The following is a 57671-nucleotide window of genomic DNA, read 5'->3' on the forward strand; positions in this document are numbered from 1 at the left end:
GCAGGAAGCGGCGTCCTGTTCCGCCTTGCCCAGGACGGGCAGATGGAGTTGCAGGCGCAGTTGAGCGAAAATGACCTGGCGCTCGTGAGCGAAGGCGTACCGGCGAGTGTGACGCCCGTCGGCACCGACCGGGTTTTCAACGGCACCATCTGGCAAGTCGCACCGATGATCAACACCCAGAATCGTCAGGGTATCGCCCGCATCTCCCTGCCCTTTGACAAGGCCTTGCGTCCAGGCGGTTTTGCCTCGGTCGAGATCAAGGCGGGATCGATGTCGGCACCCGTTCTGCCCGAATCCGCAGTGCAGACAGGCCGTGAAGGCAGCTTTGTCTACATTGTCGGAAAGGACAACAAGGTGAAGCAGCGGCCTGTGAAGGTTGGTGACACGACGGCAAATGGCCTGATTATCGCCAGCGGCCTGGATGGAACCGAGCGCGTCGTCCTGTACGCCGGCGGGTTCCTCAATCCGGATGAAACGGTCAACCCCAAGCTTCTGAAAAAACAATAATTCCATTATACAATCGGGACCCTCGCCCATGAATTTCAGTAATATTTCCGCATGGTCCATCCGTAATCCGGTGGTTCCGATTGTATTGTTTCTTGCGCTCACGCTGGCGGGCATCATGGCGTTCCGGAATATGGACGTGCAAAATGACCCGGACATTGAATTCCCGGTCGTGGTGGTGTCCATTTCGCAGCCCGGTGCCGCGCCGTCCGAAATCACCACGCAAATTACGCAAAAGGTCGAATCCGCGATCCGCAGTGTGCAGGGCGTGCGCAACATTGATTCATCCGCCAGCGAGGGAAGCACCACGGTCAGCGCCGAATTTGAAATCGGTGACGATATCAATGCCGCGGTCAGCGAGGTCAAAAATGCCGTCGACCAGATCCGCAGCGATTTGCCCGACGGCATTCTGGAACCCCAGATTTTCAAGGTCGCAACGTCCAACGACCCCATTGCCTATTTCGCTGTAGAAGCGAGCGACATGACGCTCGAACAGCTGAGCTGGTTTGTGGACGATACGGTTTCCCGCCGGCTTCTGGCGGTGGAAGGCATGGCATCGGTCAGCCGCAATGGCGGTGTAAACCGCGAAATCCGCGTCATACTTGACCCCGCCAAGATGCAATCGCTTGGCGTTACAGCCAGCCAGATTAATAGCGTTTTGCGTCAGCAGAATGTGAATGCCTCGGGTGGCCAATCGCAAATCGCCGGATCGCGCCAATCCGTCCGCGTGCTGGGCAATGCGGCGGATGCCTATGCGCTGAGCCAGGCCCAGATCAGCCTTGGCGGCGGACGTAACATCAAATTGGCGGACGTTGCGGAAGTCACAGACGGTTTCAGCGAGCAACGCTCCATGGCGTTTGAGGGCGGAAAGCAGGTCGTGACCTTCGGCATGTCCCGCGCAAAAGGCGCGTCCGACGTGACCGTTTTCGATGAAGCGATGAAACAGATCGAGCAAATCGAAAAGGAGAATCCCGGCGTCAAGTTCACCATCTTGTTCAACAGCGTGGATTACACCAAGGCACAGTATAAGAGCTCGATGGCGGCAATGATCGAAGGTGCCTTGCTCGCCATCGTCGTCGTGTTCCTGTTCCTGCGCGACTGGCGCGCCACGGTCATTTCGGCCATTGCGATCCCGCTGTCCGCTATTCCGACCTTCTGGTTCCTCGACCTGATGGGCTTCACGCTCAATAGTTTCACATTGCTGGCACTGGGCCTGGTGGCAGGTGTTCTGGTCGATGACGCGATCGTGGAAATCGAAAATATCGTCCGGCACATGCGCATGGGCAAATCTGCCTATCAGGCGTCGATAGATGCCGCTGACGAAATCGGCCTGGCAGTGGTTGCGACAACCTTTTCGATCGTGGCCGTGTTTCTGCCGGTTGGCCTGATGCCCGGCGTTGCGGGGCAATTCTTCAAGAATTTCGGCCTTACCGTTGTTGCATCAGTGCTGATGAGCCTTGCGGTTGCGCGAATGATCACGCCGATGATCGCGGCTTATTTCCTCAAATCGGGCGGCATGGCCGAACATGGCGAAAGCGCCTGGATAGAAAAATATATGAAAATCCTCCGCTGGTCGCTTGGCCACCGGCGCTGGATGATGGGTATCGGGGCGCTATCGCTGGTCGCAACCGTCGCCTTGCTGGTTGTTTTACCCAAGCAGTTCTTCCCCGACGGTGATTTAGATTTCAGCCGCATCCGGATCGAGATGGTTCCGGGCACCACGCTCGAACGTACACGTGAAGTCGCCAATGAGGCAGCGACGATCATTGAAGCCCAGCCCGAAGTCAAAACCGCGCTGCAAAGTGTGCGTGAAGGCAGTGCCAGCATGTTCATCACGCTGCACAAGGACCGGGAACGTACCAGCCAGGAATTTGAGGAAGACCTGACCCCGCAACTCACCAAAATTGCAGACGCCCGCGTCACATTCCAGGCCAACGGCCCGGGTGGTGGTGGATCGGGGCGTGATGTCTCGGTCATGCTTTCGGGTTCCGACCCCAAAAAGCTGGATGAGACGGCGGCGATATTGGTCGAGCAGATGAAGACGCTGCCTGAACTGCGTGCCCCACGTATCTCGGCTGATTTGCAGCGTCCCGAACTGTTGATCAGGCCGCGCACCGATCTGGCGGCGCAATTGGGTGTGTCGACCGTCGCGCTCAGCCAGACGATCCGCATTGCCACCTTGGGTGACATTGACCAGAACAGCGCGAAATTCTCGTTGTCCGACCGTCAGATCCCAATCCGGGTAATGCTCGCCAAGGAATCGCGCGAAAGTCTGGACGTTATCCGCAACCTGCCCGTGCCTCTGGCCAATGGCGGATCGGTGCCCCTGTCGCGTGTCGCGGATATCAGCTTTGGCGCCGGGCCGACGTCGATCCAGCGGCGCAACCAGAATTTCCGTATCTTCATCGGCGCAGACTTCGCACCGGGAATCGTGTCGTCGATGGCCGATGCAAAAATCAACAATCTGCCCATCATGAAGAATCTGCCGACGGGCGTATCACGCGCACCCTTTGGCAGCCAGGAATGGGAAGAGGAAATGCAGCGCGACTTCACGACCGCTCTGATTTCCGGAACCCTGCTGGTGTTTGCGGTATTGGTTCTGTTGTACCACAGGTTCATGTCGCCCCTTGTCAACATGGGCTCCCTGCTGCTCGCCCCGCTTGGCGGGATGTTGGCATTGGCAATTGCCCAGCAGCCAATTTCGATGCCGGTGTTTATTGGCATTTTGATGTTGTTCGGTATCGTTGCAAAGAACTCCATTCTGCTGATCGACTTTGCGATCGAGGAAATGGCGCGCGGCGTGCCCAAATTCCAGGCGATTATGGAGGCCGGTCACAAGCGTGCCCAGCCGATCGTAATGACCACGGTCGCCATGACTGCAGGGATGGTGCCAACCGCCCTTTCGCTGGGCGGCGATGGCCAGTGGCGCGCGCCGATGGGCACGGTGGTTATCGGTGGCCTGATCGTTTCCACACTGCTGACGCTGCTGATCGTTCCGGCAGGTTTCAGCCTGGCCGACGGGTTTGAAAAGCGTGTCGGTCCCTGGCTGCGCACCCGCCTGTTGACCTATGATCCCGAAAAGCACGGTGAAAAGCCGGTCACTCCGGCTACCACTGGCAAGAAGCAAGGCAAGGACAAGGGTGATCTTGGCGGTTTGCAACCTGCCGAGTAAGCGAGCCTTTGCAGCACGGCCTGCCTTCGTCTAAGGCGTTGATGTGAAGTCAGCCAATCAACTGGGGCAATCCGAAAAGGCGCGCTATGCGGAGCGTGAAGCCGAACTGCGGCAGATGCGGATCATTGCGACCGCACTGCTGCTGTTCATGGTCGTGCTGTTCGTTGCGGGCAATTATATGGAAACCCGCTATCAGGGCCATTGGGGCTTTTTGCGCGCCTTTGCCGAGGCGGGTATGGTCGGCGGCCTTGCCGACTGGTTCGCTGTCACCGCGCTTTTCCGCCATCCGCTTGGCATCCCCATCCCGCACACCGCAATCATTCCAAACAACAAGGAACGGCTCGGCCGCACGCTTGCAAGCTTTCTGCGGTCCAACTTCCTGACCACCAGAGTGGTCGCGCGCCGCGTTCAGCGCATGGATGTAGCCGGCGCCATGGGCAAATTCCTGAGCGCTCCGGCGGGCGGCGAAGGCCGTATGCGCATGGGTGCATCGCGCCTGATGGGCGACATCATCGCGGCACTGGATGACGAACGGCTTGGCGGCGTTGCCAAGGGCGCGATCCGCAAACAGCTCGACAAGCTCGACATTGCCCCGCTGCTCGGCCAGTTACTGACCGCGATGATCCGCGAAAGACGGCATATCCCGGTTCTGGATGGCATCATCAAATGGGCATCCAAGACGCTTGAGGCCAATGAGCATCTTATCCGCGAAATGGTCGAAGAACGGGCGAACACCATCATGCGCTGGACGGGCCTGGACGACCGGTTGGCCAATGCGATCGTCAACGGCCTCAACAAATTGCTGCACGATATGGCGCAGGACCCTGACCATCCCTTGCGTGAAAAGGGCGAAGAGGGCTTGGCAAGCCTCGCGCACGACCTGCGCCATGACAAGGAATTGCAGGCAAAGGTCAACCACTGGAAAGGCCAGTTGCTGGAAAATCCGGCGATGAGCAAATGGATCAACAGCCTATGGGATCAGGGACGCAGCGGCTTGCTGAAGGCGGCGCGCAATCCCGATGCCGCACTTGCGGGCAGTTTCGGCGACGCGCTGATCAAACTGGGTGGCACCTTGCAGGAGGATGCACGACTGAAGCACCAGATCAACCGCTTTGCACGCCGCGCCATTGTCGGCACGACCGAAAATTATGGCGACAACATCGTTGCGCTTGTGTCCGACACTATCAAGGGCTGGGACGCCTCAACCATCACCGACCGCGTTGAAAATGCCGTGGGCAGCGATCTCCAGTTCATCCGTATCAACGGAACATTGGTGGGCGGTATGGCCGGGATCGTCATCCATGCGGTGGGCCTGCTGATTTAGGCCCCAATCAGCGCAATCATCCGTTCGGCGGCCTCGGCAGCCCGCTTGGCACCGCGTTTCAGATTGCTCTGGAAATCGCCGCTGCTTGATCCATCGGCATTGTCGGTCGTCGCCTTGATCGCGGCCCAGGGCAGGTTCATCCGCGCCGCAGCCTGCGCCACGGCCGCTGTTTCCATATCGATGATATCCCCGCCCAGCGCCTGATGCAGCCGGCGGCCATGATCGGCATTTTCGACAAAGCAGTCGCCGGTAATGATCCGCACCTTTGGCAAGCCGATATCCGGCGTTGGCATCGCCCGGAACGGTTCGATATGCTCCTCTCCAATCGGCCAGGCACCCGCGCTGTAATGCGCGAAATGGTCATGCCGGGACGCGCCATAATCCCCCTGCACCGCTTCGGTAATCTGGAAACAATCCCCGTCGATATCCGATAGCTTTCCCGCCGTGCCGACGACCAGCAGCATCTGGACATTATAATGTTCGACCAGCATCATCGCCGCCATGGCCGCGTTGACCTTTCCGATGCCGCTGCAGGTGATGGCGATATTCTTGCCCGCATATTCCACCTGCCGGACCAGAAATCCGTGCAGGGGTTCTGAATCCTTGCTTTGCCCCGGGAACAGCGCTGCCGCCTCGGCATCAACGCCGGTAATGATACCAATATGTTGAATCATAAAAGCCTTCTCTTCGATCACAGGAAGGCCTTAGCGGTGCTTTGATGTGATTATGATGACAAAATGGAAATTATCCACCGGCCGCAATCATGTCTTCGATCCGCACGAATTTCTCACGCGGCGCACCTTCGCGGGCGCGGGCGATTTCGGCTTCCTCGATCTTTTTCCAGTCGCTGAACTTCACGACTTGCACGCCGCGCTTGTCCAGCAACGCGTCCAGTCCGGGCCGTCCGGCTTTACCGGCCCCTTCCCCGATATCTTCGGCCACGGCATCTATGACAGTGTAACCATCCGGCCTGTTGGTGCCGATGGTCCCGGTGGGACCACGCCGTGCCCAGCCGACGCAATAAAGTCCCGGTAAAATCCGCCCGTCCACATTGGCAAAGCGCCCGCGTCCATGTTCATAAGGCACACCTTCGATCGACGGGGTCTGGTACCCGATGCAGCTGATCACCATCGAACAGGCAATCTCATAGGTTTCGCCCGTACCCACACTGCGCAACTGGTCATCCAGTTTTGTGCGTTCGACAATGATCCGCTCGACCTTGCCGTCGCCTTCAATCCGCACCGGTGCGGCAAAAAAGTCGAAGTTGATGCTGATCTGCTTGTCGGCCCGATAGGCTTCGGGAATGGCTGCAAATTCGCGCAAATGGGTCACCGACTTGCGCATTCCCGGCTCCAGCAGGGCATCTTCGCCTGTATCGGGCAGATCCTGAAGATCGACACGCGGCGTCGCCCGGTCGAGATGGGCGAGTTCGCCCAGTTCCTTGGGCGTCATCGCAATCTGGTGCGGGCCACGACGACCCAATATGGTGATTTCCTCCGTCGCCGATACTTCCAGCACATCGAGCGCGTGGCTCACAATATCGGACCCGCCAAATTCGGCGCGGGTTTTCGACAGGATACGCGCCACATCCAGCGCCACATTGCCGTTACCGATGATGGCAACATGCTTGCCATCCAGTGGTGGTTCAAGGTCGGCAAAGTCGGGATGGCCATTATACCAGCCAACAAAGGCCGCGCTGCCAAAGACGCCCGGCAAATCACCGCCGGGAATATCGAGTTTCCGGTCATCGGGTGCGCCGGTTGCCAGTACGACGGCATCGTAAAGGTCCTGCAATTCATCGACGCTGACATCCTTGCCCACGGTCACATTGCCGACAAAGCGGACATTTTCGGACAGGGCCACCTTTTCATAGCGGCCTGACACAGCCTTGATCGATTGGTGGTCCGGCGCAACGCCGAAGCGGATCAGGCCAAAGGGTACCGGCAGACGGTCGATAATATCGACCCGTACATCCTCCCCGAATTTTTTCTGCGCAGCCTCGGCAGAATAATAACCTGCCGGACCAGAACCGATAATCGCGATATGCCGCATGGGCTTCTCCCTACCCTCGATTCGGCAGGCTAACGTCCTCCGCGCAAAAGAAAAGGGCCGGAACGCGATATACGTCCCGGCCCTACGGTTTCAATTCTACGCGTGCTTAGAATTTGGCTCCGACCTTCACGCCGTAAAAGCGGGGAGGTGCAGGATAAACGGCAAAGCTGTTTCCTTGTTCCGGGATCGGGAATGCCGTGATGTTGTAATAGGTGTCGAACAGATTTTCGACATAGCCTTCGATGCTGTACTTGCCGTCGCCGAAATTGACGCCCGCGCGTAGGTTCACAATTCCGAAGCCGTCATTGGCGGTAAAGCGGCGACCCAAAGGATCGTTCAGCGGGAACGCATCGCTGTTGACGCGGTAGTCGACATGGAACAGGCCGCCGACACCTTCACTGATCTGCGGCGTCCAGGTCATGGCGCCAGTGATGGTGTGCTTGGGCTGGTTCGATGCCTGACGGCCATTGTCGGCACCCGCCAGCGGGTCGGTTACCTTGGCATCCACATAGGTGTAGCCGAGGTTGAACGCGAGGTCGGGATGCGGACGGATGATGCTTTCGAGCTCGACGCCCTTCGACACCAGCTTGTCATAGTTCAGCACGACGAAGCTGTTTCCGAGGAACCGGTTGGACTGATAGCCCTTGAAGTTCGAATAGAAGAGCGACGCGTTGAACTGGAACTGGCGGGTGAAGTTGGTCTTGATGCCAAATTCATAGGCATCCACCGTTTCATTGCCAAATTCCAGGTCGGTCATCTGCGCACCGTCACCGCCGAGCAGGACGGAATCGAAGCTGCCACGGTCGAGGTTGTAACCACCCGATTTATAGCCGCGATCATAACCACCATAGACCAGCACATCGTCATTCACCTTGAACGACAGACGCGCGGTTCCGGTGAATTCGCTTTCCGAACGGTCATCCGAACGGACGCCGTTGAATTCGCTGTTCACCGTGGGGTTGCAGGTCAGAAGGAACGCCGAATTCAGCAGTCCTGCGGCCTGCAATGCCGCACGATAAGGTGCCGTTGCCGGATTCTGGAAGAACGCGCAGGCCGGAACCGTCGAGGTCAGGTCGCTGGCGATATCCTTGGTTTCATGGTTGTAACGCAGACCCAATGTCAGCGACAGATTGTCGGTGAAATTGATGATGTTGTGCGTGAACAGGGCGTAAGCTTCGGTGTCGACCTTATACGCATCATTCTGCTGACCGGCGCCATTTGGCGTGCGGGGTAGCGGGCTGTTGAACAGTGCGAACAGGGCAGGATTACCAGCGGCCGCCGCAGCCAGTGTCGGGTTGGTCGCAAGCGCAACCTGACCGAACAAGGGCGTTGCCGGGCCAAGGGTGCCGAACAACTGCAGACCACTCGGCAGGGCTGCGCTGCGGGTCAGTTCACGGATCACGCCGTCGACATATTGGTCTGCCTGATTGCCGAAACGCACGGTGTCGTTCAGCGTCAGCTTTTCATTCAGGTAGAAACCGCCGACAAGCCAGTCGACGCGGTCATTGAATGCGGTGCCCTGCAAGCGGATTTCCTGTGTGAAATCCTTTATGCCGGTGCGGTAATTTTCACGATAGGCACGGTCCAGACCCGAAAAATCGATGTCCTGGTTACGCCGCGCGTCCCAATCGCGATAGGCGGTGATCGAGGTCAGCGTTGCGCCGCCCAGATCCCAGTTCAGTTCGCCCGAAAGGCCCCATTCGCTGACCTTTTCGGCCAGATTGCGGCCCGGCGAAACGGCCATGGTGCGGCTGCCGCGGCTATAGGCGGGAATGCCGACGGTGCCTGCGGTGCCACCCAGAGCGGGAACGCCGGCAAAGCCGTTGATGATATTGGTCGCAACAAGCGCGAGCGCCGAGTTGCTGCTGGTATCGATACCGGGGAAAAGCTGGAGTCCGCTCAAGGTGTTGACGGCGCCGCAGCAGACTTCGTCCGTCTTGGCAAAGTCACCGATGAAGCGGAAGCTGACCGTGTCATTTTCAAACAGGGCCTGACCGCGAACGAAGTAACGGTCGATATTGTTGATGCGGTTGTCGCTGTTCACATCGACAATATAGCCGTCGCGTTTGTGGTAACCGCCGTCGAGGCGCAGGGCGAGCTGTTCCGAAACAGGTCCGGTAACGCCGGCCTTGACTTCGATCTCGTCCAGATTGCCGTAGCTTGCCTCGACATAGCCGCCCAGTTCGAACTTCGGCTTTTGCGTGGTGATGTTCAGCGCACCTGCCGAGGTGTTACGGCCAAACAGCGTGCCCTGCGGTCCGCGCAGCACTTCGACGCGCTCGATCGGGGGCAGTTCGGCGAGCGCCACACCAGCGCGCGAACGGAATACACCGTCGATGAACACGCCCACAGCGGGTTCAAAACCGGGGTTATCGCCTGCGGTACCGATACCGCGGATCGACAGGACCGCGCCGGTTGCCGACGACTGGCCGGTCGTGGTTTTCAGCGACGGGGCAAGCTGCTGGATGCCGCGAATGTCGACGACACCGGCATTGGCAAGCTGTTCACCGCCAACAACGCTCACCGACAGCGGCACATCCTGTGCGGCCTGGTCGCGGCGTGTGGCGGTTACGATGATTTCATTATCGGAATAGGCATCTTCGGTCGCTTGTTCGGCCTGTACTTCGCCATCCTGGGCGAACGCAGACGTTGCCGGCGCGACAAGCACGGCAGTGCTGACAAGCAGCATATGAATCGATTTCATGATGTTCCTCTGTAGACTTTTTGCGGTCAAACCGCTTGGGGGAGATAAACTTCAGGCTCGGGCCCGAGGTCCTCTCTAGATAGAGGAACTTAACAAATCACACCAAGAAAATTACGAATTTCCGTGCATTTACACCGCTGGCTGTGACTCAAATACCACAGCCTGTCGTTCGCAAACCTTTGTCAGGCCGCCTGCCGCGCCTCTGCGGCGGGGCGATCTAGGAATTCGACGATGGCCGCGATGCTCTCCTGTGCATGGCTCAGCAGAAACAGGTGGCCGCCATCTTCGATCACGAACAATTCGCTGTTCGGAATCAGGAAATCGAGGAACTTGCCGTTAGCCAGCGGCACGATCTGGTCGTCGCCGCCCATCATGATCAGGGTCTGCGTTTTCAGGAACGGCAGGAACGGTGCGCTGGTCCAGCCCATCATCGCCAGCAACTGGTAGAAATAGCCCGTCTTGGACGGCGGTTTCAGCCGGTTGATATGCTCGGCCTTGTTTCCGACCATCCCGCCGTACAGCGTCTTGAAATGCTTGGCCATGAATTCGGGGTCGATATAGCGGCGCGGATCGGCCATTTTTACAAGGGCCGCCGGATTGCCGGGGACCATCAGCATGCCCGCGCTGGTCGCCACCAGGATCAGCTTGTTCACGCGCGCATTGTTCTGCAGCGCAAATTGCTGGGCCATCGCCCCGCCCCAGCTGACGCCCATGACATCCACCAGCGGCATTTCAAACCGGTCGAGCAAAAGATCGGCAATGCGCGCCATCAATATGGCATTATAGGGCACCACAGGGTCCGGCGAACCGCCGATGCCGGGCATGTCATACGTGATGAAGTCGCGGTCATCGATCAGCTCCGCCATCGGCGCCATCGCCTCGATATTCGCACCAATGCCGTTGAAAAACAGGATGGGAAGCTTGCCCGAACCTTTGGTTGCCCGCCACACGGCAACGCGCAATGTGCGTCCGTCAACGGTTTCCATGCTGTAAACTGGTTCGCGGCCCTGTGCCATAATCGTTCCCCTGCCCTTATATACGGGTCGCTGCCCTATGGTTTAACCGAACGGTTAGGCTGTGCAAGGATATTTGTAATCCGCCTGCCTCAACGCGGGAAAAGCAGACGGGCGGTGGTGCCGCCCTGCCCTTCGATATGCAATGTGCCGTTCAGTTGCTGCGACAGGGCCTGTGTGATCAACGTGCCAAGGCCATTGCTGCTCAGCGGATCAAAGTCGGCGGGCAGTCCATGGCCGTCGTCGCGGATGATAAGTTCCAGCTTTTCACCCTCGACAGGATGCAGCGATAGCCAGATATTGCCACCCGGACGACCGGCAAATCCGTGCTTCAGGCTGTTGGTCATCAGCTCGCTCACCAACAGCGAAAGCGTCATCAACCGGTCCATGTCCAGCTTGACCGCCGCCGTGTCGACGGAAAACTGGACATTGGCCTGTTTCTTCGCGGCGCGCAGCAGATCGGTGCCGAGGTCGTCAAAATATTGCCGGATCGGCAGTTCCGCCGATGCCGGATCATAAAGGCGGCGATGGATGCTCGACATGATGCCGATGCGGCTCGCGGCCTCGTCCAGCGCGGATGATGCGGTTGCCGGATCGGCGATGACCTTGCGTTTCTGCATGTTCAGCAATGCGGCAACGACGCTCATGTTATTCGCGACGCGGTGCTGCAGTTCCTGAAACATCGTGCGCTGCCGTTCATAAAGCTGTGCAGTCACCTCCCGTTCCGACCGGAGCTGGTCCGCCGCCTTGAACATGAAATGGAACAGCGCAATGTCGACCCCGACGATGAAGGTGTAGAAACCGAGCGCAAAGGCGGTCGGAATGTCCATTCCGAACGCGCCGAAGGGCGGGATGAAATAATACCAGGCGGCAATGCCCGACAGGGCCGCACACAGGATTCCTGGGCGCGTCCCGGCAATGAAGGCCGTCAGAATGACTGCCGGAAAAAAGGTGAGATAGGGAAAGCCGGGCGGCAACACCTCCTGCAGCACAAAACGCAAAAGCAGTGCCGTTGCAAATGCGGCAACGGCAATGCTGTATCCGAAAAATGCGTTATTCCGGATCGGTTTTACTGTTTCAGCAATCGAGTGCATGCCATCCCCATGTGCACGTGTGGATCAGCGCGCGTAGATTTCCTGTGTCTGTTGCGCAATACCTCACGTATATTGGAAAACGCGTTGAACCGATCAACCCAAAAGGGTCAACCGATTGAAAAATCCGACCAATCGTATCACACAGGGGCCGGATTATTCCAGCACATATAATCCCGGCGCCGCTTCCATCGGCGGATAGGCCTTGCTTCCCAGCGTCGCCGGTACCGCGACTTCCTTGCCGGATCGCGCATGCAGCCATTCCATCCAATAGGGCCACCAGCTTCCGGCGACTTCCTCGGTCCCCTTCATCCATTCGCCCACATCGGCAGGGGTCTTGCCCTTGCTGTGCTTCCAATATTTCGCCTTGGGATTGCCCGGCGGGTTCAAAATGGCCTGCATATGACCGGCCTGGCTCAGGATGAATTCGACATTTTTCGATCCGAACAATTGCGTCGAACGATAGCAGGCGCGCCAGGGCGTAATATGGTCGGTCGTCCCGCCCAGAATGAACATGTCGCCCGTAACCTTGGTCAGGTCGAGCGTATGTCCCGCCACGTCGAACGTCCCCGGCTGCGCATAGGCATTCGCCTCGAACAGTTCGAGGAAATCGCCCATCAGGCTGGACGACAGGTTGGTCGCGTCGGCATTCCAGAACAGGATGTCAAATGCAGGCGGATCTTCACCCAGCAGATAATTGTTAATGACATAGTTCCAGATCAGGTCATTGGGCCGCAGCCAGGCAAAGCCGCGTGCCAGGCTCGATCCTTCGATCACACCCTTTTTCGCTGCACGCTGACGCGCAAGCGCGATGCCGTTGTGCGACACCAGCGACGATGCTTCGGTATCGCCGGGCTTCGGCTCCAGCACGCAGACCATCATCGTGATCGCGTTGGCGCGTGTATCGCCCATTGATGCAAGCTTCGACAGCAGGACCGACATGGTCTGCCCGCCCGAACAGCCGCCCGACACGTTGACCTTGTCGATGCCGGTAATGTCGCACACTACGTCCAGCGCCTTGATGCAGCTTTCAATATATTCGTTCATACCCCAGACGCCCATGTCGTCCGTTGGATTGCGCCAGGATATCATGAAGGGCTGGATCCCGTGGTCCGTCTGCCACTTGATCACCGACTTTTCAGGGCTGAGGTCGTTGATATACATTTTGTTGATTTGCGGCGGAATGGTCAGTTGCGGGATCGCATAGACCTTGTCGGTGGTCGGCGCGTACTGGATCAGTTCGAACCGTTCGTCACGATAGACCACCGAACCCTTGGCCGTCGCGACATTTTCGCCCAGTTTGAAGGGCTTTTTGTTGACCTGGCTCACCATCATGTCGTTGTGAACCATGTCGTTATAGGCGTTTTTCAGCCCCTTCACGAGGCTGAGGCCGCCTGAATCCACCAGCCGCTTCTGCGCGGTCGGATTGCCGATCAGGCTGTTTGTCGGCGACAGCGCGTCAATGATGATCTGCGAAATGAAGTTCGCGCGGTCACGTTCCAGCGCGTCCAGTTCCAGATCCTCGATATAGCTTTTGACGCCTTTCTGCACCGCCAGATAATATTGCGCGCCCGCCTTGAAAAAGGGGTTGAACCGCCATGCCGGGTCCATGAAACGCTTGTCCTTGGGATCTGGGGCCAGATCGGACTGGCCGGTCATGATCTTGACTACATCCTCGCTGAAATTCCCGGCGGCCTTGAACGCCTTGTCGGGGTTGGTCGCTGTCTGGCGGAGCATCAGGCCGATTGCGCCGATAAAATCTTCCCGCGCCAGACCGGCCAGAGGCCCGAGCGCCATCGTCGCATCATTGGCGGCATCAAATGCCCCTGCCATCCCGCTAAAAGGTGCGCCCTTCTTGGCCTTTTTCGCGCCCGTCTTTTTATCGGCGCTTTTGTCAGCTTTTGCAGCCATGCATATCTCCTCTTCCCGGAACAAGAGATTGCACGGACTTTCGCCGACGTCAATTGAGGTCAAAACACAAAATGGTCACTGTTCCAAATCGGAAGGCTCCATCATCTGCCGCGCGATAGCAAGGGCAACCACCGCCCCCAGCAATTGCGCGGCAATGAACGGCGCAACATCGGCAGGCGCAATACCGGCAAAACTGTTGCTCAGGCTCCGCGCCACGGTGATAGCGGGGTTGGCGAAGCTGGTGGAGGATGTGAACCAATAGGCGGCGGTAATGTAGAGCGCGACGCTGACGGGTACGGCCTGCGGGCGGGTGCGCAGCGTTCCCAATATGGTCAGGACCAACCCGAAGGTCGCAATAAACTCGCCTGTCCATTGCCCCAGACCGGTGCGGCTTTTGCCGGAAAATTGCAGGATAGCCTCATCGAACATCAGATGCGTCGCCCAGACGCCGGATATGCCGCCTGCTATTTGCGCCACCATATAGGCCAGTGCCGCCTTCGCCTGTAATTCCTTGCGCAACCACATGACCAGTGTGACGGCGGGGTTGAAATGCGCCCCCGACAACGGCCCGAACATGGTGATCAGCACATATAGCATCGCGCCGGTTGCCACGCTGTTGCCGAGAAGCGCGACCGCGACATTGCCGCCGGACAGCCGCTCGGCCATGATACCGGAACCGACCACGGTCGCGAACAGCAGGAAAGAACCCAAAGCTTCAGCGGAAACAGACCGCCGCAACGCCGCCGTCACGCGGTCACCTGTGCTGTCGCACCCTCTTCCCGGCCAATCTGGGCAAGCTTTGCCTTCAATGCCAGATTATCGATGGATGCGAGCGGCAAAGCCAGAAACAGCTCGATCCGGCGTCGCAAAAAGCGCAGCGCCTGCACAAAGGCTTCTCTTTGTCCGTCGCCCTCCACCGCAGCGGGATCTTCAATGCCCCAATGCGCGGTCATCGGATGTCCCGGCCAGATGGGACAGGTTTCCCCCGCGGCATTGTCGCAGACGGTAAAAATGAAATCGATGTGCGGAGCGTCCGGGCCTGAAAACTCGTCCCAGCTTTTCGAACGATATCCTTCATGGGGAAAGCCGAGGCTTTCGAGGACCTCCAATGCCATCGGATGCACCTTCCCCTTGGGAAAGCTGCCCGCGCTGAACGCCCGGAAGCGGCCTGCCCCGTCATGGTTCAGCAAAGATTCGGCGAGGATCGAGCGCGCCGAATTGCCGGTGCACAGGAACAGCACATTATAGACGCGCTCCGCCATGGTTCAGCAGCATCCCTTTGGTGCCGCCTCGACCTTGGGTGCGCAGCAGGCGGTGGCGGCGGCATTGTCGCCGGTGAGCTGGTCGAAATCGGGGCTGTCGCCATAGACGGTGGACGCGCCCTGCGTCAGGAATGCCTCCCACACCACGCCGTCGGGATCGGCAATCCAGCTTTTTTCCGATTTGGCGTAGCAGCAGGTCGTTGCGCCTTCTTCCAGCACCGGACCGCCCGCCTTTTTCAACCGGCCATAGACATCGGCGAGTTCCGCCCCGTCCTCGACCTGAATGCCCAGATGCTCGACACCCTTGGCCGCGCCTTCCTTGCGGGAAATGGCGAAGTTCACGCGGGGGTCCTCCAACATCCATTTGGCATAATCGGACTTGGCAACGCTGGGTTCAGTGCCAAAGAGCGCGGAGTAGAAGGCGACCGACTGGTCCAGATTGTCGACGCCGACATGTACATGCAGCCTTTTCATGCAGCATTCCTTTCTGTCTTGTTTGGGGTTTCGCAGGATGCCGCAGGCGCGCAGCTTTGCCCGCCGCAGCAATTTTCGGTGAGATAGGCCATCAACCCGCCCATCGCGGCATAGTCCGCGCTGTAAATCAGCGAACGGCTCTGCCGCTTTTGACGGATAAGGCCGGCATGGGTGAGTTGCGCGAGATGGAAGCTCATGGAAGAGGCCGGCGCGCCTACCGCTTCGGCAATGGCACCTGCCGGCAGCCCCGCCTCCCCCGCCTGCACCAGCAAGCGAAATGCGGCGAGGCGATGTTCCTGGGCCAGAGCGGCGAGAGCGCGAATGGTGGTGGTGCTGTCCATAATGAATCCATAATTCTATAATTATCGAATCATCGAATAAATTGCAGGCGGCATTTTGTCAACGGGTGGACTGGATTTTACCGGGCCATGCTGCCATCACCCCTGCTCATGTCGTTGATCGAACTTGCCGCCGTCCTGCTCGGCCTTGCCAATATCGTGCTGATTATCCGGCGCTCGGTGTGGAATTTCCCGGTCGCTGTGGTCATGGTGAGTCTCTATTTCTTCATCTTCCGTGATGCGCGGCTCTACAGCGATGCGGGGCTTCAGATCTTTTTCCTGATCGTCAATCTCTACGGCTGGTGGAACTGGCACCGCAGCAAGGGTGACGACGGCGCTGTGGTCGTCCGCCGCCTGCCCGCCATCGGCTATGCCATGTGGATCGCCGGATCTGTCGCGGCGATCTGGGCATGGGGCAGCTTCATGGGGGCCTATACCCAGACCGACTATCCCTATTGGGACGCCGCCGTCGCTATGCTGTCGGTGGCAGGACAGATTTTGATGGCGCGGCGTTTTGTCGAAAACTGGCACTGGTGGATCATCGTCAATCTGGTCTCCATCCCGCTTTATATCGCCAAGGGCCTGCACCTGACCGCCGGACTTTATGGCGTGTTTCTGGTGCTCGCCATTGGCGGGCTGGTGGCCTGGCGCAAGGCGGAGGTCGCCGGATGACGACGACGCGCATCTGCCTTCACGGTCCGGAAAGCACAGGCAAATCCACGCTTGGCACGCGGCTGGCGGCACATCTGGGGTGCGAGGTCGTGCCCGAATATGGCCGCGCCTATTGCGAGGCGCATGGCACCGATATCGGAATGGCCGAGCTTGTCCATATCGCGCAGCAGCAGGATGTAATGAACCGCGCCGCTGCCGCACGGGCGGCAGAGCTGGACATCAGACAGGTGCTGTTCGACACCGACCCCCTGATCACCGCCGTCTGGGCAGAGATGATGTTCGGGCAGCGCGACCCGTGGTTCGACAGCTTTTCCAGCTATGCGGACCTGTATCTGCTGCTCGATATCGACCTGCCCTTTGTCGACGACGGCCTGCGTGTCTACGGCAGCCCCGAACAGCGGCAGCGTTTTTTCGATCTGTGCAAGGCTGAACTCGACCGGCGCGGCGTGCCCTACGCCCTGATCCGCGGCACAGGCGATGCGCGTTTTGATGCGGCTTTGCGGGCGATTGATGTTTCCGCTTTTGGGGATAATCTCTAAATCTTTTCCAACGCCTCGCTCGCCGCGATCCACCGTGCTTCGGCGGCTTCCTGCGCAGCGACGATCTTGCCACGGCGCTGGGACAGTTCGCCCATAGTCAGGTCCTTATATTCATTCGCCGCCGATGCAGGGTCGAACATCGCACGGTCAATCGCGGACAGCACGACCTCCAGCTTCGCTAGATCCGCCTCGGCATCGCTGACCTCGCGTTTCAGCTTCGCCTGCGCCTCGCGCGCGGCGGCAGTGGCCTTCTTGTCTTCCTTGCGGTCGGCCTTCGACACCTTCTCCTTCGCCGGGCCCCTGCCCAGGATGAAGTCGGTATAATCCTCAATCGTACCGGTAAATTCAGTCGCCGTCCCGCCATCGACCAGCACCAGCCGGTCGGCGGTCAGTTCGAGCATATGGCGGTCATGGCTGACCAGCACGACGGTGCCGTCATATTCGTTCAGCGCCTGCACCAACGCCTCGCGCGCATCGACGTCCAAATGGTTCGTCGGTTCGTCGAGGATCAGCATATGAGGCGCATCGCGGGTGATCAGCGCCAGCGCCAGCCGCGCCCGCTCCCCACCCGAAAGCTTGCCGACCTTGGTCGTCGCCTTGGGCCCGGAAAAGCCGAAACGCCCCAGTTGCGCCCGCACCGCGCCGGGGGTCGCCCCCTTCATCTGGCGGGTCATATGCTCCAGCGGGGTGTCCTCACCGTCCAGCTCTTCCACCTGATATTGGGTGAAATAGCCGACGCGCATCTTGCCCGACGCCTGCATCGCGCCATCCATCGGCGTCAGCTGCGCCGCCAACAGGCGCGCCAGCGTCGTCTTGCCATTGCCGTTGCGGCCCAGAAGCGCGATGCGGTCATCGGGATCGATCCGCAGGTTCAGCCGCTGCAGCACCGGATTGCCGGGGGTATAGCCCACACTGGCAAGATCAAGCGTCACCAGCGGCGGCTTCAGTTCGTCCGGGCTCGGAAAATCGAAGCTCAGTGTCGGGTCGTCAACCATCGCCTGCACCGGCTGCATCTTTGCCAGCGCCTTGGCACGGCTCTGCGCCTGTTTTGCGGTCGACGCGCGGGCGGAGTTGCGCGCGATATAGTCCTGCAGCTTGGCCCGCTGCGCATCCTGCGCCGCCTTTGCCGCCGCCAGTTGCGCCGCCCGCTCGGCACGTTGCCGCTCGAAACTGTCATAACCCCCGGCATAGAGCGTCACCTGCCCGTTTTCGAGGTGCAGGATATGGTCGACGACATTGTTCAGCAGGTCGCGTTCATGGCTGATCACCACCATCATCGCGGGATAGCTTTTCAGGAAGTTTTCCAGCCACAGCGTCGCTTCCAGATCCAGATGGTTCGACGGTTCGTCGAGCAGCAGCAGGTCCGGCTGCGAAAACAGCAGAGACGCCAGCGCCACGCGCATTTTCCACCCGCCCGAAAAACTGTCGAGCGGACGGCCCTGCATTTCCTCGTCAAAGCCAAGGCCGACCAATATGCGCGACGCGCGCGCAGGGGCGGTATAGGCGTCGATAGCGATCAGCCGTTCGTGCACCTCGGCCATGCGGTCGGGGTCCAGCCCCTCCTGCTCGCTTTCCAGCATCAGTGCGGCCCGTTCGGTATCGGCGGCAAGCACGGTATCGAACGGCGTCGAATCCCCGGCCGGAGCCTCCTGCGCGATATAGCCGATGCGCGTGCCCTTGGGCATTTCGAGCGAACCGTCATCGGCCTCCAGCGAGCCGATCATCACCTTCATCAGGGTCGACTTGCCCGCCCCGTTCCGCCCGATCAGCCCCACCCGCCCATAAGGAGGCAGAGCCGCCGTGGCGCGGTCAAGGATAGTGCGTCCGCCAAGGCGCACGGTGATGCCGTTGAGATTTAACATGATGGGCGGCCCCGTAGCAGGGACAAAGCCCTATGTCACCGCATTCCGCACCGCAAATTCCGGCCGGCGATATTCGCCGCTTTCGACGATCTCGATCAGCATCTGCCCGGCGCTCCAGATATCGGCGTGGCTGAGGGTCAGCGGGGTCAGGCCGAAGCGCAATATGTCGGGGTCGCGGAAGTCGCCGATCACGCCGCGGGCGATCAGCGCCTGGACGATTTCATAAGCATGGGCATGGCGGAAGGAGATATGGCTGCCGCGTTTCACAGGGTCCTGCGGCGTCACGCATTCAAGGCCAGCGGCGGTTCCTGCGGCGTGGAATATGTCCCACAAGGCCGCCGACTTCGCCGTCACCTGCGCCATGTCGATCCCGTCCCACAGCGCCAGCCCGCTTTCCAGCGCGCCGAGGCCCAGCACCGACGGCGTGCCGGTCAGCCAGCGCTTCATCCCCGCCGCCGCCGCATAGCCATCGGCAAAGCCGAACGGTTCGGCATGGCCCATCCAGCCGGACAGCGGATTGTGCAACAGGTCCTGCCACCGCTTTGCCACATAAAGAAATGCAGGCGCGCCGGGGCCGCCGTTGAGATATTTGTACCCGCACCCCACCGCCAGATCAGCCCCCGCCGCGTTCAGATCGACCCCCACCGCGCCCGCACTATGGCTAAGGTCCCAGCAGACCAGCGCACCTGCATCCTGCGCCGCCTTGGTCCAGCCCGCCATGTCGAACCGCTCCGCCGTCTTGTAATGCACATGGGTGAGCAGCAGCAGCGCCGTATCCGCGCCGAGGGCATCCGCCAGCGCCCCGCGCTCCACCACGCGCAGTTCCGCGCCCGCAACCGCCGCCACCGCGCCCTCGGCAATATGCAGATCGGTCGGGAAATTCCCCGCCTCGCTGACCACCACCTTGCGCGCCGGATCGCGCTGCTGAGCCTGTCGAAGGGCCGCGACGATCAGCTTGTAGAGATTGACCGAAGTCGAATCCGCCACAATTACCTCGTCCGCCTCCGCCCCGATCAGCGGCGCGATCATCGCGCCCACGCGGGCCGGCGCGTCGATCCAGCCCTCGTTCCAGCTGCGGATCAGCTGCTCGCCCCAGGCCACGCGCACCAGCTCCCCCGTCGCTTCGATTGTCGCTCTCGGCAATTGCCCCAGCGAATTGCCGTCGAGGTAAATCAGCCCCTCGCCCTGCACAAAGCGGTCACGACAGGGCGCCAGCGGGTCCGCCGCATCCAGCGCAAGCGCCTCCTCCAACGTCACTTCTTCGCGTCCTTCAGGCCAAAGGCTTTCAATATCACCGCCCGCTGCTTCGCCCAGGATATCGTGTCGGGCGCGATCAGCTCGGCATGCCCCTCCCCCGCCGTGGTCACCATCTCGGCCCCATAGGCCGCGCCGAAGGATGGCGGCGCGATGCTGTCGCGGGCATTGTTGAACTGCAGCTCGCGCGCGCGGCCCTTGGGCATTTCGGGTGGCGAGGTGCGCGCAAATTCGCCCCGCGCCATCTGGACCGCCGCCTCCGCCCCGCAGCCATGATCGGGCAGCGTCGTCTGCGCACGCAGATCGGGCAGCCCGCCCTGCGATATGGCAAGGTCGACCTTCAACGGCCTGTCCCCGCGCAAGGCATCCCCCTTCGCCAGCCCCCAGCGCCGCGCCAGCCACAGCGTCAGATGCCCGCCCGCCGAATGGCCGATGACCACCACAGGCGCGCCGGTCTTGAACCCATATTCCCGCCCGCGCAGCGCGAACAAATCCGCCGCAGCCGCCACGTCGAGATAGGTCCCAGGATAGCCGCCGCCCCGGTCCACACCGCGATACTCGATATTCCACACGCCCACACCATGCGACCGCAGGTCACCCGCAATCCAGTTCATGATATCGCGCTCGGCAATCCCGGTTTGCCAGCATCCGCCATGGATCATCACCACCGCCGGATGCGGCCCCGTTCCCGCCGGTTTCCACACATCCACCACCTGCAAGGCATCCGCGCCATAGCGGACCGTCGCATCGGGCATAGGCTTTGGCCGCGAAAGCAGGTCCTTCCAGGTCATCAGCGGCTTGCCCACATCCGCCGTCATCTCCGCCGCATGCGCCGCATCCGCCGCCGCATCCGCCGCCCGAGGCCCAACCGCCTGCCCCGCACAACCCGCAACCGCCATCGCACCCAGGAACAGCCCAGCAAAAATCGCCCGTTTCATATCGCCAAAACTCCCCATATCCGCCGTGGCCCACGCTGCGAAATCTCCAGTAACTTTATATAATCGGGTGATTTTTACAATGTTTCTGGAAAATTCTAAAAACTGTGTCACATCGGGTGAATGGCATCTAATAATGTAATCGGTATCCCCACCGACGATAGTGACTTTGAAGACAAGTGCGTTGCGCTGTTCGCTTGCGTTTGCGGTGACCCAAACTTCAAGAAAATTGGAACTGGCGGCAAGAACCAAGGTGGCCTTGATTTAATCGGTACCCGGAATCAAAATCCTGAAGTTGCAGTTGGCGTTCAGTGTAAACTTATTACAAAACGTGGAAAACTCGATCTGAATCAGATTACATCAGATATTGAACGAGCCTTATTATTTGACCCCCCATTGTCGGAAATTTACGTTGCAACGACCGCGTCTGACGACATCAAATATGATCAGCTAGCGCTAAAATTGCGGCAGAAGCAAAAAAAAGCAGGCCGAATAGTAGACATTCAAATCTGGGGCTGGGATACCCTTCAGGGTCACATTCGCAAATACGCCGATGCACGGAACGCATTTGACCCTGATTACAGCGCTTCGACCCAAATATTGCTGAACACGACATTTGAGACTTTGGCCGGCGTGAATGAAGCGCGATCGACGCTCGCATTGATCGAAAGCGAAAAGTCCGAATCCTCAGTAAAAATTTCCGAACTCCATGCTGCGTTCGTCACCGGGGACACGACTGAACGTGTCGAAATTGAAAAATTGTTAGATAATCAGATAGATGGATTCCGAAACCTTTTAAATAATGGTAGACCACGGTCAGCGCTGACTCTCCTTGAGGATTTTGAGGCGCATCTACCAAGCAACGCTTCGGCAGCAATAAGGTCGCGTGTCAGGGCAAATATCGGATTTGCGAAGCTAAAGTTGAGCGACGACCAAGGTTGTGCAATTGCTCTACGCCAAGCGTTCGAGATAAATCCGGGGGACGCTAAGGCACAGGCAAATAGCTTGCTCGCAGATATTTTGGACGGCCATATAGATACGGCATTAGCCAGAGCCAAAATGATGGTTGGACAATCCCCGCCAAATACGTTCGCGGCAAGTTATATTTATCAAGCCGCGTCGGCATTGGAAGCAGATATTGAGGCAGACGACATTGTACCTTCTGAGCTTAGGGTAGACGAAAATTCCGGAATAAATCGCGTCAACTACTACCGAAAACATCGTGGCGACACTTGGTGGACGGTTGCCCGAGAGTTAGCCGATAGCTTGCCCAATAATGAAATAGCACAGCGCTTTGATGCAGAAGCAAAGCTCGAGCAAGCACTTCGTTACCATCAACTACCGGCAACGACTAAAGGCGGTGCAAGCCGACGGGAGCAAATAACTCTGGCAGCTTTAGCTCTTCAGAAGCACTGGGACGTTGTTCGAAATTACGAAAATGCCTCTGATGAGGTTTGGCTAAGTGTAGGGATAAATTTATCCACTGCGTATCGCGCCTTACGCGATTTTAAAAACGCGGAGACCATCATTGGTCAAGCTGCAAATATCGACCCAAACAATATTGAAGTATTGTTAGCCGGAGCACATCTTGATCTAATTTTCGATCGCGCACAGGATGCGGTAACAAAGGCAGAAGGCCTGCCAGATTCCCCATCGCGTACTATAGTATTGGCATCAGCATACGGAGAACTAGACCGCTGGGACGAAGCGGTTAATTTGATTACGCCGGAGCGGCTTTCCGCGATTGCTCCGGATGACCGTGCGCTAGTCGATTGTATTCTGGTACGAGGACAAGCAGAAGCAACAACAGAGGACGAAGCGCAGCTGCTTATCAAAAGGTTGCTAGATCGATGGCCTAATGACAACCGAGTAAGAATAGTGGCTGCAGATTTAGCCTATAGAAAAGCGCCAGAGATTGCTGCCGAACTATTGCAAACCGCAACTTCCAATCTTTCGAACGATTCTCGTTATGCTGACAGGGTCATGGTCGCAGAATGTGCATTGCGTCATAACGATTTTGGTTCCGTTATTGCTGCTTTGGACGGATTTATCGAAACTGAGGTATTAAACGAGCCGCTTTCTTGGCTAGCACTAGCATTTGTTAACAGCCCCATCCGGCCGAGAACAGCAGAGTTTTTCGCGGAGCTTGGTCCGGATGTGATATCGACGCCGCGTTTTGCTCGCTTGGCAGGTTTCCTAGACTGTCATCGTGGCGAGCTTCGCTCTGCTGAACGTCATCTGTCATTAGCTTTCTCTGGAGATCCAACCGATCTCCGTTCGCTTTTGATGTTGCAGAGCACGCTTGAGCGTTCCGGGAAAAGGGAGGAAGCCAAGAAGCTGGTTGTTGAAATTGACGAATACAAACTTGAAGGAGACCCTCGAGACCAAATGATGCTCTCGGCCATACTAGGACACTATGGCGAGTCAGAGCGCGCTCTTAAATTGGGGTATTTGGTAGCTGCTTACAATCGCAACGATGAGCGCATTGCCTGCCGCTATCCTGGCATGTTGTTTTCAAGCAAAGCCCAAGGGGCGCTGGTGAAGCGTGGCGGCACAATAGAAGTTGGGGATTGGTTCCTACTTAAATCTCCCGATGGTGAACAAATTGAAGGGCTAATATCAACCGATGATACGCCCGAGATCCAGAATTTCAGTCCTGACCATGCGTTCGCAATTCAGATTGTCGGGGCATCTCAAAACCAAATTATTTCCATCGAACAACCTTTCAGTAAGCCAAAGGATTTTTTGGTAGAGGAAGTAAAGAGCAAATACCTTTGGCTACTGGACGATATCACTCGATCTCACGCCACCCGCTTCCCCGGCTCAGTCTCCATAGGGACGATGACGATGCAAGATGGTGACATTCAACCTGTGTTGGATGTAGTGAAGGCTTCCGTCGAATCCGACCGCGCGATCTTGGAATTTTACGAGCAACAGCCTGTTCCGATCGAGTTACTTGCCGCAATGCATAATAAAAGCCCAATCTCGGTTGCGGAGTTGATTTTACACTACGGCGGCGAAATTGACACATGCGTTGGGTCAAACGAAGAGCGTGAGATTGCAATGCAACTTGCACGGCAGGCGGCTGGGAAAGGGGCTGTGATCGACACAGATACGGCTTGGTGTCTTTTACATTTTGATCTTCTGGAACCATTCAGAAATCATTTCGGTAAGTTGGTTATCGCGCAGTCAACGATCGACGATTTGCTGGAAATTCGAGGCAGAGAAGAACTCAATCTCGATCAAGAATATTTAACTCTAGGTTTCGAAGGCGAGCAAGCAGTTCGCCAAATTCATTCGCCGGACGAAACTAAGGTGCGAGTGGCAGGAATCGGACAAGCAATCGACAAATTGAGAGAATACTGTGAGATACTCCCAATCGATGGCTTTGACGACATCGAGTTCACTTCACTATTGCATCATGAAACGATTGCGCAATCCCTCCATGCGATTCAGCTTTCTAAGCATCACGCCCTTTTCTTGTTAAGCGATGACATCCGACTGCGACAAATGAATGAAGTTTACGGCAGCAAAAAATCCGGATGGATACAAGCGACCGCTCAATTATTAGCTTCGAATGCTCAAATCGACGCCCGCGCTTATGCAAAAGTTGTTGGGAATTTAGCTGCACGAAAACATGGGTACGTTTCTGTGAATGGAGAAACGCTAGTTGGCGTATTGTGCATGGAGACCCCACACGCAGACGCTTATTTCAATCTTGTTGCAGAATACATCGGCGGACCAAAAGCAGAAATTCTTTCTCATGTTTCTGTGGTTGCCGACTTCATGTGTAGGGTATGGAGTAGTTCTGTAAGTTCATGGCGAAAGGGGCGTGCATGCGGCAAGTTGATCGAAAGCCTAATTCGGCATCGAAATGAAGATTGGCCGGGAATATTGGCGCTGTTGGAGCGACAGATCACTAACGTGCATGTGAGCGTCGATATGCGACCAGACCATGGAAAAGCTTACCTTAACGATTGGATCGACGGCCATTTCTCTCGTCCTTCCTTTAATCGCTTTATGAAAAGCATCCTCGCTAAGAAAAAAAGAAATGGGAGCTAGGTGGAGCTGAACATTCCTAAAAGAATATCTACTCCTCACCCATCCGCAACGCCGCAATAAACGCCTCCTGCGGAATGCTCACATTCCCATGTTGACCTCTGGTCGCCTAACGGCCCCCCGCATCCGCAATGAGAGAATACCTACTCTTCGCCCATCCGTAGCGCAGCGATGAAAGCTTCCTGAGGGATCGATACGTTTCCGTATTCTCTCATTCTAGCCTTGCCCTTCTTCTGCTTCTCCAGCAGCTTCTTCTTGCGCGAGATATCGCCGCCGTAGCACTTCGCCGTCACGTCCTTGCGCATGGCGGCGATGGTTTCGCGGGCGATGACTTTGCCGCCGATCGCTGCCTGGATGGGGATTTTGAACAGGTGACGGGGGATCAGGTCTTTTAGGCGTTCGCACATGCCGCGGCCGCGGGATTCGGCGGTGCCGCGGTGGACGATCATGCTGAGCGCGTCGACGGGGTCGCCGTTGACGAGGATGCTCATCTTCACAAGGTCCCCTGCCCGATGCCCGATCTGGTGGTAATCGAACGAGGCATAGCCGCGCGAAATGCTCTTCAACCGGTCGTAGAAATCGAACACCACTTCGTTGAGCGGCAGTTCATAGACCAGCTGCGCCCGGCCGCCGACATAGGTGAGCTGTTTCTGCACCCCGCGGCGGTCCTGACAGAGTTTCAGGATGGAGCCCAAATATTCGTCGGGGCAATAGATGGTCGCCTCGATCCACGGTTCCTGAATTTCCTCGATACGGTTGACGTCGGGCATGTCGGCGGGGTTGTGCAACTCCATCGTCCGCGCTTCGTCGGTCTTGCTGCGGCTGAGCTGTAGCTTGTAGACCACCGACGGCGCGGTGGTGATAAGGTCGAGGTCAAATTCGCGCGACAGCCGTTCCTGAATGATCTCCAGATGGAGCAGCCCCAAAAAGCCGCAGCGGAAGCCGAAGCCCAAGGCGGCGCTGCTTTCGGTTTCGAAGCTGAACGATGCGTCGTTGAGGCGCAGCTTGCTGATGCTTTCGCGCAGCTTTTCAAAGTCCGCGGCGTCGGTCGGGAACAGGCCGCAGAAGACGACCGGCTGCACTTCCTTGAACCCGGGCAGCGGTTCGGCGGCGGGGCGCTTGGCATCGGTGATGGTGTCGCCGACGCGGGTCTGCGCGACTTCCTTGATCTGCGCGGTGATGATGCCGACTTCGCCCGCGGCGATTTCGGTCAATATCTCCAGCTTTGGCCGCATGCAGCCGACGCGGTCGACCAGATGCTTGGTGCCAGCCGCCATGAACTGGATTTCCTGGCCCTTTTTGATCACGCCGTCGATGACGCGGATCAGGATGACAACGCCGAGATAGGGGTCATACCAGGAATCGACCAGCATCGCCTTTAACGGCGCGTTGCGGTCGCCCTTGGGCGGGGGGATGCGGGTGACCACCGCCTCCAGCACCTCGTCAATGCCAATGCCGGACTTCGCGCTGGTCAGCACGGCGTTGTCGGCGGGAAGTCCGATGATTTCCTCAATCTCCGCCTTTACCTTGTCGACCTCTGCCGCTGGCAGGTCGATCTTGTTGATGACGGGCACGATTTCATGGTCATGCTCGATCGACTGGTACACATTGGCGAGCGTCTGCGCCTCCACCCCTTGCGCCGCGTCGACGACCAGCAATGCGCCTTCACACGCGGCGAGGCTGCGCGATACTTCATAGGCGAAGTCGACATGGCCCGGCGTGTCCATCAGGTTCAGCTGATAGGCAATGCCGTCCTTTGCGGTGTAATCGAGCCGCACCGTCTGCGCCTTGATCGTGATGCCGCGTTCCTTTTCAATCTCCATATTGTCGAGCACCTGGCTCGTCATTTCGCGCGCGCTGAGGCCGCCTGTCTGCTGGATCAGCCGGTCGGCCAGCGTCGATTTGCCATGGTCGATATGCGCAATGATGGAAAAGTTGCGGATGCGGGAGAGTTCAGTCATGGACGCGCCCCTAGCAGGGCTGTCCTGCCCCATCAAGCATGGAGGAAATCCTGTAACATGGCCCCTCACCCCTGCTCATATTCGCTCCAGTCCTGCGGCCCGTTGATCAGCTCCCACGCCGCACGTTTTTCGGGGTCCTGCGCGATGGCCACCATGCGCGGCCGCTCCATCGCCTTGACCTTGCGGATGATCTCCGCCTTCGCCGCTTCGACATCGACAGGCTTGTGCCATTTGGCGCGCTTTTCCTGCCACTCCTGCTTCCATTCCTTTTTCCATTCGCGCTTCAGCCGTTTCATCCGCGCCGCACCCGCCGCGCCGCCATAGACCGCATGCATCAGACCGCCTGACACCGCATATTTCCGGGGGTTATGGTGCGCGACCAGCCACATCATCAACCGGTGGTCAAAACGCCGCCGTTCGCCGACCAGATGGCCATTATGGTAGACATATTCGGGCGTGCCGTTGATGGCATGGTCGACCAGAAGGTCGATCACCCGCCCCACCCCGAAATCCAGCGCCCGCCCCCACGCCTTGGCAAAGCTGCCCCCTTCAGGCCGGTTCCGCAGATAATAAAAGGCGGCGAGCGTATTCCCCGTCGCCTTCGCCGCCAGCGAGACACGCCCGGTTTCGGCGAGCACACGGATAAAGACCCGCTGCTTCATGGCCGTAATCTGCCCCCGCCCCCCGCGCAGCAGAACAGGTTCAAATTCCAGCTTGTCCGGAAGAGTAATATCCGCCGCATCCCCCAACCATTCGTCCCCCTTGGGCAAGGCGGGAAGGATTTCGATTTCAAGATCGGGGGTGGAGGTGCGCGGAGCGGGGGTTGTTTTGGATTGGTTCGTCATTTGACGATTTGTAACCGATATGGTTAGTTGTAGGAAAGAGTGTTTTTCGGTGCCAAATCAGTTTATATCAACCGAGATGCGTCGATATTTTATACGTTCGGCCGCCTTTGTTGCGATGACAACCCTTTCCGCGTGCACCGAAGATCCCTTAACATGCGCCGAGAAATACTCGCATGAATTTGTGGGCGTTGCATTTTTGATCGGCAACGAACAACTGCTGTTTGAAGGTTCGGATGACTGCTCAGTACTGGTGACGATCCCCCAAAATGACGCCCAGCGCCTGATTGATGCGGCTGCCACCTCCGATTACGAAGGCCCCATAAAGCCGGTTAATCTCTCAATTCGCGGAAAGCTAAAGTTGGAGCGGGATAGTAAAGGCTGGGTACGCATTTTTCATACCGAAGCGATCAATAATATTGATGTGTCAGTTAGCAAAAGAGACGCCCAAGCTGCTTCTATCATCGCATTTGGCAGTCGCGATCCCAACTATTCCAGAGACGATGTAAGCATGTTGCCTTAAAGCTGGCCTTGACCAGAAAATGACCCGACGGCAGCTAACGAAGGCGTGAAATAGTCGCCTTAATGGCAGCTTTGTTGTGGGAAGCAGACGGGCTAATGTTCACTCGCGTAGTGTTAGATCCCCAATTAATTTTAACTTACCTCCCCGTTGCTCAAAGGCTTTAGGGCTTTCAGTTCTGATAGCGAAGCAGTCCGCGCCGCACCTCGGGCAAGCGAACACAAGGCGAGCTGGCGAATACACTTTCTTGTATTCTTGAAACGACAACCCAGCAGGGATATCCTCTTGATCTATCCGGCGTAGGTGCACGAACCGCAAATCGTCTCGTTCGAGTAATTTGTTGATACGGCTCTCAAACATATCGGATGGTTGGTTAAACGTTTCGCCGGTTTTCAGCTCAGCGAGCACAACTTCTGCCGATATAATGCTGGATAGCGAACCTAGATCAGCAGTTACCATATCAGTATCGCCGATAAATGTGACATAGGGTGTTAAGTGCCCCTCGGTTTCGCACCTTAATGTCGAGACATTTGCTTCAATACATCGAGTCATTTGAGTGGTATTAGCGCAACCGCAATTGTCTGCAATGTTGTCGTGTCCCGAAAGTCCGCTTTTATCTCAATTTGCCGGAAAGCTGCCCTTCATTCAGGCAATGAACCAACGGCAGCTAATGAAGGCGTAAAATAGTGGACGGAATGGCAGCTTTGTTGTGGGTTTCTGACATCACACGGTGAACCCGACGTAGGCTATAAGCCCTTCGACCGTTTCCGGCAAAACGCCTTGAGCCTCTAGTTCGCCCAAGTTTACGCTCCTCCACCTCTTGCCAACACGAGCACGACGGCTCTCAAGTATCGCCTTAGCCATCCGAGTGAGCCACGCCTTGATAATCGCTTCGCCGTCAACGCGATCTTCACGGGCTCGAATGCTCACGTTACCGTGCTGGTCCGCCTCCATAATCAGCTTTTGCCCAGCCCCTGAAAAGACGGCACATTCGACGCTTTCGGCCCAATGTTCGAGATACGCGCGTGCATCTGTGAGGTTACGGAAGACATCCACGTCTCCCGGGCAATTTTCATCGGGTCCGTCGTTAACTAGAACGATGTCATGCAGCCAAGTAAGGGATGTCATTGCACTTGTTTGCCCCACAAGAGCGATGTCTGCAATGTTGTCGTGTCTTGATATTCCGGTTGTGCACCCCAATTGTGAAAAGCAGACAGCAGCCTACTTGCGCCCCCACGAACCGATTGCGGACAGCGGCGTCGACTGATAGTCCCCATTATGGAACGCGTGGGGGAGGAAATACATGTGTCCGGCAAAGCTAAGGCCAGCCTGTGGTGCTGCATCACTGGTCATGCTCGTGACAGGTTTTTCCCCAGCATTTGCGCAAACGGAACCGGCGGGTGCGGGGGACGCTTCCCATTCTGCGCCATGCGAATTGCATGTCTGGCCAACGGATAAATTTGTCGTCACCGAAAATCTGGGTGGCGCCAATTTGGGGCTTGCGGGCGCGCTGCTGATCGTGGACGCAGCGATAAGGGCTTTCGTGTCAGGATGATTGCTCTATAGCTTCGGCTATGGAGCTGATTTTCGAGTTCATTTTCCAGTTTGTAGTAGAGATATTGCTGCAGGCGTTTCTGGAAATGCTGGTTGAACTTGGTTTCAGGAGCACGGCCGACACGCTGAAGCAGCCCCGAAATCCTGCATTGTCGACCATCGGCTTTGCGATATTGGGCGCCATCGCCGGCGGCTTAAGTCTCTTGATATTGCCACACTCGGCCATTCAGGACCCCGATTTCCGCCGCGCAAACCTCTTTCTCACACCCATATTGGTAGGCCTTATCATGATGCTTGTTGGCACCATCCGGGAAAAGAAAGGACAAAATCTGGTGCACCTTGATAAGTTCGGATATGCCTTCGTTTTTGCGTTCGCGATGGCGCTTGTGCGCTATATCTGGGCTGCTTGAACTCCACTATCGCGCTTTAGGCACCTCCTTATAGATTATTGCCCGATCGCCTTAGATTGCGGCATCGACCGCATCGGTACAGGCCGCCTTTCGCGAAAATCTGCTGAAGTTCGCAAAAGACAAGCTGAAGCGGTAGACCCCCACCCTCCTTGCCCCACCCCCCTTGACCCCCATCCCCTCGGGCTCTATAGCAAATCCAACATCCAAACCGCCGGGAACAGTTACGTCGTCGCGTAGGCGTGGCTAAGGCATTGGCGGGGCCGGATTTTCACATCGCGAAACGGCTGCACGGCAGGACCCGAATCCGGGGCTGTTGCCATGCGGCCTTTTCGCGTCTTGTGGAGCCCCACACGCGCCTGACACTTTTTGTAACTGAGGCAAAGCACCTTATGGCATCTCGTACCGCTCCTGCGACAATCTCGCGTCAAAAGCGTATCCGTAAAATTTTCGGTGACATCCATGAAGTCATCGACATGCCCAACCTGATCGAAGTCCAGCGCGAAAGCTATGAGCAGTTTTTGCGTTCCGACCCGTCGATCGGTTATGTATCGGGCCTTGAAAAGACGCTGCGCAGCGTTTTCCCGATCAAGGATTTCGCAGGCACTTCGGAACTGGACTTTGTCCATTACGAACTGGAAGAGCCGAAATATGACGTCGAAGAGTGCCGCCAGCGCGGGATTACCTATGCGGCGCAGATGAAGGTCACTTTGCGCCTAATCGTGTTCGAGGTTGACCCCGACACCGAAGCGCGCTCGGTCCTCGATATCAAGGAGCAGGACGTCTATATGGGCGACATGCCGTTGATGACGCATAACGGCACCTTCTTCATCAACGGTACGGAACGCGTTATCGTATCGCAGATGCACCGTTCGCCGGGCGTTTTGTTCGACCATGACCGGGGCAAGACCCACTCATCGGGCAAATATCTGTTTGCCGCACGCGTCATTCCCTATCGCGGTTCGTGGCTCGACTTCGAATTTGATGCCAAGGACATCGTCAACGTGCGTATCGACCGCAAGCGCAAGCTGCCGGTGACCACGCTTCTCTATGCGCTCGGCCTGAACGACGAAGAGATCCTCAACCACTTCTATGACCGCGTGACCTTTGAACGTGGCAAGGGCGGATGGAAGATTCCGTTCAACGCCGAACAATGGCGCGCGTCGAAGCCGATGTTCGACATTGTCGATGCAAAATCGGGCGAAGTCATTTTCCCGGCTGGCCAGAAGGTTACCCCGCGTGCGGCCAACAAGGCGGTGAAGGACGGGCTTGAAACCCTGCTGATCCCGACCGAGGAAATTTTTGGCCGCTATTCGGCCTTTGACCTGATCGATGAAAAGACAGGCCGCATCTATGTCGAGGCGGGCGATGAAATCACCGCCGAAAACCTCGAAATGCTGGACAAGGCGGGCATCGATGCCATCGAACTGCTCGACATCGACCATGTCATCACCGGCGCCTGGATGCGCAACACGCTGAAGGCCGACAAGGCCGAGAACCGCGACATGGGCCTTGATGCCATCTACCGCGTCATGCGCCCGGGCGAGCCGCCCACGCGCGAAACGGCAGAGGCGCTGTTTGCCGGGCTCTTCTTTGATGCTGACCGTTATGACCTGTCGGCTGTGGGCCGCGTCAAGCTGAACATGCGTCTGGGCCTTGATGCCGAAGACACGCTGACCACGCTGCGCACCGAAGATATTCTTGCGGTGGTCAAGGAACTGGTCAACCTGAAGGATGGCAAGGGCGAAATCGACGATATCGACAATCTCGGCAACCGCCGCGTGCGTTCGGTGGGCGAATTGCTCGAAAACCAGTATCGCGTCGGACTTCTGCGGATGGAGCGTGCCGTCAAGGAACGCATGTCAAGTGTAGACGTCTCCACAGTGATGCCGAATGACCTCATCAACGCCAAGCCGGCGGTGGCTGCGGTGCGCGAATTCTTTGGTTCGTCGCAATTGTCGCAGTTCATGGACCAGACCAATCCGCTCTCCGAAGTGACGCACAAGCGCCGCGTTTCGGCCCTTGGACCGGGCGGTCTGACCCGCGAACGCGCCGGCTTCGAAGTCCGCGACGTCCATCCGACCCATTATGGACGCATCTGCCCGATTGAGACGCCGGAAGGCCCGAACATCGGCCTGATCAACAGCCTGGCAAGCTTCAGCCGGGTTAACAAATACGGCTTCATCGAAACCCCCTACCGCAAAGTTATCGACGGCAAGGTGACCGATGAAGTGGTCTATCTCTCGGCAATGGAAGAACAGAAAAACACCATCGCCCAGGCCAACGCAGAGCTGAACGAAGACGGAAGCTTCGCCGAAGAACTCATCTCGGCCCGAGAAGCAGGCGAATTCCTCATGGCACCCCGGGACCAGATCACCCTGATGGACGTCAGCCCCAAGCAGCTGGTTTCGGTTGCTGCATCGCTGATCCCCTTCCTGGAAAACGATGACGCCAACCGCGCTCTGATGGGATCAAACATGCAACGCCAGGCTGTGCCTCTGCTCCGGGCAGAAGCTCCGTTTGTCGGCACCGGCATGGAAGAAACCGTAGCCCGGGATTCCGGCGCCGCGATCGCAGCCCGCCGTACTGGTATCGTCGACCAAGTGGACGCAACCCGCATCGTAGTCCGCGTAACCGGCGAAATCGAACCCGGCCAATCCGGCGTGGACATCTACACGCTTCAAAAGTTCCAGCGTTCAAACCAGAACACCTGCATCAACCAAAAGCCGTTGGTTAAGGTTGGTGACGTTATCGAAGCAGGTGACATCATCGCAGACGGTCCTTCAACCGAACTGGGTGAACTGGCACTTGGCAAGAACAGCCTCGTGGCGTTCATGCCCTGGAACGGTTATAACTATGAAGACTCGATCCTCATTTCGGAACGTATCGTTAAGGACGACGTATTCACCTCGATCCATATTGAAGAGTTCGAGGTTATGGCCCGCGATACAAAGCTGGGACCGGAAGACATTACCCGCGATATACCGAACGTCGGCGAAGAAGCACTGCGCAGCCTTGACGAGGCGGGCATTGTTTATATCGGCGCCGAAGTACATCCTGGCGATATCCTAGTCGGTAAAATCACGCCGAAGGGCGAAAGCCCGATGACGCCGGAAGAAAAACTGCTTCGCGCCATTTTCGGTGAAAAGGCCAGCGATGTCCGCGATACTTCGCTGAAGCTGCCTCCCGGCGTTGCCGGTACGGTTGTGGAAGTCCGCGTTTTCAACCGTCATGGTATCGACAAGGACGAGCGTGCGATGGCAATCGAACGCGAAGAGATCGAACGCCTCGCAAAAGACCGCGAGGACGAACGTTCGATTTTGAACCGTGCGACATATAACCGCCTAAAAGACATGCTTATCGGACAAACCGCGGCAGCGGCACCGAAGGGCCTGAAAAAGGGCGATAAAATTACCGAGGAAAACCTGGCGGAAGTTGAACGTCACGAATGGTGGAAGATCGCCGTTGCCGACGACAAGGTCCAAGGTGATCTGGAAGCGGTCAAAGTCCAGTACGACGATGCCGTCAAGCTGATCGTCGAGAAGTTCGAAGACCGGCGTGAGAAGCTAGAACGTGGTGACGAACTGGCACCTGGTGTTCTGAAAATGGTCAAGGTTTTTGTCGCGGTGAAGCGCAAGCTGCAACCGGGCGATAAGATGGCCGGACGGCACGGAAACAAGGGTGTTATCTCGCGGATTTTACCGCAGGAAGATATGCCCTTCCTCGCCGACGGAACGCCTGTCGACATCGTGTTGAACCCGCTTGGTGTGCCTTCGCGTATGAACGTCGGTCAGATTTTCGAAACCCATTTAGGTTGGGCCGCACGCGGACTTGGCATGCAGGTCAAGGATGCACTCGAAGAATGGCGCCTGGCAAATCCGAACCCGGAAGCAGCAGCACCGCCTGAGGCGGTTCGGGAACGGCTGATTAACGCCTATGGCGAAGATTATGCGAAGGAAATCGCTGCACGTAGCGATACGGACATCCTCGAACTGGCTGGTAACGTTGTTACTGGTGTACCCATGGGTACCCCAGTGTTTGATGGTGCGCGGGAAGCCGATGTAACCAACATGCTGCAACTCGCGGGATTGGATGGTTCCGGCCAATCCGATCTCTATGACGGTCGTACAGGCGATAAATTCGACCGTAAGGTCACCGTGGGCATCATATATATGCTCAAACTGCATCACCTGGTTGATGACAAGATCCATGCCCGTTCTATCGGGCCTTACAGTCTTGTCACCCAACAACCACTGGGCGGTAAGGCTCAGTTTGGTGGCCAGCGTTTCGGAGAAATGGAGGTCTGGGCGCTTCAAGCTTATGGTGCCGCATACACCTTGCAGGAAATGCTGACGGTCAAATCGGATGACGTGATTGGTCGTACCAAGGTTTATGAAGCGATCGTCAAAGGTGACGATACTTTCGAGGCCGGTATTCCCGAAAGCTTTAACGTTCTGGTCAAAGAAATGCGTTCGCTGGGTCTGAATGTAGACCTTAAAGCACTGGACGCTCTTGCGGAAGAAGATGGCAACGATCTTGCGGAGGCAGCCGAATAAGCAGAGCCGGGCGGAAGTAATTCCGCCCCCTGCCACCCTGCCCCACGGATTTCATGGGCCTTGCCCAATGAGGAAATGAAGATGAACGAACTATCCAAATTCAACAATCCGATCGCCAAGGTCGAAACTTTTGACCAGATCCAGATCGGGATCGCGTCGCCTGAAAAAATTCGCAGTTGGTCTTTCGGCGAAATCAAAAAGCCCGAAACCATCAACTATCGTACATTCAAACCCGAGCGCGACGGCCTTTTCTGCGCCCGCATTTTTGGTCCCGTCAAGGACTATGAGTGCTTGTGCGGCAAGTATAAACGCATGAAATATAAGGGTGTTGTCTGCGAAAAGTGCGGTGTCGAAGTTACTGTAACCAAGGTACGTCGTGAGCGTATGGGCCATATCGAGCTCGCCGCGCCGGTAGCCCATATCTGGTTCCTGAAATCGCTACCTTCACGCATCGGCCTTTTGCTCGACATGCAATTGAAGCAGCTTGAGCGCGTTCTGTATTTCGAAAACTATATCGTCACCGAACCAGGTTTGACTGCATTAGAGAAGTTCCAGCTTCTTAGCGAAGACGAATTGCTGGATGCTCAAGACGAATATGGTGAAGATGCGTTCTCCGCGTCTATCGGTGCCGAAGCCGTCAAGACCATGTTGATGGATCTTGATCTGGAGCAAGAGCGCACCGATTTGCTCGACGAGCTTGCGACAACGAAGTCGGAACTGAAGCCGAAGAAGATCATCAAGAGGCTGAAGGTTGTGGAAAGCTTCATTGATTCCGGCAACAAGCCTGAATGGATGATCCTCGACGTCATTCCGGTCATTCCGCCAGAATTGCGACCGCTGGTACCACTGGATGGCGGCCGGTTTGCAACGTCCGATCTGAATGATCTTTATCGTCGCGTTATTAACCGGAACAACCGTTTGAAGCGTCTAATCGAGCTGCGCGCGCCGGACATTATCGTCCGCAACGAAAAACGCATGTTGCAAGAGGCAGTCGATGCTCTGTTCGATAATGGACGCCGTGGTCGCACTATCACGGGTGCCAACAAACGTCCGTTGAAGTCACTGTCGGACATGCTCAAAGGCAAACAGGGCCGTTTCCGCCAAAACCTCTTGGGTAAACGCGTCGACTATTCGGGTCGTTCAGTTATCGTGACTGGCCCCGAACTTAAACTGCACCAGTGCGGCCTACCCAAGAAAATGGCTTTGGAACTGTTCAAGCCGTTCATCTACTCACGCCTTGATGCAAAGGGTCTTTCAATGACCTTGAAGCAGGCGAAAAAGTGGGTCGAAAAGGAACGCAAGGAAGTCTGGGACATTCTGGATGAAGTCATTCGCGAACATCCCGTTCTTTTGAACCGTGCACCGACCCTTCACCGTTTGGGCATTCAGGCGTTCGAGCCTGTTCTGATCGAAGGTAAAGCAATCCAGCTTCACCCGCTGGTCTGCTCGGCCTTTAACGCCGACTTCGACGGAGACCAGATGGCCGTACACGTTCCACTGAGCCTTGAGGCGCAGTTGGAAGCCCGCGTTCTGATGATGTCCACAAACAACATTCTTTCGCCGGCAAATGGTAAGCCGATTATCGTCCCTTCACAGGATATGGTTCTCGGTCTTTATTATTTGTCGATGGATCGTAAGGGCGAGCCCGGCGAAGGCATGATGCTGTCTGATATGGCAGAAGTACATCAAGCCCTGGAAGTTGGTGCCGTTACGCTGCACTCTAAAATCGTTGCCCGCGTCCCGCAGACCGGTGAAGATGGTGTTGAGCGCATGGTGCGTTTCGATACGACCCCCGGCCGTATGCTTCTTGCGGAAACGCTGCCGAAGAGCCATCGTGTGCCGTTCGAAACGGTCAACCGTCTTCTTACCAAGAAGGAAATCGGTGACGTCATCGACCAAGTCTATCGTCATACCGGTCAGAAAGACACGGTTCTGTTCGCCGATGCGATCATGTCGCTTGGTTTCAAATATGCGTTCAAGGCCGGTATTTCGTTCGGTAAAGATGATATGATCATTCCGGAAGAAAAGACCGAAATGGTTGCCGAAACCAAAGCCATTGTTGCCGATTTCGAGCAGCAGTATCAGGACGGTCTGATCACTCAGCAGGAAAAATACAACAAGGTCATCGATGCTTGGTCAACTTGCGGTGACAAGGTGGCCAACGCCATGATGGACAAGCTGAAAGCCTCGCCCGTAGATGAACATGGCCGTGAACTGCCCGTGAACTCGGTATATATGATGAGCCACTCTGGTGCGCGTGGTTCGCCAGCGCAGATGAAGCAGCTTGCTGGTATGCGTGGGCTTATGGCTAAGCCGTCAGGCGAAATCATCGAAACGCCGATCATTTCGAACTTTAAGGAAGGTCTGACCGTTCTCGAATACTTCAATTCGACCCACGGTGCCCGTAAGGGTCTGGCCGATACAGCGCTGAAGACGGCAAACTCGGGTTACTTGACCCGTCGTCTTGTGGACGTATCACAAGATTGCACGATCGTTGAAGTCGACTGTGGCACCGAGCGTGCGCTTGAAATGCGCTCGATCGTTCAGGGTGGCTCCACTATCGCGTCCCTTGGCGAACGAGTACTGGGCCGCACCACAGCGGAAGACATTCTTGGCTTGGATGGCAAGGTTCTCATCCCTTCAGGTACGTTGCTTGATGAAGCTATGGTTGCCGCGATGGAAGAGACCGGTCTGCAAGCACTCAAGATCCGTAGTCCTCTGGTTTGCGAATCCAAAGTCGGTGTTTGCGCCACCTGTTACGGTCGCGATCTTGCCCGCGGTACACCAGTAAATATTGGTGAGGCTGTCGGCGTCATCGCGGCCCAATCCATCGGCGAGCCCGGCACCCAGTTGACGATGCGTACGTTCCACATTGGTGGTGCAGCGCAGTTGAACGAGCAGTCTAATCTTGATGCCACGGCATCAGGTAAGATCATGTATCGCGATCTGCCGACCATTGTCGACAAGCGCAAGAAGCGCCTGGCGATGGCACGTAATGGCGAGCTCGTAATTGTCGACAAGGATGGCCGTGAAATGGAAGTCCATCGCCTGCCCTATGGTGCGACGCTGGCATTCCCCGACGGTGCCGAAGTCAATGTTGGCGATCGACTGGCCGAATGGGATCCATTCACTATGCCGATCATTACTGAAAAATCGGGTATCGTGAAATATCAGGACCTGATTGACGGTAAGACGCTAACTGAGCAGACGGACGAAGCCACCGGCATCGCCCAACGCGTTGTGACAGAAGATCGTGCAGGAAGCCGCAGCAAGAAAGAAGACTTGCGTCCTCGCCTGACCCTCCTTGATGATCAGAGCGGTGAAGCGGCACGTTATCTTCTAGGTGTTGGCACCATGCTTTCTGTCGAAGACGGTGCAGAGGTTCAGGCGGGCGACGTTCTTGCCCGTGTGACCCGTGAATCGGCAAAGACACGCGATATTACCGGCGGCCTTCCGCGTGTTGCGGAATTGTTCGAAGCCCGCAAGCCGAAGGATTGTGCAGTTATCGCCAAGATTTCGGGACGCGTCGAATTTGTCCGTGACTACAAGGCGAAGCGCAAAATTGCGATCGTGCCGGAAGAAGGCGATCGGATCGAGTATCTCATTCCCAAGTCGAAGGTTCTCGACGTGCAGGAAGGTGATTTTGTCCGTAAGGGTGATAACCTGATCGCAGGCTCGCCGGATCCGCACGACATCCTCGAAGTCATGGGCGTTGAAGCACTGGCGGAATATCTGGTCGCAGAAATCCAAGAAGTGTATCGCTTGCAGGGCGTTAAGATCAACGACAAGCATATCGAAACGATTGTTCGCCAGATGCTGCAGAAGGTCGAAATTACCTTTGGAGGTGACACGACCCTGCTTCCTGGCGAGCAGGTGGACCGTGAAGAAATGGATGCCATCAACGCGAAGTTGGGCAAGGGTCAAACTCCGGCAACTGGCAATCCTGTTCTGCTCGGTATCACTAAGGCATCGTTGCAGACACGTTCGTTCATCTCGGCGGCATCATTCCAAGAAACAACACGCGTGCTTACGCAAGCAGCGGTTGAAGGAAAGAAGGATGTGCTGACCGGCTTGAAGGAAAACGTGATCGTTGGACGTCTGATCCCTGCCGGAACGGGTTCGGCCATGAACCGCATTCGCGTAACGGCAAATAGCCGCGACGCCGCACTTCGCGCCAGCTACCGTGCACTTCAGGAAAGCCTGATTGCACCGGAAACAGCTGCTGAAGAACATGCGGCCGAACTGGCGCAGGGTCCTGAAGCCGCAATTGGCGACGATGTTCTTGCGAAAGTCATCGCGGACGATCTGACCACTGAAGATGCGGCAATGGATGACGTAATCGAAATAGGCGACGAGGAAGAATAAACTTTCTCCCAAACCAAAATTTAAAAGCCCCGCCGGAAGCGATTTCGGCGGGGCTTTTCTGTCTTAAGCCTCAAGGAACTAACTAGCTTATGGATCGGCCTCCCCCTATAACGGACACTTAACAGCGGGGCAGGTTTAAATGGTTCAACGCATAACGACTTGGATGAAACGGCATCCTATTTGGTCGGGTATCATTCTGCTGTTTTCACTGTTCATTGTTTATCTGATCTTTCGCCCGACGCCGCATGAATATGAGTATGTAAGCGAACCTGTCACTCAGGGCGAAGTTCTCCGCAAAGTTTCAGCAAGCGGCAAAGTAAGGGCGTTAAACACCATAAAGGTCGGGACAGAGGTGTCCGGCCAGATTACGAAAGTCTATGTAGATTTTAACTCAACCGTCAAAGCAGGACAAATACTGGCCGAAATCGACCCCACGCGTGTCCGGGCACGGGTACAACAATCCGAGGCGCAAGTCGCACTTGCACGCGCAAGTTTACAGCAGACGATCGCAAATGTCGCACGCGCGCGCGCCGAATTGGAAATACAGGAACGCGACTTCGCCAGGCAAAAAGGATTGGCAGAACGTGGCTTTGTATCAAAAGCCGGACTTGATATTGCGCAGAGTAAATTAAACAGCGCTCGCAATGCTTTACAAGTAGCCCTCGCCCAGACCCAAAGCGGGAATGCACAAATTCGTCAAGGAACGGCAGAACTTTCTTCCGCCCAGTTAGATCTGAGCCGCACCGTTATCGTCGCACCGGCAAGCGGAGTTATTATCAACAAGCTAGTCGAGCCCGGCACAACGGTTGCTGCCAGTTTCCAGACGCCAAATCTATTCGAAATTGCTGCAGATACAACAAAGATGCAGGTTGAGGCTTCAGTGGACGAGGCGGACATTGGGCAGGTCCGTGAAGGGCAGAATGTTACATTTACAGTCGATAGCTATCCTAATGACGTCTTTAAAGCCAAGGTCCGGCAAGTTCGCAAAGCGCCGGTCGAGACCCAAAATGTCGTTAGTTATCTCGTGATTATCGATGTCGATAATCTTGATGGCAAATTGTTGCCCGGTATGACCGCCAATGTGGAAATTGTTACTGGCGCGAAAACGCAAGTCACACGGGTACCAACAAATGCACTTCGTTTCCGTCCGAAAGCAGCGGACCGCGGAAACGAGCAAAGGAGAAATGAAGGCTCAAAAGAGGCATCATCGGCATTGTATGTGGCTTCGTCCGACCCGTATCGTCCCGTTCGTCGGCAAATCGAAATTGGCCTTCAAGGTGACGAATATACCGAAGTTATTTCGGGTTTGAAGCCAGGCGACAAAATACTGGTGCGAACTAAATCGCTGAAGCCCAAAACGCCGGCGGAAGACAGCTCAGATGACGATGACAGTTCCGCTAATTGACACCCACGATCTCGTTAAGAATTACGAAATCGGAGGCGAGACTGTACATGCAGTCAATCATGTTTCGCTGTCCGTCGAACGCGGCGAGTTTGTTGCCATTATGGGAGCAAGCGGGTCGGGTAAATCAACATTTATGAACATGATCGGCTGTCTCGACGTCCCTACATCGGGCACACTTCTGCTTGATGGGATAGATACAAAATCACTCGATAGCGACCAGTTAGCGGAAATCAGGAACCGCAAGATAGGTTTTGTATTTCAGCAGTTTAACTTACTGGCTCGCACGAGCGCGCTAGATAACGTAGCGGTCCCGCTAATATATTCCGGCATAGGCTACACCGACCGACGCCAACGAGCACAGTTAAAACTCGAGGCAATGGGACTAGGTAATCGTCTCGAAAACACACCCGCAAAATTATCCGGCGGACAACAACAACGTGTCGCGATTGCCCGCGCCTTGGTAACCGATCCGCTGATGCTTCTTGCTGATGAACCAACCGGCGCCCTAGACACGCAAACATCATTAGACATCATGGGAATATTTCAAAAACTGAATGACGACGGAATAACGTTAGTCGTTGTTACGCACGAACCCGACATAGCAGAATATGCAGCGAGACGTATCGTATTCCGTGATGGCAAAATCATTGAAGATGAACCGGTAAAGTCAAGACGACGGGCCGAACATCATGAATAGCATTTTTGCGTCGGTTGCAGGATGGGGCGTCAACGTTGCGATCGCCTTCACAGCCTTGCGTACAAATTTGATGCGATCCATCTTAACCACTTTGGGGGTTATGATCGGCGTATTTTCAGTGATTTTGGCTGTAGCAGTTGGAAATGGTGCACAAGTATCCGTTACGCAACAGATTGCGACGCTTGGATCGAATATGGCTATAGTGGTACCCCAACCCGATAGCGGTAGCGGACCTCCGCGCCCCAATGATCGCGGTCGGCTCACGGAACGGGATGGCCAGGCAATTCTACGCCAAGTGTCGGGCGTCAGGGCAGTTGCACCTCAAATAAGAAATAGCGTTCAACTGGTAACACCGGGCCGGAGTGCAACAACCCAAGCAACCGGCGCAACACCAGAATATGGCAATATATCAAACGTAAATGCATCGGAAGGCCGGTTTCTGACCAAAAGCGATGTGGGCTCGGCCGCGCGCGTTGCGGTTATTGGTCAAACAGTGTCAGACAAGTTGTTTGGCGGCGACAGCCCGGTTGGGCAAACTATCCGAGTGAATCGCGTGCCTTTCACTGTTGTTGGCTTGCTCGAGAGCAAGGGGAGCAATCTTGGGACAGACAATGACGACCAGATTGTGGTGCCGATTACGACCTTGCGCCAAAGGCTTTTGACGACACCAACTCAAGGCCCCGACGATGTCACATTGCTATTCGTTGGTTTCGAAGATGAAGATTCTTTGCTGGCGGGACAGAAAGAAATCAAACGTCTGCTGCGTGATCGTTATCGTGTGCAGAAGGGCAAGATCAATCCGTTCACCGTCCGAACCACGACAGAAATTGCGGAGACAACCAGTCAAGTGACCCAGATCTTTCAAGCAGTACTGGTAGCCATTGCGTCCATTTCGTTATTGGTTGGTGGGATAGGTATCATGAATATCATGCTGGTCAGCGTCACGGAGCGTACACGCGAAATTGGACTGCGTATGGCGCTAGGGGCAAGACGCAGCGATATACGCAACCAATTCCTTGTCGAGGCAGCGGTGCTCTGCATTATCGGAGGGGCAATAGGATTGCTGTTAGCGGTGTTGGCTGCAACAATATTTCAGAAGGTTGCGGACTTCCCTGCTCCGGTAGGCATCGACACAGCGCTGTTCTCCATAGCATTTTCCGCTGTGATCGGTTTGCTATTTGGTGGCTACCCGGCAGTTCGCGCGTCAAGACTGTCACCAATCGAAGCTCTTCGGAGCGAATAGTCAAAACTTACCGCTAAGTGTTACTTGGAATAAAGGGTCCAGATAACGCCTGCGATTGACGATTTGCGTGATTGGTCCGGTTGCCCTTGTACCCGTATAGATAAAGCGGTCGCGCCCGAAATCAGGGATGCTGGTGTACTGCACGCGTAAAGTGCCAAACTTAAACTTTGAATATTCTACAAACACATTTGTACGAACGCCTTCTTTCTGCCGACGATATTCATTGAAAAAATAGGCGTTATTCTGAGCTTGTACATATGCAGTCACTCCATAGACAAACCCACTTTTAGCGATATCGTGTCGCAGCGACCATTCTTGATGCCATAGTGGCCGGTTCGACATTCGGCGCTTCAACCCAGTGACCGGGTCGGTAACGCGGCTATCGTGATAATGGCCGGTATATTTGACCTCCATTCCGCCGAATCCAATATTCTTCGTCAACCAATCCAACGGAAGAGTGATCTCCAATTCACCGTTCCACCTTTTGCTGTTGCCAATGTTTCCGGCGCCATCAAACTGAGCGGTAATGTTGCCCGCAGCATCACGCAATGTTACCGGTACAAGGTCCTGCGTATCACTGACCGTCTGGTACTCGCCTCGAAATTGAACGCTTCCGCGCTCCAGAAATTTATGCCTAATCTGTGCAGCCAAAGTTATAACTTTCTCGGGCACCAAGTCTGCATTTCCGGCGTCAACCTGATTCCCAAGCGCCACATCAACAGATGTAGCAAACTCACCGAAATCCAGTTGAGCGACCTGACGGTCCGCCCTGAACTCCACGGTCGTTGAAGGATCCACAGTCCAAGTTGCAATAACCTTAGGCTTTAAAAACTGAAACCTTCGCGAAGCGCTGCTATCTCCAGACAATGTCAGTTTCGAGAACTCGAAGATTGCTCCAGCTTCGATTTTCCATTTGGGAGTTACGGTCCAGACATCGGTCAAAAAAGGTTCTATTCTAGTTTCTTCAACCAACACATTTGATGCTGGAAAAACAGTCACTGCGCCTGCAACCGAACTCGCTGCAGAGAAGCGAGCATCCAGTTGGTTATAGGCAATTTCACCACCGAACTGAATGGCATGTCCAGAAAGAGCGCTCCAGTCGTTTTGGATTCTTCCCACTATTTCGATAGGTTTGTTGCGGCTCCGCGTTTCAAACCGGTTTACAGGTTGACCGACGCGCGCAGCTTCAATGCTTGAATCGTTGCTTTCGGTAGCAGCTCGGTAAAGACCGATGGCTTTCGTCGTAAGCTTTGGGCTGATTTTAAATTCAATGTCACCTCCAAACTCATAATTTATATCACTTTTTGGGCCATTGCGGAGCAACAGTTCTTCACCGCTAAACAGCCCGGAAGTATCAGAATACACTCCGTTACGATGATCAAAACTGTCATCAAGGCGAACGCGTCCGTTTAAGTTTACTTTTGCACCACCTATTCTTGTCTTAATTGCGCCGCCGATACCTGCGCCATCATATCCTCCCGTGCCTCGATAAAATCGGCGCTCTATCAGATTCCCTGTTCCGGATTTAAAATCTTCTGGCCCAAAACCGAACACTCTTTCAGAATAGGAAGTGATATTAAATTCATATGTTGTTTCCCCCCGTCTTAGCGTCGCGGATCCGTTGACAGAGGGTCGGAATCCATAACGATGACCAAAAACCAGATTACCTTCATATGTTCCTGTCAGCTTTGAGGACACCTTTCGAACTACGTTAACAATCTGCCCCTGCCCTTGCGTTTCTGCATCCGCGCCCGCCTGCTCGGTCAATTCAATATAATCCACCTCACTCGCCGGGATGCGGGAAAGAATTGTGAATATATCATCTGATTTGCTTGAAGGTCTGTCGCCATCAATTAACACGTTGCCGGCATTCTCTCCAAAACCGCGGCGACCTTCGCCGTCGGCAATAGTGAAACCTGGGATCCGACGTATCATGTCCAATGCAGTTACCGGCGCATAAGCCTCAAAATAATCGGCACGAAACTGCCGCTTTCCTTCGCTGACGGTCGCTGAGATATTTGTACCATTAGTGTCCTGAGCTTGAGCCAATGCGGAACCAAGCATGCAAAATGTGCCGGCAAGCACTGTGGCAACCTTGCGTTGAAAAACAGTCATTCATCCTCCCAAAAGATCTGCGCGAGGTGTGCTTGATCTTTCGGGCCCTCGATTACATCTGTAGACAATTTTTTTGAATAACAGTTCGACTAACGAAGCGACCAGTCGACTAAGTGCAAAAGTACAAACGTTCCAGTTGTTTGTCGAACTTGATCTACCTTTTGCAGAAATACTTGTTCAATACGGGCGCGCCTTTTCAACTTCGAGTTGATCGTCAAGTTGTTGCATTTTCGCGCACGCGTCACTGTTACCTGCGTCGCATTTTTCGCGTGCCTTTTCACGCTGACGAGCGAGTTTTCCTAGGGCTTCTTCGCGTTGCCGAATTTCTCGGCCTCGCTTCTCGTCGGCTTCCGATTGGCTCGTGGTCAGTACGTCTGCCGTCTTGGAAACAATCTTAACGGGTGCCGTCACCACATCCTTTACGACAGATGCAACACATCCGGGTAGAGTAAGCACCATAATCGCAGATAGGACTAAACGCATGACAACTCCCTGCAAGCTCTGCCGCTTGAATTGCCGCCTAGCATATGAGTAGAAGCTTAACGGAGCTATCCTTAGTTCAATAAATTTAGTGCAATGGCACGAACTTCATCAGCCATGTCTGCCCGCGACAAAGCTACGGCCAGATTTGCTTCGATGTAGCCAACTTTCGATCCACAGTCGTAACGGCTACCATCGAACGTCACCGCATGAAAAGGCTGCTTGCCGATCATTTGGGCCATGGCATCGGTAAGCTGGATCTCTCCACCTGCGCCTTTTTCCTGATGTTCAAGAACACGCATGACTTCCGGTTGCAGAATATATCGACCCGATATGATCAGGTTCGAAGGGGCATCCTCGACTTTAGGCTTTTCAACCAAGCCTAAAACCTCTGTCACAGCGCCGTTGCTCTTGCCCGGTGCAATCACACCATAACTCGACACTTTTTCGTGCGGAATCTCCAGTACGCTGATCATATTGCCGCCAATACTGTGGTAGGCGTCGACCATCTGTTTCATACATCCAGGCGAGCCATGCATAAATTCATCTGGCAGGAAAATGGCAAAAGGCTCATCGCCAACGATATCACGGGCACACCATATGGCGTGCCCAAGTCCCATTGGCTCCTGTTGCCGCACATAGGCGCAGTTTCCTGGTCCTAGACGCGTCGGACCTAGTACAGATAAGTCCTTACCGCGTTCCGACATGGTCTTTTCGAGTTCGTAGGCGATGTCGAAATGATCTTCGATTGCGCTTTTTCCACGTCCCGTAACGAAAATCATTTGCTCGATGCCCGCTTCACGCGCTTCATCGACAGCATATTGAATCAAGGGACTGTCTACGATTGGCAACATTTCCTTGGGGATGGCTTTTGTCGCCGGAAGAAAACGTGTTCCAAGCCCTGCAACGGGAAAGACGGCTTTGCGTATCGGTTTAATATCCATGGCGCTTCAATACCCGTGGTGCAGAATTTGTCGATTACTCGGAAGGATAACTGACTGGCAATTTGGCGAGTACTCAATTTGACAACTTTTGCGCAAAATTCTTTTTCAATTTAGCTAATTTGGGCGGAATGACAGCTAGACAATAGGGGTTACGTTGCCCTTCGCCTTCCCAATATTCCTGATGATAATCCTCAGCCGGATACCATGTCGCGGGGCCTTCGATGCTCGTTACTATTGGCGCAGGCCAATCTGCAGAGGCTCTCTCAATCCCTTCAAGGGCCGATTGACGTTGGACGTCGTCTACTGGGAAAATTGCAGACCGATATTGTGTGCCGATGTCATTACCTTGCCGATTGAGCTGGGTCGGATCATGTGTAGCAAAGAAGATGTCGAGCAGATCGGCATAAGTGATCGTCGATGGGTCATAAGTTATACGGATCGCTTCGGCATGGCCGGTGGCGCCACCGCAAACCTGCTTATAAGTCGGGTTCGCGGTGTTGCCGCCGATATAGCCGCTTACAACACTTTCCACGCCCTTTAACTGCCCAAACACAGCTTCAGTACACCAGAAGCAACCTCCGGCGAATATAGCCTCTTCATGTGGCATTAGATATTTCCTTTGTGTCGGTGGCAGGCATTGAAGCGTTGTTTTCATCACTGCGAACGACCAGCAAATACATTGCCGGCGTCACAATACGTGATAGCAGCGTCGACGAAATCAAGCCCCCGATCAACACAATTGCCAATGGACCATATAAACTTCCGCCAAACAGTGCCAAGGGCATCAAACCACCAATTGCGGTTACAGAGGTAAGTAGTACGGGCAGAAAGCGAACTTCGCCTGCTCTTTCGATTGCCTCACGTAAAGCCATGCCCCGCTCTCGTAACTGACTTGTAAAATCCACAAGCAATATCGAGTTTTTAATTTCAATACCTACCAGCGCTATAAATCCGATAACCGCCAAAAATGAGAGATTGTTTCCGGTAATCAAAAGCGCGATCAATCCGCCAAATGTGCCCAGCGGGATGACGCCTGCAACGACCAGTGCCTCTTTGAACCGACCGAATTCGGCAACCAGAATGGCAAAAATGCTGAACATGGCAATCAATACTATCGGACCAAATCCGGCAAAAGTATCGTTGATCTTTTCCGCTTCACCGCCAATCTCAATTGAGTATCCCGGCTTGAGCGGGATGCTATTCATCTTTTGCTGTGCCTCACGATTCACTTTTGACACGACAGCGCCATCGGAAATCTGCGCTGTCACACTAATGTTTCGCTCAAGATTATAGCGGTAAATTGCCGCCGGCGTCGATTCCAGAACAGGTCGGCTGATCTCGGACAATTGTACTGATTGCCCGCTCCGATTCGAAACATAGATAGATTCAAGTGCGGATACTGGCTGCGTTTCCGCCATGGGCAACCTTACAATAACCGGGTAGCTGTCGCCTTCACTATCCCTGAATGTGCCCGATCGCTCTCCAGAAAGGGCCAGCCTAATCGCACGCCGCGGGGCGCCCGAGGGGACATCCAGTAAGGCCGCTTTTGCGTCGTCAATACGTACATTCAGGTCTACACGATCAAAAGCTACAGGGTTGTTTATGTCGCGTGCCCCCGGTGTATCCCGAAGTATCTGCTCCATTTTTGCGGCAATGTTACGAAGCTCATCCTGCTCCGGGCCGTAGACGCGAAACTCAACAGGAGCATTTATCGGAGCGCCATTCTGAAATAATACTATCTTTACTCGTGCGCCCGGAATTAAATCCAGCTTCCGTCTTAGGCGATCAACCATCGCCCGTGATTGAGCGCCCTTCCATTCGGCCATGATCGCCAAAACTTCGCCATGTGTCGGATTTTCTCCCCTTTGAAACACGTTATAGAAAACAGGCGGATTGTAAGCGCCAACATTTTCTGCGCGCACCGTTATCGCTGGTTCGGACTTGAGTACTTCTGAGACTTGACGAACAATTCGACCAGTTTCTTCAATGCTGGAGCCCTGTTCAGCTTCGACGGTCACGCGGAAATAGGATGTATCCGCATTTGGAAAAAGGCTGAAACCAAGAACAGGGATCAAGGTAAAGGCGGCGCATGTCACGGCCAACGCCCCCCAAACTGTCCGCCGGGGACGGTCTAGCGCCCAATGCAACAGGGGATGGTAAAAACGGTCAATTTTTCCCATCAACCACCGAAGTAAAGCGTTGCCCTCCTCGTCCTCGTCACGGCTTAAAATGCGACTGGCTAGGAAAGGAACAATGGTCAGTGAAACGATCATCGATGCTGTAATTGTGGCAACAATTGTACCAATAAAACTTTGTGTAAACTTCCCGGCACCTTCGGGCAGGAAGAATAGCGGAAAAAAGGCAAATACGAGTACACCGGTCGAGCCCATAACAGCCATGGTTATTTCTCTGGTTCCATCAATCGCGGCCTGATCGCGACTCTTGCCCATGCGTAAATGGCGCGCGATATTTTCAACGACGACGATTGAATCGTCGACAAGAAGTCCCAATGAGAGGATGAAGCCTGCAACTACCAGCTGACTCAGATTGAAACCCATAGCCGAAATAGCGAGCAGTCCCGATGCGATGGACAGCGGGATGGATATCATCACAATGATAGATGCGCGCCAACCAAGGGGTAGCAAAGTAAAGAGTACCAAGAAGAGCGCGATGCCAAAGTCTCTCGCCAGTTCTCTCAGTCGCTTTGTGATATCTCGGCTTTGATCGAACTGGACAATTGCTGTTATGTCGGGTGGAAGCAATTTTTCCTGCACTGCAAGTTCCTGGACCAGCAGATTGCGAAGTTTGGTTGCATCCGTTCCCTGTTTTTGATTTGCGGTTATCCAGATTGCTCTTTTGCCATTGTGGCTAACTTTGACGCGTTGTTCGGCGGCGCTGTATTTTACCTCCGCTACATCTCCAACACGTAACAGAGTGCCTTGGCTAGTACGCAACGGAAGATTTCGAATTGTGTCCAGATCGCGATATGCGCCGCCCGCTTCTACGTTGAAACGGCGCGTACCGCTTGTGACAGCACCTGCTGGAACGTCCGCGCCTCCCAACCTGATCGCATCTGCCACTGCGCTTGCTGGGACCCGAAGTGCAGCAAGGCGTCCAGCATCAATCGCGACACTGATCTCGGGTTGGGGCAACCCGTATATCTCTGTTTGCCGTACCTCCTTATATCGTCCGAGCGCTTCGCTGATATCGCGAGCATATTTCTCCATTCGATACCAGCTAGCTGAATCGCTCAGCAGGGCGATCTGCAAAATGGAGGTATTTGTCGTTCGTATCTTTTCAAAAGTCAGACGTTGCAAATCTGACGGCAACTGACTTCTTATGGCCGTAACTTCGCGGACTGTGTCGTTGAAATATTGGTCTGGATCTCCCGACCAATCGAACTCCGCTCGAATAACTGCGCTTCCGTCGGTGCTAGTTGACGCGACACTTTGGACATCCTCCAAACCTTGAATTAATTCCTCAATTGGTTTGGTTATGGTTTGTTCGATTTCAGCAGGATCAGCGCCGGGTTGAAGAGCCACAATCGACACGACAGGCATCGAAAAATGAGGGTCTACAGCCCGCGGAACCTGTTGAAATGCCGAAAAACCGAGTGCACTTAGAAGTGCAAAAAGCACCAGCGTTAGCTGCCATCTCCGAATTGCGACTTCCGCGATATGCATCGGTCAGCGTGTCGCTTGAATAGTGCGAACTTTTGAACCAGGTCGAAGCTTTTCAAGTCCTGAGGTAACTATTCGGTCACCGGGCTGGAGGCCACCAGACACAATCACAAATTGATCGGTTAGCCGTTCAATTGCTACGTTACGCGTTTCGACCCGGCTATTCACATCCACGATATAAACCAGCCCCTCCCCCGTGCGGACACCAAACAAGGCGCTCGCAGGGATTTGTAGCGCGCCAGTTTCCGATGCAGGAAGCTTAACTGCCGCCGTACCAATCTGGCCCGAGCGTAGTTTTACATTGTTAGGCAAGGAGAATTGCACCGTGAACGCACCGGTCGCCTCATTTGCACGCCCGTCAATTTCCGAAATCGTAGCCTCGATGGGCCCGCTCGGGAGAGATTCAATCGATATTTCGGCTGCCATTCCGACGCGCAGTTTTGTGGCATCCTGATCAATGATCGGAACCCTGAACACAAAACCGGAATCACCTTCCCCCAAAATTAGCGCCGGCGTGCCTGCAGCGATTACCTGGCCAGGTTGAACATTGCGCGCCAAAACGACGCCATTGGAAGGCGCATAAAGCTGCGCGGTTCCTGATGCGAAACCTGCCTGCCGGACACGTGCATCAGCAGCCTTAAGCGCGGCTTCGGCCGATTCAAAACGCGCTTTTGTAATCCATCCGTCAGCGTAGAGTGACCGAACCCGTTCAAATTCCGACCGAGCGCGATCGCGCTCTGCGGTGGCGACACTGACATCTGCACCGACCGATGTCGTATCCAGCGCCGCTAGCAAAGCACCGCGTTTGACGGTGTCACCTTCTTCAAAGCGCACGGTCGCAATCTTACCGGCAGTAGTAAAGCCAAGCGGTGTTTCACGGCGAAAACGGACGGTGCCTACTGCATTGATTGTGCGCTGCAGACTCTCGCGTTGCACGGTATAGACTTGCACAGGATGCACATCGTTTACGGCAGCTTTGGGGGCGCTTTCTTCGCCGCTACAGGCCGGGAGAAGGCAGACGGCGCCTAGCAATGGCAACAATCTTGTTAAACGCGGCAAAGCCTGCCCTCCCCTGAATAAATTTTCGGTTCGTGATAGGACAAACCGGCGCAAGATGAAACAACATCCTAATATGCAACTTAAATCACTTTTCTGCCTCCAGCAACGGAGGTGGTCGCAGTCCATGCAACTTCCCAGATTGATTTATGGTATTGATTTCAGACTGCATTATTTCAACGCGGCCGCGCCACGGCAGATGCGTTCCATCCGAAAGCAATACAGGGTCAGTTGCCCGACCGAAACGCTCGATAAACCTTAAGGCCGCTGAAGAATCATAACCGGCATTGGTCATCAACCATATAGACAAGCGATCCGCTTCTATTTCAGTCGCCCGGATATTGGATGCGCTCTTTTTCATCTTTTTCAGCTTTTGGCGGTGCTCAAGAAGATTGTGCGCCAATTCGTGCGCCACTGCGACTGCAAGTTCATCGTCATTTTCGGCAAAACGCACCAGTGCTTCGGTCACCCGGACATTATACCCATCTGCCCCGGCATCCAGCTTTGTTTTGGTGTCGATCCAGAACCGTGAGGCGCAGATTGGGTTTGGGTTAAGTTTGAATGTCCTGGGGCCTTCTTTGGTATCCAGTTTAACTTCGACTTCGCCGGCGGTCGATAAAGCTTTCCGCAATTGTTCCTGAACATCCTCAATCCGTTGAGCACTTTTTGCTTTTGAAATGCGGGTGGTCCAGTTCCATGCTGCTCCATTCAAGCCGAGCAATCCATCGCCAGCCGATATTCCCGCCTTATCAGCAGGTCCGCCCTCTACTATGCCAGCCACCGACACAGGCTGGCGAAATGCCAGAGCAGTCCGGGCGGTTGTCGGATCTGGATATTGCCGCTCGTCCTGCAGCACCCATCCTGGGTTTCTTTCCTGCTTTCTGCAGAAAGGCGCGTTGGCGGCGGCGAGGCGATATCCGATGGTTGCGATGCGGACGTCCTGCTGCACCAGAGCCTGATAGGATTTGACATCATCGGGGTTAGGAGCAGCGGTCGCAACGGTTGTTAGTCCGAGGACCAAGCAGAATGCGAGCGGCTTCATCGGGTTGCTGCTCTTTTCAAACGATCGTTGATAGCCACGCCAATATCTTTGTCCGGTATTTCCGCCACAGCTATCAGTGGATATGGGCTGGCGTCGGCGCGGTGCAAGGCGTCGAAGAGATGGGCTGCCGCTTGGGCAAGGTCAGCGGTGGGAGACAAGTTGTAATGCCCTGCCACCTCCCCAAAACCGATGAGCCATTCGCCATCTTCGGCCGATTTGGCATTTAGCCGGACCGGTTTGGAGGGGGCATAGTGGCTGGCGAGTTGGCCGGGGGCTTCGATTTTTTCGCCGGTTTGTTGACTTGGCTGAAGCTTCGAGAAGGTTTGGAGGGATTCGGCCGTTATGGGCCCAGGACGCAATATTTCTATATTTTCCAGACGGATAGCGGCAATAGTTGATTCCAAACCTTCTTTACAGGGGCCTGCGTCCAATATCATCGGAACGGCCCCGCCCAGGCTCGCCAGAACATGCTCGGCTCGTGTCGGACTAATCCCCCCGCTTTTGTTCGCCGATGGTGCCGCAAGGTTCAGCCCGCTTTTCGCCAGCACCGCCCGCATGACCGGATGCGCAGGGCAGCGCAGCGCGATTGTCGGCAGGCCGGCGGTCACCGCCGCCGCCACCTTCGCCCCTTCGCGCAGCGGCAGGACAAGGGTCAACGCCCCCGGCCAGAACGCCTCCGCCAACCGCCGCGCCAAAGGTCCGAATTCGGCCAGTTCCTCCGCAGCCGCCAGATCCGGCACATGCACGATCAGCGGATTAAAATCCGGCCGGCCCTTGGCGGCATAAATATGCGCCACAGCGTCCGCATTGCGGGCATCTGCGGCAAGGCCGTAGACCGTCTCGGTGGGAATCGCCACAATCTGCCCACCCCGCAAAAGATCGGCAGCCGCCGTAATTGCAGCGTCATCGGCGGGCACAACCCAGCCATTCCCCAAGGTATTTGAGCCTAGCATCGGTTCGGTCTATAGGCGCTGAGCAACCCGCTTTCACAGGAATTTTTTCATCCCATGACCTTTGCTGCCCCCATCGCCGAACAACTCTTCGTTTTGAAGCATATTACCGGGATTGATGCGCTGGCCCAACATGGCCGTTTCGCCGACGCAACCGCCGATGTGGTGCAGGCCATTGTCGAGGGGATTGGCGAATTTGCCGCCAATGAATTTGCACCGCTCAACCGCATTGGTGATGTGGTCGGGGCGCGGCTGATCGACGGAAAGGTCGTCATGCCCGACGGGTTCGTCGCCGCCTATCAATCCTATGTCGCCAATGGCTGGGGATCGATCAACGCGCCGTCCGAGTTTGGCGGACAGGGCCTGCCTTTCAGCATGGCGACCGTCGCGCTGGATTCCCTTGGTGCTGCCAACATGGCCTTTGCGCTGTGCCCGATTTTGTCGGTTGGCGCGATCGAGGCCATCAACCACCATGGTTCGGATGCCCAGAAAGCCGCCTATCTGCCCAAATTGTCCACGGCGGAGTGGAGCGGCACCATGAACCTGACCGAGCCGCAGGCCGGGTCAGACGTGGGCGCCCTGCGCGCCACCGCAACCCCCTTGGGTGACGGCCGCTACCAGATCCGCGGCCAGAAAATCTATATCAGCTTTGGCGACCATGACATGGTCGAAAATATCGTCCACCTCGTGCTCGCCCGTACGCCCGATGCGCCGGCAGGAACCAAGGGAATTTCGCTGTTCCTCGTCCCGAAATACCAGCTGACCGCCGATGGGGGCATTGGCAAGGCGAATGATATCAAAGTAGTATCCATCGAACATAAAATGGGCATCAATGCCTCCCCCACCTGCGTCCTTGCCTTTGGCGAGGAAGGCGAATGTGTCGGTGAATTGATCGGCCCCGAATTTGGCGGCATGCGCGCCATGTTCACCATGATGAACAATGCCCGCCTGAATGTCGGGTTGCAGGGCGTGCAAATTGCCGAGGCCGCGACCCAAAAGGCGATTGCGTTCGCGCAAGAGCGTGTGCAGTCGGCCAAAGCCGGTGGCACCTCCCGTGACCCTGTCGCCATCATTGAGCATCCCGACGTGCGCCGCATGTTATTGCGGATGAAGGCAGGAACACAGGCCATCCGCGCACTGCTCTATTTCGCCTCGGGCTATGTCGACCGCGCGGCATTGGGTGAGGCCGGCGCGCGCGAAATGGTCGACCTTCTGACGCCGCTCGCCAAAACTTATGGGACGGACCTTGGCAGCGAAATCGCTTCGCTCGGCATACAGGTGCATGGCGGCATGGGCTTTATCGAAGAAACAGGCGCTGCCCAATATTATCGCGATATCCGCATCGCCGCGATTTACGAAGGCACCAACGGCATTCAGGCTGCCGACCTTGTGGGTCGGAAACTGGGCATGGAAGGCGGCGACGTCATCCGGCGCCATGTGCAGGCCATTGCCGCCGATGCAAAGGAGTGCGCGTCCCTTGCCACAGTTGCAGGTGCATGCGCCGAGGTCACCGAATGGATGCTGGGCGCGTCCGTCGACGATCGCCTCGCCGGAAGCTACGCCTATACGCAGATGATGGCGGTGGCGACATCGGGTTGGCTGATGCTGCGCCAGTTGCGGGCCGCACAGGCCGAACAGGCGGCGAGCGGTAGCAACGCGTTTCTGACAGGCAAAATCATTGCCTGCCGCTATTATCTGGACGTCATGGTGCCAGAGGCCCTCGCCCTTAAGAACAGCGCCATGGCGGGATCGGAATTGCTGTACGCGCTGGACGCAGAAGGGATGGCGGCTTGAACACGGATATTTTGAAGCGCATCGCCGAAGCGCTCGAAAGACTGTCGCCCCCGCCTGCCCCGCCGATGGATCTGTCGGCCTATCCCGCCTATCATTGGGATGGGAAAAGGCTTGCGCCTGTTCACCATTTTCGCCCTTTGCCGATCGATCTGATCGTCGGCGTCGACCGCCAGAAAAACGATATGCTGGAAAACAGCCGCCGCCACGCATCGGGTGCGGCCGCGCATGACGTGCTCCTCTGGGGTGCGCGCGGCATGGGGAAATCGGCGCTGGTCAAATCCGTTGTCGGGGAATTGCAGAAAGAGGGTCTTTTTGTCGCGCTGGTCGAGGCATCTTCGGCACATTTGGCCACCCTGCCCCAGCTTTTCGAAGAATTGTCCATTTCAGGCCGCCGGTTCATCCTGTTTGTCGATGACATTGCCTTTGACACTCATGACAACGGCCCGCGCCTGCTCCGCTCGCTTTTGGAAGGCGGCGCCGAGGCCCGTCCGAACAATGTGCGGCTTTACGTGACTTCAAATCGGCGGAATATCGTCGACCGTTCCATGGCCGAGCAAACCGACGCCATCAATGCCCGCGACAATATCGACGACAGCCTCGCGCTTGCTGACCGGTTCGGTCTTAAGCTCGGCTTTCAATATGCCGATCAGGAAGCCTATGTGTCGATGGTCGCGGCCTATGCCAGCCATTTCGACCTCGACTGGGACGAAGCCGACGCCCTCGCCTTCGCCCACCAACGCGGTGGCCGGTCCGGCCGGGTTGCCTGGCATTATACGGTCGAACTCGCCGGACGCGCGGGGCGGAAGATTTAGGATTATCTTTTCCGACTTCTTTCTCAATCAAACGCCGTCACCCTGAACTTGTTTCAGGGCCTATTTTGCGGCCAAGCCTCCCGCTCGAAAAGCACCCCAACCATGCGTCATCACTTGGCTTGCACGGACGCATCAGATTTAAACTGAGAAATGGACCCTGAAACAAGTTCAGGGTGACGAGGAAAAATGGATTACAGGAACAGTCCCCAAGGTAACTTTATACAGGGACTATCGCCAACACCTCAACCCTTGGCCTTCACCCGCCAGACAATATTGCCGACATCATCGCTGACCAGCAAAGATCCATCCTTCGCCACCGTCAGCATCGTCGGCCGCCCCTGAGCATTGCCGTCCTTGTCCAGAAAACCGGTCAGCACACGCACCGGCTTGCCGACGGGCTCACCTTTGGGGAAGGGAACGAAGATCACATCATAACCCGAGGCCGGTTTGCGGTTCCACGATCCGTGCCGGGCAACAAATGCACCTTCGGTCAGCGATGCGCCAAGCTTCGCATTATAGCCAAAGGCCAGACCCAGAGGAGCGGTGTGAGCACCCAGGGCATAGTCCGGACGGCGTTCATATTCGCGCTTTTCGGGCTTGGGCGGCGACACGCGGGCGTCGGTAAAGCCGCCCCAATAATGCTGCGGCCAGCCATAGTCGGCACCAAATTCAACAAGGGCCAGATAATCGGGAACCAGATCGGAACCCAGCATGTCGCGTTCGTTGACGACGGTCCAAAGGCGGCCCGACTTGTCCCAGTCAAGGCCCACCGGATTACGCAGACCCGAAGCGTAAGGCATCTTCTTGCCTGTCGCCAGATCGAGTTCGAGCACCATGGCACGGCCCCGTTCGACCTCCATCCCGCGTTCGGCGATATTGCTGTTCGAACCGACCGATATGTAGAGTTTCTTGCCATCGGGCGACGCGGCCAAGTTGCGCGTCCAATGGTTATTGGGGGCCATGGCGTTAAGCTTGGTCACTTCACGTCCCTTGGCGGTGATGCTTGTCTCACCTTCCTTATAGGGGAAGGCCAGCACGGCATCGGTATTGGCGACATAAAGCGTGTCACCGACGAGAACCATGCCGAATGGGGAGTTAAGGCCGGTGATATAGGGCGTTTTAAGTTCCGCCTTGCCATCGCCATCGGCGTCACGCAGCAGGCTGATGCGGTTGGCCGACGGGACGCCAGCCCCCGCCTTGCCCAGCAGCCAGCGCATGACCATGCCTTCCAGTCCGCCGCCATCGCGTGGTGGCGAGTTGGTTTCGGCCACCAGCACATCGCCATTGGGCAGAACATAGAGATTACGGGGATGGTCCAGCCCGTCTGCAAAACGTTCGACGACAAGACCGGGTGCCGCGACTGGTGCCTCACCCGCTTTCCAGCGGTCGACATCGGCAACATTGATGGTCGGAAACATTTCCGGACGGGGCTGCGTCAATTCGGGTTTCGGCCCTTCCAGCGCCGCAAGCGGAAGCTTTGCCTCGTCCGGGCGGGTCAGGAACCAGACACCGATCAGGCCAAGGACGATGAAAATCAAAACTATGTTACGTACATGTTTCCACATGGCTTAAATCCTCTCAGGCCCGCTTGCGGTCGAACAGCCAAACCACCAGCGCGATAGCCACGCCAGCCCCAAAGCCGATCATCATACCTGCGGAAGGTTCGTTCAGGGCGACGCCACCGATGGCGCCGAGAAGCAGGCCGAGTGCGATGAATATACCACCGGCGAGGCGGGGTTGGCTGTTGTTGGTTTCAGACATGCCGTCCCTTTGCCACCAATGCCGCATGACAGGCAAGCGGGAACATCGTGCTTAATATTCGCTAACCAAGTGCTTTGACGGAACGGCCACGCCCCCGCGTTATCAGCGTTCTTGCAGACAGGCCGTTTCACCCGGGCCTGTCTGCCACCCGAAACCCAAGAGAAAGCCTGACCAGCCTATGTTTTTGCCGCTCTATGTCGAACCGCGTGATGTTGTCGAAGCAGAGGCGCTGATCGACCAATTTGGTAAAACCGCCGGACTGGAGGCGGCTGACCGGGCCGAGGCGAGCCGCAATGTAGGCAACCACCTGCATTATTGCCG

The 57671-nt window shown here is 55.9% G+C and carries 43 protein-coding genes (2 of these 43 running past the window's edge); 17 read left to right on the forward strand and 26 right to left on the reverse strand.

What is annotated here, in order from left to right:
• The 3 genes from FOM92_RS06660 to FOM92_RS06670 all read left to right on the forward strand — a co-directional run.
• Positions 1-507: the 3' portion of an efflux RND transporter periplasmic adaptor subunit gene (locus FOM92_RS06660; protein ID WP_143775975.1), read on the forward strand. It extends 672 nt beyond the left edge of the window; only the last 507 of its 1179 coding nucleotides appear in the window; the start codon falls outside the window, past its left edge; the stop codon is at positions 505-507.
• A gap of 28 nt (positions 508-535) precedes the next feature.
• Positions 536-3676, forward strand: coding sequence for an efflux RND transporter permease subunit (locus FOM92_RS06665; protein WP_143775976.1), 3141 nt, complete (start codon positions 536-538; stop codon positions 3674-3676).
• Positions 3677-3791: 115 nt separating this feature from the next.
• Positions 3792-5000, forward strand: coding sequence for a DUF445 domain-containing protein (locus FOM92_RS06670; protein WP_143776356.1), 1209 nt, complete (start codon positions 3792-3794; stop codon positions 4998-5000).
• Here FOM92_RS06670 and FOM92_RS06675 read toward each other — a convergent pair.
• The 10 genes from FOM92_RS06675 to FOM92_RS06720 all read right to left on the reverse strand — a co-directional run bounded on the left by FOM92_RS06675 (position 4997) and on the right by FOM92_RS06720 (position 15848).
• Entirely contained in the window at positions 4997-5674 is a 678-nt protein-coding gene (locus tag FOM92_RS06675; RefSeq protein ID WP_143775977.1) for a 5'-methylthioadenosine/S-adenosylhomocysteine nucleosidase family protein, read from the reverse strand. The two genes, FOM92_RS06670 and FOM92_RS06675, sit on opposite strands and share 4 nt — an antisense overlap.
• Positions 5675-5744: 70 nt before the next feature.
• On the reverse strand, positions 5745-7052 hold the full coding sequence (locus FOM92_RS06680) for an FAD-dependent oxidoreductase (RefSeq protein ID WP_143775978.1): 1308 nt from the start codon (positions 7050-7052) through the stop codon (positions 5745-5747).
• 106 nt (positions 7053-7158) lie between these two features.
• Positions 7159-9756: a TonB-dependent receptor gene (locus FOM92_RS06685; RefSeq protein ID WP_143775979.1), complete on the reverse strand. Its 2598-nt coding sequence runs from the start codon at positions 9754-9756 to the stop codon at positions 7159-7161.
• 182 nt (positions 9757-9938) lie between these two features.
• On the reverse strand, positions 9939-10772 hold the full coding sequence (locus tag FOM92_RS06690; RefSeq protein WP_246087175.1) for an alpha/beta fold hydrolase: 834 nt from the start codon (positions 10770-10772) through the stop codon (positions 9939-9941).
• Positions 10773-10861: 89 nt separating this feature from the next.
• Positions 10862-11863, reverse strand: coding sequence for a sensor histidine kinase (locus tag FOM92_RS06695; protein WP_143775980.1), 1002 nt, complete (start codon positions 11861-11863; stop codon positions 10862-10864).
• A gap of 153 nt (positions 11864-12016) precedes the next feature.
• Positions 12017-13771: a PHA/PHB synthase family protein gene (locus FOM92_RS06700; RefSeq protein ID WP_246087176.1), complete on the reverse strand. Its 1755-nt coding sequence runs from the start codon at positions 13769-13771 to the stop codon at positions 12017-12019.
• A gap of 75 nt (positions 13772-13846) precedes the next feature.
• A complete protein-coding gene (locus tag FOM92_RS06705) occupies positions 13847-14521 on the reverse strand; it encodes an aquaporin (RefSeq protein WP_246087177.1) in 675 nt (224 codons plus the stop codon).
• The gene (locus FOM92_RS06710) at positions 14518-15033 is read right to left on the reverse strand and encodes an arsenate reductase ArsC (RefSeq protein ID WP_143775981.1); all 516 of its coding nucleotides are present in this window, start codon (positions 15031-15033) and stop codon (positions 14518-14520) included. Before FOM92_RS06710 ends, FOM92_RS06705 begins: the two co-directional genes overlap by 4 nt.
• A 3-nt stretch (positions 15034-15036) precedes the next feature.
• Entirely contained in the window at positions 15037-15507 is a 471-nt protein-coding gene (locus tag FOM92_RS06715; protein WP_143775982.1) for an ArsI/CadI family heavy metal resistance metalloenzyme, read from the reverse strand.
• Positions 15504-15848 carry an ArsR/SmtB family transcription factor gene (locus FOM92_RS06720; RefSeq protein ID WP_143775983.1) on the reverse strand — a complete coding sequence of 115 codons (345 nt, stop codon included), beginning with the start codon at positions 15846-15848 and terminating at the stop codon, positions 15504-15506. Before FOM92_RS06720 ends, FOM92_RS06715 begins: the two co-directional genes overlap by 4 nt.
• A gap of 87 nt (positions 15849-15935) precedes the next feature.
• Here FOM92_RS06720 and pnuC point away from each other — a divergent pair, with 87 nt between their 5' ends.
• Together pnuC and FOM92_RS06730 are read left to right on the forward strand one after the other, a co-directional pair.
• Positions 15936-16517 (forward strand): nicotinamide riboside transporter PnuC, encoded by a 582-nt coding sequence (gene pnuC / locus FOM92_RS06725; RefSeq protein ID WP_246087178.1) that lies wholly within the window; start codon positions 15936-15938, stop codon positions 16515-16517.
• Entirely contained in the window at positions 16514-17056 is a 543-nt protein-coding gene (locus FOM92_RS06730; RefSeq protein WP_143775984.1) for an AAA family ATPase, read from the forward strand. The genes pnuC and FOM92_RS06730 overlap by 4 nt, the downstream gene beginning before the upstream one ends.
• On the opposite strand, the gene FOM92_RS06735 is transcribed toward FOM92_RS06730, so the two are convergent.
• The 3 genes from FOM92_RS06735 to FOM92_RS06745 are packed head-to-tail and all read right to left on the reverse strand — an operon-like array spanning position 17053 to position 21110.
• The gene (locus FOM92_RS06735; protein ID WP_143775985.1) at positions 17053-18918 is read right to left on the reverse strand and encodes an ABC-F family ATP-binding cassette domain-containing protein; all 1866 of its coding nucleotides are present in this window, start codon (positions 18916-18918) and stop codon (positions 17053-17055) included. The genes FOM92_RS06730 and FOM92_RS06735 overlap by 4 nt on opposite strands.
• Positions 18919-18948: 30 nt before the next feature.
• Positions 18949-20175 (reverse strand): kynureninase, encoded by a 1227-nt coding sequence (locus tag FOM92_RS06740; RefSeq protein WP_143775986.1) that lies wholly within the window; start codon positions 20173-20175, stop codon positions 18949-18951.
• A complete protein-coding gene (locus FOM92_RS06745) occupies positions 20172-21110 on the reverse strand; it encodes an alpha/beta hydrolase (RefSeq protein ID WP_246087179.1) in 939 nt (312 codons plus the stop codon). Before FOM92_RS06745 ends, FOM92_RS06740 begins: the two co-directional genes overlap by 4 nt.
• 120 nt (positions 21111-21230) lie before the next feature.
• Here FOM92_RS06745 and FOM92_RS06750 point away from each other — a divergent pair, with 120 nt between their 5' ends.
• Positions 21231-25169: a PIN domain-containing protein gene (locus FOM92_RS06750; protein ID WP_143775988.1), complete on the forward strand. Its 3939-nt coding sequence runs from the start codon at positions 21231-21233 to the stop codon at positions 25167-25169.
• Positions 25170-25309: 140 nt separating this feature from the next.
• Here the strand turns inward: FOM92_RS06750 and lepA are convergent, their stop codons facing one another.
• Positions 25310-27127 (reverse strand): translation elongation factor 4, encoded by a 1818-nt coding sequence (gene lepA, locus FOM92_RS06755; RefSeq protein ID WP_143775989.1) that lies wholly within the window; start codon positions 27125-27127, stop codon positions 25310-25312.
• Positions 27128-27192: 65 nt separating this feature from the next.
• Positions 27193-27972, reverse strand: a complete 780-nt coding sequence (locus tag FOM92_RS06760; RefSeq protein WP_143775990.1) for a hypothetical protein — start codon at positions 27970-27972, stop codon at positions 27193-27195.
• Between the two features lie 49 nt (positions 27973-28021).
• Between FOM92_RS06760 and FOM92_RS06765 the strand changes: the two genes are divergently transcribed.
• Positions 28022-28492 (forward strand): hypothetical protein, encoded by a 471-nt coding sequence (locus FOM92_RS06765; RefSeq protein WP_143775991.1) that lies wholly within the window; start codon positions 28022-28024, stop codon positions 28490-28492.
• A gap of 720 nt (positions 28493-29212) precedes the next feature.
• Here the strand turns inward: FOM92_RS06765 and FOM92_RS06770 are convergent.
• Entirely contained in the window at positions 29213-29617 is a 405-nt protein-coding gene (locus FOM92_RS06770) for a hypothetical protein (protein WP_143775992.1), read from the reverse strand.
• A 175-nt stretch (positions 29618-29792) separates the two neighbouring features.
• On the opposite strand from FOM92_RS06770, the gene FOM92_RS06775 reads away from it, so the two are divergent.
• The 7 genes from FOM92_RS06775 to FOM92_RS06805 all read left to right on the forward strand — a co-directional run bounded on the left by FOM92_RS06775 (position 29793) and on the right by FOM92_RS06805 (position 42716).
• Positions 29793-30044, forward strand: a complete 252-nt coding sequence (locus tag FOM92_RS06775; RefSeq protein ID WP_143775993.1) for a hypothetical protein — start codon at positions 29793-29795, stop codon at positions 30042-30044.
• A 19-nt stretch (positions 30045-30063) separates the two neighbouring features.
• Entirely contained in the window at positions 30064-30453 is a 390-nt protein-coding gene (locus FOM92_RS06780) for a hypothetical protein (protein WP_143775994.1), read from the forward strand.
• Positions 30454-30842: 389 nt separating this feature from the next.
• Positions 30843-35006: a DNA-directed RNA polymerase subunit beta gene (gene rpoB, locus FOM92_RS06785; RefSeq protein WP_143775995.1), complete on the forward strand. Its 4164-nt coding sequence runs from the start codon at positions 30843-30845 to the stop codon at positions 35004-35006.
• 81 nt (positions 35007-35087) lie between these two features.
• Entirely contained in the window at positions 35088-39371 is a 4284-nt protein-coding gene (gene rpoC, locus FOM92_RS06790) for a DNA-directed RNA polymerase subunit beta' (protein ID WP_143775996.1), read from the forward strand.
• Positions 39372-39534: 163 nt separating this feature from the next.
• Entirely contained in the window at positions 39535-40776 is a 1242-nt protein-coding gene (locus tag FOM92_RS06795; RefSeq protein ID WP_170226805.1) for an efflux RND transporter periplasmic adaptor subunit, read from the forward strand.
• A complete protein-coding gene (locus FOM92_RS06800) occupies positions 40751-41473 on the forward strand; it encodes an ABC transporter ATP-binding protein (protein ID WP_246087180.1) in 723 nt (240 codons plus the stop codon). The genes FOM92_RS06795 and FOM92_RS06800 overlap by 26 nt, the downstream gene beginning before the upstream one ends.
• Positions 41466-42716: an ABC transporter permease gene (locus FOM92_RS06805; RefSeq protein WP_143775998.1), complete on the forward strand. Its 1251-nt coding sequence runs from the start codon at positions 41466-41468 to the stop codon at positions 42714-42716. Before FOM92_RS06800 ends, FOM92_RS06805 begins: the two co-directional genes overlap by 8 nt.
• Here FOM92_RS06805 and FOM92_RS06810 read toward each other — a convergent pair whose 3' ends face one another.
• From FOM92_RS06810 to FOM92_RS06845, 8 genes are all read right to left on the reverse strand, one after another.
• The gene (locus FOM92_RS06810; RefSeq protein WP_143775999.1) at positions 42717-44831 is read right to left on the reverse strand and encodes a TonB-dependent receptor plug domain-containing protein; all 2115 of its coding nucleotides are present in this window, start codon (positions 44829-44831) and stop codon (positions 42717-42719) included.
• A 177-nt stretch (positions 44832-45008) separates the two neighbouring features.
• On the reverse strand, positions 45009-45314 hold the full coding sequence (locus tag FOM92_RS06815; protein ID WP_143776000.1) for a hypothetical protein: 306 nt from the start codon (positions 45312-45314) through the stop codon (positions 45009-45011).
• Between the two features lie 71 nt (positions 45315-45385).
• The gene (gene galU / locus FOM92_RS06820) at positions 45386-46255 is read right to left on the reverse strand and encodes a UTP--glucose-1-phosphate uridylyltransferase GalU (protein WP_211347356.1); all 870 of its coding nucleotides are present in this window, start codon (positions 46253-46255) and stop codon (positions 45386-45388) included.
• A gap of 73 nt (positions 46256-46328) precedes the next feature.
• Positions 46329-46862, reverse strand: a complete 534-nt coding sequence (gene msrA, locus FOM92_RS06825) for a peptide-methionine (S)-S-oxide reductase MsrA (RefSeq protein ID WP_143776001.1) — start codon at positions 46860-46862, stop codon at positions 46329-46331.
• On the reverse strand, positions 46852-49938 hold the full coding sequence (locus FOM92_RS06830; protein ID WP_143776002.1) for an efflux RND transporter permease subunit: 3087 nt from the start codon (positions 49936-49938) through the stop codon (positions 46852-46854). The genes msrA and FOM92_RS06830 overlap by 11 nt, the downstream gene beginning before the upstream one ends.
• A 3-nt stretch (positions 49939-49941) precedes the next feature.
• Complete coding sequence (locus FOM92_RS06835) at positions 49942-50994, reverse strand: efflux RND transporter periplasmic adaptor subunit (protein ID WP_170226806.1); 1053 nt, start codon at positions 50992-50994, stop codon at positions 49942-49944.
• Positions 50995-51079: 85 nt separating this feature from the next.
• Positions 51080-52033: a M48 family metalloprotease gene (locus FOM92_RS06840; protein ID WP_143776004.1), complete on the reverse strand. Its 954-nt coding sequence runs from the start codon at positions 52031-52033 to the stop codon at positions 51080-51082.
• The gene (locus tag FOM92_RS06845; RefSeq protein ID WP_143776005.1) at positions 52030-52986 is read right to left on the reverse strand and encodes an L-threonylcarbamoyladenylate synthase; all 957 of its coding nucleotides are present in this window, start codon (positions 52984-52986) and stop codon (positions 52030-52032) included. Before FOM92_RS06845 ends, FOM92_RS06840 begins: the two co-directional genes overlap by 4 nt.
• A gap of 54 nt (positions 52987-53040) precedes the next feature.
• Between FOM92_RS06845 and FOM92_RS06850 the strand changes: the two genes are divergently transcribed.
• Positions 53041-54777, forward strand: coding sequence for an acyl-CoA dehydrogenase (locus FOM92_RS06850; RefSeq protein ID WP_143776006.1), 1737 nt, complete (start codon positions 53041-53043; stop codon positions 54775-54777).
• Positions 54774-55589 (forward strand): ATP-binding protein, encoded by an 816-nt coding sequence (locus FOM92_RS06855; RefSeq protein WP_143776007.1) that lies wholly within the window; start codon positions 54774-54776, stop codon positions 55587-55589. Before FOM92_RS06850 ends, FOM92_RS06855 begins: the two co-directional genes overlap by 4 nt.
• Positions 55590-55831: 242 nt before the next feature.
• Here FOM92_RS06855 and FOM92_RS06860 read toward each other — a convergent pair whose 3' ends face one another.
• Both FOM92_RS06860 and FOM92_RS06865 read right to left on the reverse strand, forming a co-directional pair.
• A complete protein-coding gene (locus FOM92_RS06860; RefSeq protein WP_143776008.1) occupies positions 55832-57154 on the reverse strand; it encodes a PQQ-dependent sugar dehydrogenase in 1323 nt (440 codons plus the stop codon).
• A 13-nt stretch (positions 57155-57167) separates the two neighbouring features.
• Positions 57168-57350 (reverse strand): hypothetical protein, encoded by a 183-nt coding sequence (locus tag FOM92_RS06865; RefSeq protein WP_143776009.1) that lies wholly within the window; start codon positions 57348-57350, stop codon positions 57168-57170.
• Positions 57351-57528: 178 nt separating this feature from the next.
• Here FOM92_RS06865 and FOM92_RS06870 point away from each other — a divergent pair, with 178 nt between their 5' ends.
• Positions 57529-57671, forward strand: the 5' portion of a protein-coding gene (locus FOM92_RS06870; protein ID WP_143776010.1) for a hypothetical protein. Its footprint extends 67 nt past the window's final position; only the first 143 of its 210 coding nucleotides appear in the window; its start codon is at positions 57529-57531; its stop codon lies beyond the right edge, outside the window.

It is taken from the genome of Sphingorhabdus contaminans (assembly GCF_007280415.1).
GTDB classification, from domain to species: Bacteria; Pseudomonadota; Alphaproteobacteria; order Sphingomonadales; family Sphingomonadaceae; genus Sphingorhabdus_B; species Sphingorhabdus_B contaminans.

Coding starts and splice junctions, on each gene's coding strand:
- FOM92_RS06665 (WP_143775976.1), top strand. CDS start 536: ATGAATTTCAGTAATATTTCCGCATGGTCCATCCGTAATCCGGTGGTT.
- FOM92_RS06670 (WP_143776356.1), top strand. CDS start 3,792: ATGCGGATCATTGCGACCGCACTGCTGCTGTTCATGGTCGTGCTGTTC.
- FOM92_RS06675 (WP_143775977.1), bottom strand. CDS start 5,674: ATGATTCAACATATTGGTATCATTACCGGCGTTGATGCCGAGGCGGCA.
- FOM92_RS06680 (WP_143775978.1), bottom strand. CDS start 7,052: ATGCGGCATATCGCGATTATCGGTTCTGGTCCGGCAGGTTATTATTCT.
- FOM92_RS06685 (WP_143775979.1), bottom strand. CDS start 9,756: ATGAAATCGATTCATATGCTGCTTGTCAGCACTGCCGTGCTTGTCGCG.
- FOM92_RS06690 (WP_246087175.1), bottom strand. CDS start 10,772: ATGGCACAGGGCCGCGAACCAGTTTACAGCATGGAAACCGTTGACGGA.
- FOM92_RS06695 (WP_143775980.1), bottom strand. CDS start 11,863: ATGCACTCGATTGCTGAAACAGTAAAACCGATCCGGAATAACGCATTT.
- FOM92_RS06700 (WP_246087176.1), bottom strand. CDS start 13,771: ATGGCTGCAAAAGCTGACAAAAGCGCCGATAAAAAGACGGGCGCGAAA.
- FOM92_RS06710 (WP_143775981.1), bottom strand. CDS start 15,033: ATGGCGGAGCGCGTCTATAATGTGCTGTTCCTGTGCACCGGCAATTCG.
- FOM92_RS06715 (WP_143775982.1), bottom strand. CDS start 15,507: ATGAAAAGGCTGCATGTACATGTCGGCGTCGACAATCTGGACCAGTCG.
- FOM92_RS06720 (WP_143775983.1), bottom strand. CDS start 15,848: ATGGACAGCACCACCACCATTCGCGCTCTCGCCGCTCTGGCCCAGGAA.
- pnuC (WP_246087178.1), top strand. CDS start 15,936: ATGCTGCCATCACCCCTGCTCATGTCGTTGATCGAACTTGCCGCCGTC.
- FOM92_RS06730 (WP_143775984.1), top strand. CDS start 16,514: ATGACGACGACGCGCATCTGCCTTCACGGTCCGGAAAGCACAGGCAAA.
- FOM92_RS06735 (WP_143775985.1), bottom strand. CDS start 18,918: ATGTTAAATCTCAACGGCATCACCGTGCGCCTTGGCGGACGCACTATC.
- FOM92_RS06745 (WP_246087179.1), bottom strand. CDS start 21,110: ATGAAACGGGCGATTTTTGCTGGGCTGTTCCTGGGTGCGATGGCGGTT.
- FOM92_RS06750 (WP_143775988.1), top strand. CDS start 21,231: ATGGCATCTAATAATGTAATCGGTATCCCCACCGACGATAGTGACTTT.
- lepA (WP_143775989.1), bottom strand. CDS start 27,127: ATGACTGAACTCTCCCGCATCCGCAACTTTTCCATCATTGCGCATATC.
- FOM92_RS06760 (WP_143775990.1), bottom strand. CDS start 27,972: ATGACGAACCAATCCAAAACAACCCCCGCTCCGCGCACCTCCACCCCC.
- FOM92_RS06770 (WP_143775992.1), bottom strand. CDS start 29,617: ATGACATCCCTTACTTGGCTGCATGACATCGTTCTAGTTAACGACGGA.
- FOM92_RS06775 (WP_143775993.1), top strand. CDS start 29,793: ATGTGTCCGGCAAAGCTAAGGCCAGCCTGTGGTGCTGCATCACTGGTC.
- FOM92_RS06780 (WP_143775994.1), top strand. CDS start 30,064: ATGGAGCTGATTTTCGAGTTCATTTTCCAGTTTGTAGTAGAGATATTG.
- rpoB (WP_143775995.1), top strand. CDS start 30,843: ATGGCATCTCGTACCGCTCCTGCGACAATCTCGCGTCAAAAGCGTATC.
- rpoC (WP_143775996.1), top strand. CDS start 35,088: ATGAACGAACTATCCAAATTCAACAATCCGATCGCCAAGGTCGAAACT.
- FOM92_RS06795 (WP_170226805.1), top strand. CDS start 39,535: ATGAAACGGCATCCTATTTGGTCGGGTATCATTCTGCTGTTTTCACTG.
- FOM92_RS06800 (WP_246087180.1), top strand. CDS start 40,751: ATGACGATGACAGTTCCGCTAATTGACACCCACGATCTCGTTAAGAAT.
- FOM92_RS06805 (WP_143775998.1), top strand. CDS start 41,466: ATGAATAGCATTTTTGCGTCGGTTGCAGGATGGGGCGTCAACGTTGCG.
- FOM92_RS06810 (WP_143775999.1), bottom strand. CDS start 44,831: ATGACTGTTTTTCAACGCAAGGTTGCCACAGTGCTTGCCGGCACATTT.
- FOM92_RS06815 (WP_143776000.1), bottom strand. CDS start 45,314: ATGCGTTTAGTCCTATCTGCGATTATGGTGCTTACTCTACCCGGATGT.
- galU (WP_211347356.1), bottom strand. CDS start 46,255: ATGGATATTAAACCGATACGCAAAGCCGTCTTTCCCGTTGCAGGGCTT.
- msrA (WP_143776001.1), bottom strand. CDS start 46,862: ATGCCACATGAAGAGGCTATATTCGCCGGAGGTTGCTTCTGGTGTACT.
- FOM92_RS06830 (WP_143776002.1), bottom strand. CDS start 49,938: ATGCATATCGCGGAAGTCGCAATTCGGAGATGGCAGCTAACGCTGGTG.
- FOM92_RS06840 (WP_143776004.1), bottom strand. CDS start 52,033: ATGAAGCCGCTCGCATTCTGCTTGGTCCTCGGACTAACAACCGTTGCG.
- FOM92_RS06845 (WP_143776005.1), bottom strand. CDS start 52,986: ATGCTAGGCTCAAATACCTTGGGGAATGGCTGGGTTGTGCCCGCCGAT.
- FOM92_RS06850 (WP_143776006.1), top strand. CDS start 53,041: ATGACCTTTGCTGCCCCCATCGCCGAACAACTCTTCGTTTTGAAGCAT.
- FOM92_RS06860 (WP_143776008.1), bottom strand. CDS start 57,154: ATGTGGAAACATGTACGTAACATAGTTTTGATTTTCATCGTCCTTGGC.
- FOM92_RS06865 (WP_143776009.1), bottom strand. CDS start 57,350: ATGTCTGAAACCAACAACAGCCAACCCCGCCTCGCCGGTGGTATATTC.